At 62.0% G+C, this 56,668-nt stretch carries 51 protein-coding genes and 4 pseudogenes (1 of these 55 cut by a window edge); 21 read left to right on the top strand and 34 right to left on the bottom strand.

Annotated elements, in window-relative coordinates:
- The 3 genes in view from BLT50_RS17085 to BLT50_RS17075 are tightly spaced (at most 3 nt apart) and all read left to right on the top strand, a layout consistent with a single transcriptional unit that may run on beyond the window.
- On the top strand, nt 1-247 hold the end of the coding sequence (locus tag BLT50_RS17085) for a TRAP transporter small permease (protein ID WP_050930059.1). It extends 299 nt beyond the left edge of the window; the window shows 247 of its 546 coding nt (coding positions 300-546); the start codon falls outside the window, past its left edge; it ends in the stop codon at nt 245-247.
- On the top strand, nt 244-1,551 hold the full coding sequence (locus BLT50_RS17080) for a TRAP transporter large permease (RefSeq protein WP_175491517.1): 1,308 nt from the start codon (nt 244-246) through the stop codon (nt 1,549-1,551). The genes BLT50_RS17085 and BLT50_RS17080 overlap by 4 nt, the downstream gene beginning before the upstream one ends.
- Nucleotides 1,552-1,554: 3 nt before the next feature.
- Nucleotides 1,555-3,087 (top strand): AMP-binding protein, encoded by a 1,533-nt coding sequence (locus BLT50_RS17075; RefSeq protein WP_090030210.1) that lies wholly within the window; start codon nt 1,555-1,557, stop codon nt 3,085-3,087.
- Here BLT50_RS17075 and BLT50_RS17070 read toward each other — a convergent pair.
- The gene (locus tag BLT50_RS17070) at nt 3,069-4,004 is read right to left on the bottom strand and encodes an NAD(P)H-dependent flavin oxidoreductase (RefSeq protein ID WP_090030208.1); all 936 of its coding nucleotides are present in this window, start codon (nt 4,002-4,004) and stop codon (nt 3,069-3,071) included. The genes BLT50_RS17075 and BLT50_RS17070 overlap by 19 nt on opposite strands.
- A 208-nt stretch (nt 4,005-4,212) precedes the next feature.
- Here BLT50_RS17070 and BLT50_RS17065 point away from each other — a divergent pair, with 208 nt between their 5' ends.
- Both BLT50_RS17065 and BLT50_RS17060 read left to right on the top strand, forming a co-directional pair.
- The gene (locus BLT50_RS17065) at nt 4,213-5,772 is read left to right on the top strand and encodes a class I adenylate-forming enzyme family protein (protein WP_175491516.1); all 1,560 of its coding nucleotides are present in this window, start codon (nt 4,213-4,215) and stop codon (nt 5,770-5,772) included.
- A 35-nt stretch (nt 5,773-5,807) separates the two neighbouring features.
- Nucleotides 5,808-6,506 (top strand): hypothetical protein, encoded by a 699-nt coding sequence (locus BLT50_RS17060; RefSeq protein WP_090030204.1) that lies wholly within the window; start codon nt 5,808-5,810, stop codon nt 6,504-6,506.
- A gap of 30 nt (nt 6,507-6,536) precedes the next feature.
- Here the strand turns inward: BLT50_RS17060 and BLT50_RS17055 are convergent, their stop codons facing one another.
- Entirely contained in the window at nt 6,537-7,214 is a 678-nt protein-coding gene (locus BLT50_RS17055; RefSeq protein WP_090030202.1) for a TetR/AcrR family transcriptional regulator, read from the bottom strand.
- Between the two features lie 92 nt (nt 7,215-7,306).
- Between BLT50_RS17055 and BLT50_RS17050 the strand changes: the two genes are divergently transcribed.
- Complete coding sequence (locus BLT50_RS17050) at nt 7,307-8,110, top strand: enoyl-CoA hydratase/isomerase family protein (RefSeq protein WP_175491514.1); 804 nt, start codon at nt 7,307-7,309, stop codon at nt 8,108-8,110.
- 6 nt (nt 8,111-8,116) lie between these two features.
- Here the strand turns inward: BLT50_RS17050 and BLT50_RS17045 are convergent, their stop codons facing one another.
- From BLT50_RS17045 to BLT50_RS16970, 16 genes are all read right to left on the bottom strand, one after another.
- On the bottom strand, nt 8,117-9,376 hold the full coding sequence (locus tag BLT50_RS17045) for a thiolase family protein (protein WP_090030198.1): 1,260 nt from the start codon (nt 9,374-9,376) through the stop codon (nt 8,117-8,119).
- Nucleotides 9,369-10,358: a zinc-dependent alcohol dehydrogenase family protein gene (locus BLT50_RS17040; RefSeq protein ID WP_090030197.1), complete on the bottom strand. Its 990-nt coding sequence runs from the start codon at nt 10,356-10,358 to the stop codon at nt 9,369-9,371. Before BLT50_RS17040 ends, BLT50_RS17045 begins: the two co-directional genes overlap by 8 nt.
- A complete protein-coding gene (locus BLT50_RS17035; RefSeq protein ID WP_090030193.1) occupies nt 10,355-12,025 on the bottom strand; it encodes an AMP-binding protein in 1,671 nt (556 codons plus the stop codon). The genes BLT50_RS17040 and BLT50_RS17035 overlap by 4 nt, the downstream gene beginning before the upstream one ends.
- A gap of 6 nt (nt 12,026-12,031) precedes the next feature.
- Entirely contained in the window at nt 12,032-13,273 is a 1,242-nt protein-coding gene (locus BLT50_RS17030) for a cytochrome P450 (RefSeq protein WP_090030191.1), read from the bottom strand.
- A gap of 100 nt (nt 13,274-13,373) precedes the next feature.
- The gene (locus BLT50_RS17025; protein WP_245723442.1) at nt 13,374-14,975 is read right to left on the bottom strand and encodes a TRAP transporter large permease; all 1,602 of its coding nucleotides are present in this window, start codon (nt 14,973-14,975) and stop codon (nt 13,374-13,376) included.
- On the bottom strand, nt 14,972-15,484 hold the full coding sequence (locus tag BLT50_RS17020; RefSeq protein WP_090030189.1) for a TRAP transporter small permease subunit: 513 nt from the start codon (nt 15,482-15,484) through the stop codon (nt 14,972-14,974). The genes BLT50_RS17025 and BLT50_RS17020 overlap by 4 nt, the downstream gene beginning before the upstream one ends.
- Nucleotides 15,485-15,552: 68 nt before the next feature.
- Nucleotides 15,553-16,650 (bottom strand): TRAP transporter substrate-binding protein, encoded by a 1,098-nt coding sequence (locus BLT50_RS17015; RefSeq protein ID WP_082181944.1) that lies wholly within the window; start codon nt 16,648-16,650, stop codon nt 15,553-15,555.
- A gap of 218 nt (nt 16,651-16,868) precedes the next feature.
- Nucleotides 16,869-18,470: an AMP-binding protein gene (locus BLT50_RS17010; protein ID WP_090030188.1), complete on the bottom strand. Its 1,602-nt coding sequence runs from the start codon at nt 18,468-18,470 to the stop codon at nt 16,869-16,871.
- 26 nt (nt 18,471-18,496) lie between these two features.
- On the bottom strand, nt 18,497-18,955 hold the full coding sequence (locus BLT50_RS17005; protein ID WP_090030186.1) for a DUF3237 domain-containing protein: 459 nt from the start codon (nt 18,953-18,955) through the stop codon (nt 18,497-18,499).
- Nucleotides 18,956-18,989: 34 nt separating this feature from the next.
- Nucleotides 18,990-20,168, bottom strand: a complete 1,179-nt coding sequence (locus BLT50_RS17000; RefSeq protein WP_090030184.1) for an acetyl-CoA C-acetyltransferase — start codon at nt 20,166-20,168, stop codon at nt 18,990-18,992.
- Nucleotides 20,169-20,201: 33 nt separating this feature from the next.
- The gene (locus tag BLT50_RS16995) at nt 20,202-20,423 is read right to left on the bottom strand and encodes a biotin/lipoyl-binding carrier protein (protein WP_050930074.1); all 222 of its coding nucleotides are present in this window, start codon (nt 20,421-20,423) and stop codon (nt 20,202-20,204) included.
- 13 nt (nt 20,424-20,436) lie between these two features.
- Complete coding sequence (locus tag BLT50_RS16990; protein ID WP_175491513.1) at nt 20,437-22,002, bottom strand: acyl-CoA carboxylase subunit beta; 1,566 nt, start codon at nt 22,000-22,002, stop codon at nt 20,437-20,439.
- Between the two features lies 1 nt (nt 22,003).
- On the bottom strand, nt 22,004-23,995 hold the full coding sequence (locus tag BLT50_RS16985; RefSeq protein ID WP_090030179.1) for an acetyl/propionyl/methylcrotonyl-CoA carboxylase subunit alpha: 1,992 nt from the start codon (nt 23,993-23,995) through the stop codon (nt 22,004-22,006).
- Nucleotides 23,992-24,801, bottom strand: coding sequence for an enoyl-CoA hydratase/isomerase family protein (locus BLT50_RS16980; protein WP_090030177.1), 810 nt, complete (start codon nt 24,799-24,801; stop codon nt 23,992-23,994). The genes BLT50_RS16985 and BLT50_RS16980 overlap by 4 nt, the downstream gene beginning before the upstream one ends.
- Before the next feature lie 11 nt (nt 24,802-24,812).
- A complete protein-coding gene (locus tag BLT50_RS16975; RefSeq protein WP_175491512.1) occupies nt 24,813-26,435 on the bottom strand; it encodes an acyl-CoA carboxylase subunit beta in 1,623 nt (540 codons plus the stop codon).
- Nucleotides 26,432-28,222 (bottom strand): acyclic terpene utilization AtuA family protein, encoded by a 1,791-nt coding sequence (locus tag BLT50_RS16970; protein ID WP_090030175.1) that lies wholly within the window; start codon nt 28,220-28,222, stop codon nt 26,432-26,434. Before BLT50_RS16970 ends, BLT50_RS16975 begins: the two co-directional genes overlap by 4 nt.
- A 97-nt stretch (nt 28,223-28,319) precedes the next feature.
- Between BLT50_RS16970 and BLT50_RS16965 the strand changes: the two genes are divergently transcribed.
- The 4 genes from BLT50_RS16965 to BLT50_RS16950 are packed head-to-tail and all read left to right on the top strand — an operon-like array spanning nt 28,320 to nt 30,780.
- Nucleotides 28,320-29,060: a TetR/AcrR family transcriptional regulator gene (locus BLT50_RS16965; protein ID WP_090030174.1), complete on the top strand. Its 741-nt coding sequence runs from the start codon at nt 28,320-28,322 to the stop codon at nt 29,058-29,060.
- Nucleotides 29,057-29,818 carry an SDR family NAD(P)-dependent oxidoreductase gene (locus tag BLT50_RS16960; RefSeq protein ID WP_090030171.1) on the top strand — a complete coding sequence of 254 codons (762 nt, stop codon included), beginning with the start codon at nt 29,057-29,059 and terminating at the stop codon, nt 29,816-29,818. Before BLT50_RS16965 ends, BLT50_RS16960 begins: the two co-directional genes overlap by 4 nt.
- A complete protein-coding gene (locus BLT50_RS16955) occupies nt 29,815-30,063 on the top strand; it encodes a hypothetical protein (protein ID WP_090030169.1) in 249 nt (82 codons plus the stop codon). The genes BLT50_RS16960 and BLT50_RS16955 overlap by 4 nt, the downstream gene beginning before the upstream one ends.
- A gap of 9 nt (nt 30,064-30,072) precedes the next feature.
- On the top strand, nt 30,073-30,780 hold the full coding sequence (locus tag BLT50_RS16950; protein ID WP_090030167.1) for an IS6 family transposase: 708 nt from the start codon (nt 30,073-30,075) through the stop codon (nt 30,778-30,780).
- 57 nt (nt 30,781-30,837) lie between these two features.
- Here the strand turns inward: BLT50_RS16950 and BLT50_RS16945 are convergent.
- The 3 genes and pseudogenes from BLT50_RS16945 to BLT50_RS16935 form a co-directional block, all read right to left on the bottom strand.
- Nucleotides 30,838-31,416 (bottom strand): annotated as a pseudogene (locus BLT50_RS16945) (recombinase family protein); the annotation flags it as partial.
- On the bottom strand, nt 31,413-31,820 hold the full coding sequence (locus tag BLT50_RS16940) for a DUF2924 domain-containing protein (RefSeq protein WP_090030165.1): 408 nt from the start codon (nt 31,818-31,820) through the stop codon (nt 31,413-31,415). The gene BLT50_RS16940 and the pseudogene BLT50_RS16945, both read right to left, overlap by 4 nt.
- On the bottom strand, nt 31,817-32,047 hold the full coding sequence (locus BLT50_RS16935) for a DUF3489 domain-containing protein (RefSeq protein WP_090030163.1): 231 nt from the start codon (nt 32,045-32,047) through the stop codon (nt 31,817-31,819). Before BLT50_RS16935 ends, BLT50_RS16940 begins: the two co-directional genes overlap by 4 nt.
- 626 nt (nt 32,048-32,673) lie before the next feature.
- Here BLT50_RS16935 and BLT50_RS16930 point away from each other — a divergent pair.
- Genes BLT50_RS16930 through terL form a run of 3 tightly spaced genes read left to right on the top strand, consistent with a single transcriptional unit; the run spans nt 32,674 to nt 35,918 of the window.
- Nucleotides 32,674-34,014, top strand: coding sequence for a site-specific DNA-methyltransferase (locus BLT50_RS16930; RefSeq protein ID WP_090030161.1), 1,341 nt, complete (start codon nt 32,674-32,676; stop codon nt 34,012-34,014).
- Nucleotides 34,007-34,456 carry a DUF5681 domain-containing protein gene (locus BLT50_RS16925; protein ID WP_090030159.1) on the top strand — a complete coding sequence of 150 codons (450 nt, stop codon included), beginning with the start codon at nt 34,007-34,009 and terminating at the stop codon, nt 34,454-34,456. The genes BLT50_RS16930 and BLT50_RS16925 overlap by 8 nt, the downstream gene beginning before the upstream one ends.
- On the top strand, nt 34,443-35,918 hold the full coding sequence (gene terL / locus BLT50_RS16920) for a phage terminase large subunit (protein ID WP_090030157.1): 1,476 nt from the start codon (nt 34,443-34,445) through the stop codon (nt 35,916-35,918). The genes BLT50_RS16925 and terL overlap by 14 nt, the downstream gene beginning before the upstream one ends.
- 228 nt (nt 35,919-36,146) lie before the next feature.
- Here the strand turns inward: terL and BLT50_RS16915 are convergent, their stop codons facing one another.
- On the bottom strand, nt 36,147-37,736 hold the full coding sequence (locus BLT50_RS16915; RefSeq protein WP_090030155.1) for a gamma-glutamyltransferase family protein: 1,590 nt from the start codon (nt 37,734-37,736) through the stop codon (nt 36,147-36,149).
- Between the two features lies 1 nt (nt 37,737).
- Complete coding sequence (locus tag BLT50_RS16910) at nt 37,738-38,418, bottom strand: GntR family transcriptional regulator (RefSeq protein ID WP_139170557.1); 681 nt, start codon at nt 38,416-38,418, stop codon at nt 37,738-37,740.
- 148 nt (nt 38,419-38,566) lie between these two features.
- Here BLT50_RS16910 and BLT50_RS16905 point away from each other — a divergent pair.
- The 7 genes and pseudogenes from BLT50_RS16905 to BLT50_RS16875 form a co-directional block, all read left to right on the top strand.
- A pseudogene (locus BLT50_RS16905) lies at nt 38,567-39,271 on the top strand (IS6 family transposase); the annotation flags it as partial.
- 121 nt (nt 39,272-39,392) lie between these two features.
- Nucleotides 39,393-39,710, top strand: coding sequence for an ArsR/SmtB family transcription factor (locus BLT50_RS16900; RefSeq protein WP_090030152.1), 318 nt, complete (start codon nt 39,393-39,395; stop codon nt 39,708-39,710).
- A 54-nt stretch (nt 39,711-39,764) separates the two neighbouring features.
- Entirely contained in the window at nt 39,765-40,814 is a 1,050-nt protein-coding gene (locus BLT50_RS16895) for a permease (protein WP_175491511.1), read from the top strand.
- A gap of 4 nt (nt 40,815-40,818) precedes the next feature.
- Nucleotides 40,819-42,006 (top strand): MFS transporter, encoded by a 1,188-nt coding sequence (locus BLT50_RS16890; protein WP_245723441.1) that lies wholly within the window; start codon nt 40,819-40,821, stop codon nt 42,004-42,006.
- Nucleotides 42,007-42,074: 68 nt separating this feature from the next.
- Nucleotides 42,075-42,311, top strand: a pseudogene (locus BLT50_RS16885) (DDE-type integrase/transposase/recombinase); the annotation flags it as partial.
- A gap of 425 nt (nt 42,312-42,736) precedes the next feature.
- Nucleotides 42,737-44,809 (top strand): [FeFe] hydrogenase, group A, encoded by a 2,073-nt coding sequence (locus tag BLT50_RS16880; RefSeq protein ID WP_090030148.1) that lies wholly within the window; start codon nt 42,737-42,739, stop codon nt 44,807-44,809.
- A 309-nt stretch (nt 44,810-45,118) separates the two neighbouring features.
- Nucleotides 45,119-46,657 carry an MFS transporter gene (locus BLT50_RS16875; RefSeq protein ID WP_245723440.1) on the top strand — a complete coding sequence of 513 codons (1,539 nt, stop codon included), beginning with the start codon at nt 45,119-45,121 and terminating at the stop codon, nt 46,655-46,657.
- Nucleotides 46,658-46,705: 48 nt separating this feature from the next.
- Here BLT50_RS16875 and BLT50_RS19100 read toward each other — a convergent pair whose 3' ends face one another.
- The 3 genes from BLT50_RS19100 to BLT50_RS16865 are packed head-to-tail and all read right to left on the bottom strand — an operon-like array spanning nt 46,706 to nt 48,336.
- Nucleotides 46,706-46,999: a hypothetical protein gene (locus tag BLT50_RS19100; protein WP_139170556.1), complete on the bottom strand. Its 294-nt coding sequence runs from the start codon at nt 46,997-46,999 to the stop codon at nt 46,706-46,708.
- A 51-nt stretch (nt 47,000-47,050) separates the two neighbouring features.
- Nucleotides 47,051-47,401 carry a MerR family transcriptional regulator gene (locus BLT50_RS16870; RefSeq protein ID WP_245723439.1) on the bottom strand — a complete coding sequence of 117 codons (351 nt, stop codon included), beginning with the start codon at nt 47,399-47,401 and terminating at the stop codon, nt 47,051-47,053.
- 2 nt (nt 47,402-47,403) lie between these two features.
- A complete protein-coding gene (locus BLT50_RS16865; RefSeq protein ID WP_090030143.1) occupies nt 47,404-48,336 on the bottom strand; it encodes a DnaJ C-terminal domain-containing protein in 933 nt (310 codons plus the stop codon).
- Nucleotides 48,337-48,561: 225 nt separating this feature from the next.
- Here BLT50_RS16865 and BLT50_RS16860 point away from each other — a divergent pair.
- Nucleotides 48,562-49,269: pseudogene (locus BLT50_RS16860) on the top strand (IS6 family transposase).
- A gap of 55 nt (nt 49,270-49,324) precedes the next feature.
- Here the strand turns inward: BLT50_RS16860 and BLT50_RS16855 are convergent.
- From BLT50_RS16855 to BLT50_RS19385, 8 genes are all read right to left on the bottom strand, one after another.
- The gene (locus tag BLT50_RS16855) at nt 49,325-49,936 is read right to left on the bottom strand and encodes a class I SAM-dependent methyltransferase (protein WP_090030141.1); all 612 of its coding nucleotides are present in this window, start codon (nt 49,934-49,936) and stop codon (nt 49,325-49,327) included.
- A 10-nt stretch (nt 49,937-49,946) separates the two neighbouring features.
- Nucleotides 49,947-52,280, bottom strand: coding sequence for a heavy metal translocating P-type ATPase (locus BLT50_RS16850; RefSeq protein WP_090030139.1), 2,334 nt, complete (start codon nt 52,278-52,280; stop codon nt 49,947-49,949).
- A gap of 67 nt (nt 52,281-52,347) precedes the next feature.
- Nucleotides 52,348-53,031, bottom strand: a complete 684-nt coding sequence (locus tag BLT50_RS16845; RefSeq protein WP_090030137.1) for a TVP38/TMEM64 family protein — start codon at nt 53,029-53,031, stop codon at nt 52,348-52,350.
- 1 nt (nt 53,032) lies between these two features.
- The gene (locus BLT50_RS16840; protein WP_090030135.1) at nt 53,033-53,419 is read right to left on the bottom strand and encodes a DUF302 domain-containing protein; all 387 of its coding nucleotides are present in this window, start codon (nt 53,417-53,419) and stop codon (nt 53,033-53,035) included.
- Nucleotides 53,420-53,869: 450 nt separating this feature from the next.
- Nucleotides 53,870-54,754, bottom strand: coding sequence for a transglutaminase family protein (locus BLT50_RS16830; RefSeq protein WP_090030131.1), 885 nt, complete (start codon nt 54,752-54,754; stop codon nt 53,870-53,872).
- Nucleotides 54,755-54,975: 221 nt separating this feature from the next.
- Nucleotides 54,976-55,284, bottom strand: a complete 309-nt coding sequence (locus tag BLT50_RS16825; protein WP_090030129.1) for a hypothetical protein — start codon at nt 55,282-55,284, stop codon at nt 54,976-54,978.
- A 70-nt stretch (nt 55,285-55,354) separates the two neighbouring features.
- On the bottom strand, nt 55,355-55,849 hold the full coding sequence (locus BLT50_RS16820) for a hypothetical protein (RefSeq protein ID WP_245723438.1): 495 nt from the start codon (nt 55,847-55,849) through the stop codon (nt 55,355-55,357).
- A gap of 76 nt (nt 55,850-55,925) precedes the next feature.
- A complete protein-coding gene (locus tag BLT50_RS19385) occupies nt 55,926-56,063 on the bottom strand; it encodes a hypothetical protein (RefSeq protein ID WP_175491510.1) in 138 nt (45 codons plus the stop codon).
- Nucleotides 56,064-56,668 lie beyond the last annotated feature (605 nt).

Below are 56,668 nucleotides of genomic sequence, written 5' to 3'. Positions count from 1 at the left end.
GCGCAGCCTGCGCTTGCTGGGCTGGTGGCTCAGCCAGGCAGCGGGGCTATTGGTCTTTGGACTGATCGCCTATGGCACGGCGCAGCTGGCCATCGACAGCGTTGAGATCTGGGAAGTGTCTGCGGCGACGCTGGGCTATCCGATCTGGCCTGCAAAAGTGGCCTGCGCCCTGGGGGCTGCGCTGACCATTATGGTCTTTGTGCTGCAATGTCTGAAGGGACCGAAAGAGGACGCATCCACCAAATGAGCGGTCTGGAACAAGGCGGTGTCGCCTTTGCCTGTCTGTTGCTGCTTTTGGCCGTCGGCGTGCCGGTGGGCTTTGCCTTGGCCAGTGTGGCCGCGATTGGCCTTTACCTGAGCGTTGGCGCGTCCTTCGTTCTGACAACCTTCAAGACCACGCCCTATACTTTGGCCAGCGATTACACCTTTGTCGTGGTGCCGATGTTCGTGCTGATGGGTGCGATTGCCGGGCGCGCGGGGATCATTGGGGATCTTTACTTCGCGGCGCAAGCCGTGCTGAGCCGGGTGCGCGGCAGCCTGTTCATGGCCACGATCATGGCGCAGGCGGGCTTTGCGGCGGCCTCGGGCTCGACCGTGGTGGCGTCTGGTGTTTTCACCCGTATGGCCCTGCCCGAGATGTTGAAGTTTCGCTATGACCCCGGTGTCTCCGCCGGTTGCATTGCGGCGGCGGGCACGCTGGCGGGGCTGATCCCGCCCTCCATCGCGATGGTGCTTTACGCGCTTTTGACCGGGGAGCCGGTGGGCGCGTTGCTGATTGCGGGCATCCTTCCGGGGGTGTTGACGGCAGGGGCCTATATGTTCGGAATCCGCCTGTTCCTGATCGTGCGGCCCGAATGGGCGCCTGATGTGCAAGAACAGATCACCTGGCCCATGCGGTTTCGCGCGCTGTCCAAGGTGTGGAGCGTTCTGCTCCTGATGATCCTTGTGATGGGGGGTATTTATTCGGGGCTCTTCCCACCTTCGGCGGCGGGCGCAGTAGGTGCTGCGGGTGCACTGTTCATCGCGCTGTCGATGCGCCGGATCGGAGCAAACCAGATCTGGGAGGCACTGCTCGAATCCGCGCGGATCACGGCGATGATTTTCCTGATTGTCATTGGCGGTCTGGTCTTCTCGCGCTTTTTGCTGATCAGCGGGTTCATTGGCGATATCCGCGCCTTTGTCACCGCGACCGAGCTTGGCGTGGCCGGGTTTCTGGCGATGACGGTGGTGTTGTTCCTGCTGCTGGGGATGTTCCTCGATTCCGTCTCGCTTCTGGTGATCGCGGTGCCGTTTCTCTATCCCATCAGCCAGACGCTGGGCATTGATCCGATCTGGTTTGCGGTGATCATCGTCAAGCTGATCGAGATTGCGGCGATCTCTCCGCCCGTGGGATTGAACCTTTATGCGGTGCTGGCCTCGGCTGATGGGCGGGTGAAGACGGGGCAGCTCTTCAAAGGGGTGCTGCCGTTTCTGGCCATCGAAATGGTGGTGCTGGCGCTTTTGCTGGCCTTCCCCGCGATTGCGACCTTCCTGCCTGCCACGATGGGGTAAGCCATGCGTCTGATTGACTTTTTCGACCGATCCGCCGCCCTGACGCCCAATGCGGCGTTCGTCAAACAAGGCGATGTCAGCCGCAGTTACGCGCAAAGTCAGGCGGCCACCCATTGCATCGCGGCCGCGTTGATCCGCGACGGGTTTGGCCCCGGCACGCGCGTGGGTGTCTACATGCCAAATGACTGGCGCGGGCTGGAGGCGATGTTCGGCTTCTGGCGCGCGGGCTGCGTGATGGTTCCCGTGAACGCGCGCAATGCGGTCGCGCAGAATGCGCAGATCCTGGCAGATGCGGGGGCGGAGGTGGTGTTCTATCACTCAAGTTTCGCGCGGGAATTGGACAAGGTGCGCGCCGCTTGCCCCAAGGTGACGCTGACCATCTGCATCGATGACGGGATGGCGGACTGGATGGCCCCCGAAGGCACACAGGCGCCGCATATCGCGCAGGCGCCTGACGATCTGTGGACGCTTTACGCCACCTCTGGCACCACCGGGAAATCCAAGGGGGTGCGGCACACGCATCTGAGCAACATGGTCGCCTGCATGGATATGCTGCACGCCTTGCAGGTGCATGGGGCTGTCAATCATCTGGTCGTGGCCCCGATGACCCATTTCGCGGGGTCGTTTATCTTTGCGCTGACGGTGACGGGCGGCACGCATATTCTGCTGGACAGTGTTGAGCCGGAGGCGATCCTGGCCGCGATTGAGGCGGAGCGCGCGCAGATCCTGTTTCTACCGCCCACGATCATCTACCGCATGTTGTCCTCGCCCGATTTGGGGCGGCATGACTATTCCAGCCTGCATCGCTTTGCCTATGGCGCGGCCCCGATGGCGCCGCAAAAGCTGCGCGAGGCGATGGATGTCTTCGGCCCGGTGATGACCAATTTCTTCGGCCAGGCCGAGGGGATTGGCCCGATCTGTTTCCTTTCGCCCGAGGATCATCGCCCCGATGCAGGCGGCGTGTGGGAGGATCGGCTGATGTCCATCGGCAAGCCGTCGATCCTGCGGCAGGTGGCGATTGTGGATGACGACGGCCAACCGCAGCCGCCCGGCACGCGGGGCGAGGTGGCGGTGCGCAGTTGGGGCGTCACGCAAGGCTATGAGAACAATCCGCAAGCCACGGCAGAGGCGTTCAAGAACGGCTGGTACCTGACCGGCGATATCGGCGTGGCGGATGCCGAGGGGTATGTCACGCTGGTCGATCGCAAGAAGGACATGATCGTGTCGGGCGGGTTCAACATCTATCCGGCGGAGGTGGAGCGGGAGTTGCTGTCGCACCCGGATGTGCAGGAGGCCGCCGTCATCGGTGTGCCGGACCCTGATTGGGGGGAGGCGGTGAAGGCCGTGGTCGAGCTGCGCGCAGGGGGAGCGGTGTCAGAGGCGGAGCTGATTGCGCTGTGCAAAGACCGGCTGGGCAGCATGCGCGCGCCCAAATCGGTGGAGTTTCGCGATGAATTGCCCCGCAACGCGACCGGCAAGGTTCTCAAGCGTGAGATCCGCGCGCCGTTTTGGGAAGGCTACGAACGCGCGATCTGACGGGCCGTCTGGTATTGCCGGGCCAGATCGTCAATCAGATCGGCGGCGGGCCGGATACCCTTCACTTGGCCCACACCGTGGCCCATGCTCCAGACCGTTTTCCACGAGGCCATGTCCAGCGCGCCGTGATGAAGCGCCTGGCCTTTCTCGTCGAGAATCCCTTCGGCGATCAGGCTGTCGCGCGCGAAATTGGCCGGGATGCCGGTGACCAGATCAGAGAGCATGATGCCGTCTGCGTCCGTCGTGGTGACCATGTCCTTGTGCCTCGGCTGGGCGAGGCTTTCTTCCGTGGCGATAAAGGGCGTTCCGGCATAGCCCAGATCGGCGTCCAGAACCTCGACCGCGTGCAGCGCGCGGCCTGTGCCGATGGCGCCCGCAACGGCGATGGGGCCGTCGAAGAACTCGCGCACCGCGGCGACAAAGGCAAACGGGTTGAGCCAACCCGTGTTCCCACCCGCGCCCGCAGTCAGCAGCACCAGCCCGTCCGCACCCGCGGCCACGGCCTTGCGCGCGTGGCGCAAGCTGGCAACATCGGAAAAGACCAGCCCGCCATAGTCATGCACCGGCCCCGTGACCGCATCGGGCGCACCGACCGAGGCCACCACCAAAGGGGCCTGCGCGCGCACGGTGGCGGCCAGGTCGTGTTCCAGGCGTGCGTTCGAATGATGCACGATCAGGTTGACGCCCCAGGGGGCGGCGCCGTCGGTCTCTTCTGCAATCTGCGCAAACCACCGGTCCAGATCCTGCGGAGCGCGCGCGTTCACGGAAGGAAAAGCCGATAGCGCTCCGGCGCGGGCGGAGGCGATGATCAGCTCAGGCCCCGAGATCAGAAACATCGGCGCCACAAAGAGCGGCAGGCGCAGCCGCGCTTTCAGATCTGCGCGCAGAGCGGGTCCGGTTCGATCCTCTGGCCACATGGTTTGTCCTCCGATCTGCCTTCAATATTCTAACAATCAACTGTTTGGCAACTGCGCAAAAATGCGCTAAGTTTTTAGGTGGGAGAGAGAGGCTTGTCACCGCCGGTCGCGCGCATCCGGGCGCGGGGTGTCGGACGTGCCCAAAACGACGCTGACGCACCGACGCACCGATGCGCAGTGCACTGACAGGATGGGGAAGACGCAATCCATGACTGATCGACTGGACGACCCGCAGGTCTATTTGCCCGATCTTTTCGCCACGCATGCGCGCCATTATCCCGGCAAGGATGCCGTGATTTGTGGCGATCAGACGCGCAGCTGGGGCGATTTTGTCGGCAATATCAACCGCGTGGCCAATCACCTGATCGCGGCAGGCGTGCAGAAAGGCGACCGCGTTGCGGTGATGATGGGCAATTCGGTGGACATGCTGGAATGTCTGTTCGGCGTGGTGCGGGCAGGGGGCTGTGTTGTGCCGCTGTCGGGGCTTTTGACCGCGGAGCAGCTGGAAAGCCTGCTGAGCGATTGCGATGCGGTTGCCGCTTTTGTATCGGCCGAGTTTGAAGAGCGTGTGGTGCCGCTGGCCGCCAAGCTGACGGGGATCCGGACCTGGATCGCCCATGGGTTCCAGACTGACGGCTGGGGCAATGTCGCCGATATCTATGCGACATCGCCCGATACGATGCCTGATATCCGCCACGCGCTGACGGATGCGTTCAACATCATCTATTCCTCGGGCACCACGGGGCTGCCCAAAGGGATCGTGCAGACCCACCGCGCGCGCCTGCATTGGGCGTTTTCCAACGCGGTGGAGATGAGTTTTTCGTCAGACAGCCGCGCGCTGACGACCACGCCGCTTTATTCCAATGGCACGTGGTTGATGATGCTGCCGATCCTCTTTGCCGGGGGAACGCTGCATGTGATGCCCGCGTTTGATGCGGCCGCGTTCCTGAAGACGGTCGAGCGGGAAAAGATCACCCATACTTTCATGGTCCCCGCGCAATACCTGATGGTGCTGCAGCGGCCCGAGTTGGATAGCACGGATTTAAGTTCCCTGCGCACGGTTCTGTCGGCCGGATCGCCCCTGCGCCGCGATACCAAACGCCAGATTATCGAGCGGATTTCACCGGGTTTGTTCGAGCTTTATGGCTTTTCCGAAGGCTTCGCCTCCATGCTGAAGCCGCATCAGCATGCGGAGAAATTCGACACCGTCGGCACCCCGGTTCTGGGGTTCGAGGTGCGCATTCTGGATGACGAGGGCAATGAATTGCCGCCGGGCGAACCGGGGGAGATCGCAGGGTACGGCGCGGGCATCATGTCAGAATACAACAAGCGCGACGCGCAAACGGCCGAGCTGATCTGGCGGGATGAGCGCGGGCGCACCTTCATCCGGTCCGGCGATGTCGGCGTGATGGATGAGGACGGGTTCCTGAAGATCGTGGACCGGAAAAAGGACATGATCATCTCGGGCGGGTTCAACGTGTTTCCCACGGATGTCGAAGCGATTGTTGGACAGCATCCCGATGTGATGGATGTCACGGTCATCGGCGTGCCGCATCCAAAATGGGGCGAAAGCTGTCTGGCGCTGGTGATCCCGGCCTCTGGTGCGTCACCTGATCCGGAGGCGATCAAGGCCTGGTCCAATGAACGTCTGGCGAAAACGCAGCGCCTTGTTGCCGTCGAACTGCGCGAGGACTTCCCGCGCAACGCGCTGGGCAAGGTGATCAAGAAAGACCTTCGCGCCCCGTATTGGAAAGATGCTGCGACCTGAGGGGGGTGGGGCGCCGCAGCGTATGGGAGGAAATTATGAAGACATTTGTTAAACCGCTGGCCGCGGCCTCGTTTGTTGTGTCCGGGCTTTTGGCCTCAGCCGCTGGGGCAGAGACGGCCCCGCCGCCGCCTTATCTGATGACCGGGGCCAACACCGTCACCATCGCCGTGACCTGGGATGCGGCCAGCCTGGACGGTTTGCTGCCCGATGGCGTGGAACCTGCTGACGATCTGTCGGGCGGTTTGAACGTTTATGATGCCGAAGGCGGCTTTGGTCTGACGCCTTACAGCGCGGCCTATGCCTATATCAACGTGAAGGGGTTCGATTCCGCCATCGGCGCGCCGGCGCGGTACATCATCGGCGGCTGGTATGGCCCGGATCCCAAGGTCGCGGCGGCGATGAACACCCATTTCAACGCGGGCGTTGGCACCGGGGATGCCAACCAAAGCGGGTCGGGCGACACATGGACCGGAACAGGCGGCGATGGCACCGGGTCGATCACGATTGTCATCAAACCGGGCAGTGAATGCGGCCCCGCGGCAGGCACGCTGAATTACGTGGGCACAACAGGTGAGGCCGGGCTGAAGATCCCCTTCACCGGGTCCTTCTGCGGGGGTGAGGCCGTGTCCGTCGATATTCAGGGCGCAGAAGGCAGCGCCTTGGCACAGGTGAAAGTGGATCAGATCCTGGGCGGTGGCCGCCTGCTGGACGGCATCTTTACCTTCGCCGATTAAGACAGTTGCGCGTGACGTCCCGCCGGGGCGTCACGCCGCATCGGGGCGGATGGCCCTGACAAAGGATGTCGCGATCTTTTCCGGCGATGTTCCGCGTTTCTTGGAGTACCACACAGGCACCCAGTTCAGCGCACCCAGCAGTTGCAGGCGCAAAAGCCTGCGATCCGCATCATCCGGCAGGTCGATATCCTCAAACAGGCGTTTGAAGATCTCCTCGTATTCGCGGCGATGCGCTTTGAGCTTCTGGTTCAGCTCTTCACGGTCCTCGGCGAAATTGGGCGAGATGATCGTGACCAGATTGCCGCTGCCCAGAAGCGCCTTGAGGTGAGCGACGGCGGCACGTTCCAGCCGGTCCCACGGCGTTGTGCCCTTGGCGATGGCGGCCTCGGTATCGGCGATCATGTCCGTCACCACCCGTTCGTGAATGGCCAGCAGCATGTCTTCTTTTGACGGGAAATGGTAATAGAGCGAGCCTGGCAGCATATCGACAGCGGCTGCGATATCGCGCATGGAGGTGCCGTCAAACCCGTGGCGCGCGATCAGTGCAGATGCTTTGCGAAGGACGTCTTCGCGTTTGTTTCTGCGACGCGGTCGCTGTTGAGTTTGCGTTTCGTCTTGCGCGCGCGCACGTGCCTGTTGCGGTGCCAAAGACCCGGCCTCCCTTTTTGCTGGCCCGCGGGCGAGACGGGCGGCTGTGATCAGGCGCATATATGTACGCCGTGGCCGTTATTCTACCGATTGTTTGTTTGAATTTCGAGGATGAAAATTCTAGGCTTGGTCTGCATTTGGGGAGGTGTGACATGTCCGGTGGTCAGGCGGTTTTGACGGTCAATGGCGCGATTGCAGAGATCGTGTTTCATAATCCCGATCAGGGGTTCATGGATCGCGCGATGGAAGCCGATCTGCTGAAGGCGATAGAGCAGATTGCAGGCGATCCGTCGATCCGGGTTTGTGTTCTGTCGGGGGCTGAACCGGGGGTGTTCATCCGGCATTACGATCTGAAGGTGCTGGCCCCGCAGGCTGCGCAGATGGCCGCGCGCGAGATGGTGTTTACCACCGACCGCCCGGTGCCCGAAGCACCCATCCATATCGCCATGCGGCTGATGGAGGGCAGTGATACGATTTTCATCGCGGCAATGACCGGCACCGCGATGGGGGGCGGGTTCGAGCTGGCGCTTGCCTGTGATCTGCGCATCGTGCAGGCGGGCGATCACGAATATGGTTTGCCGGAGATTAATCTGGGCATCCTGCCGGGGGCGGGGGGCACGCAGCGCTTGCCACAGATTGTCGGCCAGTCGCGCGCCCTGCACATGACGCTGACCGGCGATACGTTGAGCCCGGATGAGATGGTGGCGGCGGGCCTTGCCTCGGCCTCAGTGGCAGATGCGCGGGCGGAGGCCTTGGCGCTGGCGCAGCGCATGGCGGGCAAGCCTGCACGGGCGGCCAGCCATATCAAGCGGCTTGTGCGTCAGGCGATGTCGGCGGGGCCCGAGGCTTTCGCGGATGAACGCACGCTTTTCTGCGATCTGATGGTGCAGCCGGACGCGAACCGGTTGCTGACCGAAGGGGCAGAGGGCGCGCGGCGGATCACCGACGAGCCCTGAGCCGGCTCACGCGGAGGGCGCTTCCAGAAGGATCACGGAGCAGGCGGCCTCGTCAAAGCCGATCACACCGCCGCCATTTTCCGCCAGCGCGATGCGCGCGCGACCCGTTTGCCGGTCACCCGCTTCGCCGCGCAGTTGCAGCGCCAGTTCATGGATCATCGACAGGCCCGTGGCACCCACCGGGTGCCCCTTGGACACCAATCCGCCCGACAGGTTGACCGGCAGGCGGCCGCCCAGCTTGGTCGCACCATGTTCGACCAGCTTGCCGCCTTTGCCATCCTCGGCAAAGCCCAACATCTCCAGCTGGAAGATCTCGCAGAACGACGTGGCATCGTGCAGTTCGATCAGGTCGACATCCGCGGGCGTCAGCCCGGACTTGGCATAGGCCTTCTGCGCGGCCACGCGGCTGAGGCCCGGTTCTGACGGATCGCGATACTTGCCGCCTGTCAGGACCGAGGCGCGGACCTTGACCGCGCGGTCGCGGATGTCCTTGGGTTGGCGCGCGAGGACCTCTTCCGACACGAGGATCGCAGCAGCCGCCCCGTCGCCGATGGGCGCGGCCATGGAGCGCGTGATGGGCCAGGAGACCTCGCGATCGGCCAGCGCCTCTTCCACCGGAACCTCGAAGCGATACTGTGCCTTGGGGTTCATCGACCCGTGCCAGTGGTTTTTCGATGCGGCGATGGCGATCTGTTCTTGCGTGGTGCCGTAGGTCTTCATGTGCCAGGCGGCCTGCATCGCGTAGGTGTCCATGAAGACTGTGCCGCCGGCGGCGTTGGGGTCGAAGGGTTTGCCTGCCTCTTCCCCGCGCTTGGCGTAATAGTCGTGCCATTCCTGCGGGTCCATCTGGTCGATGCCGCCTTCGAAGATTTCCAGCGTGCGGGCGGCGTCGCCTTGCACGAAGGTTTTTTCGACGCCGATGGCCAAAGACACGTCCATATCGCCCGAAGCCACGTCTTTCCACGCGCCATGGAAGGCCATTGACGCCGTCGCGCAGCCGCCTTCCACGTTGATCATAGGCACCCGTTCGGGGAAAAGCCCCTCGCGCACCAGTGGGGTGAAGCAGACCTGCCCGCGGATGTTGCGTTGACCAAAGGTGCCCATGCCGCAATTGCCGAACCAGGCCTGTTCGATGGCATCACCGTTGTCCCAACCAGCATCGGTGATCACGTCCAGATAAGCCTCGCGGGTCAGGTCCTTGAAGCTGTCCCCGGGGCGTTTGCCGAAGGCGGTACAGGAGGTGGCAAGCACATAAACATCACGCATTGTGGTCTCCTTTCAGAAGGATTTTTCCGTTGCGGCCACCGCGCGCGGCATGGGCGACGGCCTCTTTGATCTGATCGAGCGGATAGCGCGCGTCCACATCCGTTTGCAGCACACCTTCGGCCAGTTTGGCCTCAAGGAACGCATGCAGTTCGCGCATCTTGTCGGGGGTCGCGGTGCGGTACCAATCGAAAAGCCAGAAGCCCTGCAGCCGCACATCGCGGAAGACGACATCGCGCGCGTCCATCTCGTTCGGTTGGCCCGAAAGGAGGCCATAGGCCACCACCGTGCCGCGATCGGCCAGTGCTCCGCCAAGGGCGCGGGTGGCGGTGCCGCCCACGGCATCCAGGGCAAGTTTTGGCGCGGCATCTGCGGCTGCGGCGATGGCGGCGGCGAGGTCTTGGCCTTCGTCCACGATGACGGCGTCCGCGCCATCGGCCGTCAGCGCCTCGGCCACATCCGCGCGGCGGACGATGTTGACTGTGTGCAGCCCACGTTCACGGGCAAAGCGGATGACCATACGGCCCACGTTGGAATTGGCGGCGTTCTGCACGACCCAGTCGCCCGGTTGCAGATCGACGATATCGGTCAGCACCAGGTGGGCCGTGCCCGGATTGGCGCGCATCAGGGCGGCCTGTTCGGGATCCGCGCCCGCCGGGGCCTTTGGTGCCATGCGTTCGTGCAGGATCAGGGTATCGGCCCAAAACCCACCGCCCACGGGCAGCACGGCATCGCCGATGGAAAGCCGTGTGACCCCTTCGCCCACCGCATCCACGATACCATAGGCCCCTACTCCGGGAGTGGCGGGCAGGGTGATCGGTTCGGCACCATAGCGCCCTTCGATCGAGAGCAGATCGGCGGGGTTGATCGTCATCACCTGATTGCGCACACGCACCTCGAAGGGGCCGGGGGTGGGGTCGTCCTCTTCGATGATCTCGATCACCTTGGCCGGGTCGCCATGTTGTCGGAAGATCGCGCGTTTCATGCCTTGCTCCGTTTCTTGAGATCGCGCAGGTCCACCACGCCCGGGGCGCTGCGCGGGTCGTCCACATCGGGAAAGATCAGGCCCTTGCGCACCTTCTGCGTGCCGGTGCGCGGCAGATCATCGACGAAAGCCGCCCAGCCGGGCAGCTTGTAATAGGCCACCAGTTCACGCGCGCTGTCAAAGATGGCCCGTGCGGTGTCGGCGTCGCGGGGGGTGCCGGGTTTGGGCAGGATGCAGGCCATCACCTCCTCGTCGCGCATCTCGTCTGTCACGCCGATGACGGCGACGGCCTCGACCGCCGGGTGGCCGATCAGGGCGTTTCCCACTTCGGCGGCCGAGATGTTTTCGCCCGAGCGCCTGATGATGTTTTTGCGCCGTTCCACGAAATGCAGCATGCCGTCAGGTTCTTGGACCACCACATCGCCGGTGTGAAACCAGCCTGAGCGCCACGCCTCGGCGGTGGCGTCGGGGTTTTTCAGGTATTCGCGGAAGAAGCCCTGGCGCGGGTCGGGGCCGTGGGCGCGCACGACCAATTCGCCTTCGGTGCCGGGGGGGACGGGCGCGCCAGCCTCGTCAACGACGCGGGCATCCAGATCAGGGGTCGCTGTGCCAAAGGCGCGAGTGTGGATGCGGCGTGGTTCGATGCAATCTCCGAGGAAGCGGCCGGTTTCGGTCATGCCCCAGACCTCGACCATGGGCACGCCGAAGCGGTCTTCGAACTCCTGATGAATGCGCGGTTCAAGCCCTGCGCCGAGGCCGAAGCGCAAGGTGTGTTGCTCCTCGGCCGGCTCAGAGTCGCGTTTCAAAAGGATGGGCGGGATGATCCCGAGGTAGTGCATCGCGGTCGCGCGGGTGGTGACGATGTCCTGCCACCAGCTGGCCGGGTGGAACCGGTCGGGCAGGATCAGGCAGTTGCCGGTCAGGATCAGCGCGGTCAGTGTGTTGATGCCAGCGTTCACGTGGAAAACCGGCAGGGGTACAAAGATGCGGTCGGCGCGCAACTGCAGCGCCAGCCGTCCGCCCAGGCGGGCATAGGCGAGGCCCACGGCGAAATGGTATTCGTGATCGATCACGCAGCCCTTGGGCCGCCCCGTGGTGCCAGAGGTGTAGATCAGCGCGGCCTCGGCCTGACGTCCGGTGCCGCGGGGGTGAGGCGCGCTCGATGCTTGAGGGAGCGGATCGGTCTCTAAAACCGCCGCGACGCCCAGCTTGCCCGCAACGCGTTGAAGCTGGTCGATATTGTGGGGCAGACCAAAGGCCAGGTCGGCCTCGGAATGCTCCAGCAGGTATGTGAGTTCGTGGTCCAGATAGTCGGGATTGACCGGCACCTGCGTGGCCTGCAGCGCATAAAGCGCGAGCTGGGTGAAGATATGTTCGGGCCGGTTATCAAGCATCAGGGCCACGCGATGGCCCGCGCCGTAGCCTGCCGCGCGTAGCCGGTCGATGCGGCTCTGAACCTTTGCCAGCGCGTCGCCGTACGTCACCTCAAACCCGTCCGGGTGATAGGCGCGCCCCTCGCGCGGCGGCACGCACAGGAAAGGCAGATCGGGATGCATCTGAGCGGCTTTGGCAAAGGCCTCATAGGCGGTGTCGCACCGGGCGGCGAGCGCCTCGGCCGCCTCGCGGGCGGGCGTGCCGTCGATCTGTGGGGGAAGCGCGCGGGCCATCGCGGTTCAGCCGCGCAACAGGACAGGCAGGCGTCGTGTGCCGCGCGGGACCATCGCGTCGAGCCATTCGGGTGGCGCAGACGGATCAAGGGCGAGGTCCGGGAAGCGGGCAAAGAGCCGTTCGACGGCGATGCGCCCTTCCTCCCGCGCGAGTTTCGCGCCAAGACAGAGGTGTATGCCTTGTCCGAAGGTCAGGTGGCGGTTCTGCTGGCGGGTGATGTCGAAGCGGTCGGCATCGTCAAACATGCGCGGATCGCGGTTGGCGGAATTGACCATCACAAAGACGCGCTCGCCCTCGCGGATCTGCCGCCCGTGCAGGTCGTGATCCTGCGCGGCCACGCGGACAAGCGCATTCGTGGGGCCGTCAAAGCGCAGCACTTCTTCGATCGTGCTGTCGATCAGGGCAGGGTCGGCTTTGAGCTTGGCCAGCTGATCAGGGTGGCGCAGCAGCAGAAGCGTGGCGTTGCCGATCAGGTTGGTCGTCGTCTCGTGCCCGGCGAAAAGGACAAGGATGCAGGTGGCGATCAGCTCGTCCTCGCTGAGTTTGTCGCCTTCGTCGCGGGCGTTGATCAGGTCCATCAGGAAACCGGGCTTGGGGTTTTCCGTGCGTTCCTTGATCAGCTGGGCGAAATAGGATGACATTTTCTGGCAACCACGCGCGGCGCGTTCGTATTTGTCGCCCGAATTGCGCGCGCCGCCGATGAAGACGGCCATGTCGTCGGACCATTCCTTGAAGTCGTCCAGCATGTCGCGCGGCACATCCAGCAGGTCCATGATCACAAAGGCGGGCAGTTGCAGCGCGTATTCGCGGATGAGGTCCACGTCGTTCTTGCCTTTGGTCTCCAGCCGATCCAGCAGCATATCCGTGATCTCGATAATCTGCGGGCGCATGTCTTCGATGGCCTTGGCCGTGAAGGCGTGGCGCATGATCCGGCGCACCCGCGTGTGATCGGGCGGATCGCGGAAAGCAAGCCAGAGGTTGAGATAGTGGATGATGTCCTTGAGCAGTTCGGCATCGGCTGGCGGCAGGGCGTTATAAAACTGCGTCAGCCGCTTGACCGACAGATCGTCAGACAAGAGCAGGTCGCGCACATCGGTATAACGCGTGATGATCCAGGATTTCAGAGAGGGGCTCCAATGCACCGGGTCGTGTTCGCGCAAGCGGGCATAGACCGGGAACGGATCGGCCATGACGGCAGGGTCCGAAGGATCATAGATGATATCTTCTGCGGTATGCGCGGCGGTCATGTGATGTCCTCCCAGAGTAATCGCATCTACCAAACGTTCGTTTGATTAATACAGTAGTTCTAGTCGTCCTTAGCCCAATATTCAAGCACCTGGCCCAAGCTCATTGCAGGATCAGCGACGGTAGCCAGGTTGCCGTGGGCGGGTACAGCGCCAGGATCAGCAGGGTGAAGATCTGCAACCCGATGTAAGGTGTGGCACCGCGCCAGATCTCCATCGTGGCCACGCTGGGCGGGGCGACGCCGCGCAGATAGAAAAGCGCAAAGCCAAAAGGCGGTGTCAGGAACGAGGTTTGCAGGTTCAGCGCGATCATCACGCCCAGCCAGACGGGATCGGCCCCCATGACGATCAGGACCGGGCAGAGCACGGGCACGAGGATGAAGATGATTTCCAGGAAATCCAGAAAGAAGCCCAGGATGAACATCAGCACCATGGTAAAGATCATCGCGCCGGTCAGGCCTGCGGGGATGCCGGACATGAATTCGTGAATGGTGTCCTCTCCGCCCAATCCCCGGAAGACGAGGGTGAAAAGCGTGGCGCCGATGAGCACGGTAAAGATCATCGCTGTGATGCGGGCCGTGCGGAACGTGACATCCATCAGCGACCCGCTGCGGAAGGTCACCCAGAGGCTGGCGATCACACCCAGACAGATGATCCCGCTGAAGGCGAAACTGGCCCAGATCGCCAGTTGTTCGCCTGCAGACGTGATCTCGCGGCCCAGGCGCATGTCGAAGATCATCAACAGGATCACGATGATCGCAGCACTTGCCACCGAGGCCATGATCAGGGGCCGTGCGCGCGCGCTTTCGCGCCAGGCCGCGAGGAAGAGCGCGCCGACCGCGCCCACGCCTGAGGCTTCGGTTGGTGTGGCGACACCGGCGAGGATGGAGCCCAGCACTGCGACGATCAGAAGAAGGGGTGCGGCGAGCGCGCGGATGATCAGTTGGGCGGTGGTCTCGGCCTCCATCTCGACACCTTGCGCGTCAAGGCGGATGGCTTCGGGGGGCAGGGCGGGGGCCATGTGCGGATTGCGCCAGGTGAGCGTCAGTTGCCACACAAGGTAAAGGCCCACAAGAATGAGACCGGGGATCAGGCACCCGGCAAAAAGGTCCGCAACACCGACGCTGCGGCCTGACGGGTTGCCCATCGTCAAGTTGGCCTGCTGGTTCGCGAATGTCAGGAAATCGCCCAAGAACACCAGCACGATCGAGGGCGGGATGATCTGGCCCAGCGTACCCGCCGCACAGATCGCGCCCGAGGCACTGGCCGGGTCATAGCCGTTGCGCAGCATCACGGGCAGCGCCAGCACGCCCATGGTCACGACCGTCGCCCCCACGATGCCGGTGGATGCGGCCATCAATGCGCCCACCAGCGTGGTGGCGATCAAAAGACCGCCGGGTTTTTCGCCGAAAAGGCGTGCCATGGCGGTAAGCATCTGTTCGGCCACTTTGGAGCGTTCCAGCAAAAGCCCCATGAAAATGAAGAGCGGGGCCGCAACGATCACGCTGTTGTTCAGAACAGCCCAGACTCGTTGCGGCAGGAAATTCAGCGTGGCGACGCGGAAAAGACCCAGCTCGCCCGCCAGAAAGGCAAAACTCAGTGCCACCCCGGCCAGAGTGAAGGCGACCGGAAAGCCCAGAAGCATCAGGGCAATCGTCACGATAAACATCCAGATATCCGGATGGGTCATCAGCCAGTCGATCACGGTGTGTCCTCTCCGCCGGTGATCACGTCATTGATGGCGCGCAGAAGGAACGCTATGGCCGCCAGCCCCAGCAGGACGCAGAACGTCAAAAGGCAGGTCTTGAGAAGCCAGACATAGGGAATGCCTGAGATTTCCATCGACCCTTCGCGGGTTTTCCAGGACCGTTGCACGTAAGGCAGCGACCGATCCCACATGAGCCACAGGAAGGGGCCGATGAAAAAAACCGTGCCGAGGATGTCGATGATCGCCTTTTTGCGAAGGCTCATCATCGAATAGAAGATGTCCACGCGCACATGTTCGTTTTCCTTCATGGCCCACCCGGCCAAACCCACGGCAAGGATGGCAAAGCAATAGCCGATCGCCTCGAACAGCCAAACATGGCCCAGGCCGAAGACATAGCGCAGGACCGCGTTGGCAAAGACCAGCAGCACAAGCGGGATCATCAGGCAGGCCAGCACTTTGCCCACCAGAACGGTGATCCGGTCAATCATGTCGGCGATAAGGAGCATTGAGAGGGTTCACATGCCTTGAAGATAGGCGCGCACCCGCAGGTAGCGGATGCGCGATAGGTGCGAGATCAGCCTTTCATCGCCTCGGCCTGTTGGGCGCGGGCGCGATAGAAGGGCACCTCTGCCGCCATCGAATACTCGACAGCCTTGTTCAGGTAATCCGAATAGCTGGCATAGATTTCGCCCGACATCTCATCGACCTCACCCAGCTCGGCGACGGTTTCGGCGGATTTTTCGACCAGCGCGTCGATCACATCCTGCGGATAGCTGCGTACATCGACGTTATGCTCGTTCTTCAGTGTTTGGAAGAACTGGGCGTTGTTGTAAGCCCACGCGCCCACGTTGATCGAGTTGATGGATTCGATCACGCGCTGCACGATGGCCTGGTTTTTCGGACCCAGTTCATCCCACACGTCCGCGTTGATGGCGATTTCACCGGCGGAGTTGGGCTCCTGGAAGCCCGGCGCATAGTAGAACTTGGCGTGCTGGTAGAAGCCCGACACAGTGTCCAGCCACGGGCCCTGCAGCTCGGTCGCATCAAGCGCACCCGATTGCAGAGCCGGGAACACCTCTTGCGCGGGGATTAGCACCGCGTTGGCGCCCACGCGGCGCATGACCTCGCCACCAAGGCCCGGGATCCGCATGGTGATGCCGCGCAGGTCTTCGAGGTTGTTGATCTCCTTGTTGAACCAACCGGCCATCTGGATGCCGGTCTGGCCGCAGGTGAAGGGGATCACGCCGACCATTTCGCGGAAGGCTTTTTGCTGCAACTCCTGACCGCCACCGTGATACATCCAGCCCATATGTTCGACCGCAGTGAGGCCAAACGGGATCTGCGAGAAGAAGGCCGCCGGTTGCCATTGGCCGGTCAGGTAAACGGGGGTGGAGTGCAGACAGTCTGCCGCACCTGAGCCCACGGCGTCATAGACCTCGAAGCTGGCTACCAGCTCACCGGCTGCGGCGACATCGACGGTGAGTTCCCCGTCGGTCATCTGATCGAGGAAATCCCGGAAATTATAGGCCATCGAAGCCAGGCCGGGGAAGTTGTGTGGCCAGGACATGACCATCTGCAGGGTGCGTTTGCCTTGCGCATATGCCGGCGCAGCCAGTGCGGCAGGCGCAGCAATGGCCCCGGTTTTCAAGAACTTACGGCGATTGAGTGTCATGCTTTTCCTCCCTAAGCATTTGCCGGAGCAAGCTCCGCTAAAGAGCTGCACGGTTTGGTTTTTGCAAGACCGGATTTATGTGCAGCGTCGGTCTGGCCTTGCAGGTGAGTGTCAGTGAGATACGGCATTTAGTCAACCAAACGATTGCTTGGTGAAATGCGCCTGGGTGTTCTTTCTTGTGTCATCCTCCCCTGTGATCACGACCTGGTGCGGTCGCGCTAGCTGCCGATCTTCTCGCGTTTGACGGTGATGCCGGCGGCTTCCCTGTTCCAGGTATCCTTCGTCACCCCTGCATCGCGCAGGATGTGTTTTTGCACCTTTTGGGTGGGTGTTTTTGGCAGATCGTCGATCACGCGGATGTAGTGCGGCAGCATGAAATGGGCCATGCGGTCGCGCAGATGGTCGAACAGTGCTTCGGGGTCGATCGTGCGGCCCTTGGCGGGGACGACAACGACCAGAACCTCGTCTTCGTTGAAGGCGCTGGGCACCGGGACGGCGGCGCTTTCGGCGACATCGGGGTGGGCGTTGACCTCGGCCTCCACCTCGAAGGAGGAGATGTTTTCGCCGCGCCGCCGGATCGCGTCCTTGATGCGGTCGACGAAATAGAAATACCCGGCCTCGTCATATTTGAACGCATCGCCCGTGTGGAACCAGCCATTGCGCCAGGCTTTGGCCGTGGCTTCGGGGTTTTTGTAATAGCCGTGGTTCAGCCCCCAGACGGTATCGGTGCGCACGATCAGTTCGCCAGCTACGCCGGGGGGCAGCTCGCAGTCGTTTTCATCCACCACGCGCGCCTCGACCCCGGGGCGCAGCACGCCGCAGGTCCCGTTTTCAGGCGGGTAGGGGTCTGACACCATGGGCGAGGAAATCTCGGTCATGTTGAAGGTGGTGCGCACCGTGATGCCGTGCCGTTTGCCCAGCTTGCGCGCATCGTCGTTCCACGGCACGCAGATGGATTTTTTCAGCGTATGATCTTGATCGTCATCGCGTTCGGGCAGCCCGTTGAGAAAGGTGATGATCGCACCCAGAAGCAGGGTGTTGGTAATCTTTTCGCGCCGCACCGTGTCCCAGAAGACATCTGTTTTGAAATGCGTATCCAGATGGCAGGAGCTGCCGGTGCCAAGCGCGATGTTGAAAAAGACCGTTCCGCCCACATGAAAAAGCGGCAGGTTGACCAGCGTATGATCGCTTTCCTCGGTGTAGTCATGCGCCACCGGACCCATCGCATGACCCTGCACGTAGGAGGACAGCACGGCTTTGGAAGGGCCGGTCGTGCCGGAGGTGAAGATGATGTATTGCGTGTCCCACGGCGCGATCTCTTCGGGGATGCCGGTCAGGCCGGTATCGGCTTGCAGGGCGCTGGCGGGGTGGCAGGTGAACCCGTCCAGCGTCGCCTCTCCACCGGTGACGATCACATCCGAGAGAACCCCGCAATCGATCTGGGCCAGACGGTCCAGCAGATCGGCATGGCACACCATCAGTTTCGCGTCCGACAGCTTGACCACATGTTCCAAGAGCGCGCCTTTATAGGCCACGTTCACCGGCACATAGACCGCGCCGAGGTAATTCAGCCCGAACCATGTCAGCAGCGCCTCCCATGAGTTGGGCTGCCACGAGAGCACGTGATCGCCCTTTTTCACGCCCATCGCCTGAAAGGCTGCGGCGGCGCGGCGCGTCTGCTCTAGCATCTCGGCCCAGCTCCACCGTGGGCCACCTTCGAAACTGACGAAGAGATCATCGGGTTTGCGGGCCGCCCAATGTTCCAATTGATAGGCCAGAACACACTCTTCCTTGGCGGGTATGCGCGGGTCGTAAACCATGGTGTGATCTCCTTTCTGGTGGGGGCCTAGAGGATCTGATGCACGCGGTAGGTGACGCCGCCGGGCCGGTCCTGGCCGATGCCGACGGAAACGATGCCATTGAGCCAGGCATAGGTGTCCGCCCCGGTTTCGAAATAGGGCGTGGTGCGGAAGTAATATTCGTCTGCGCGCACGGGTTCGCCGGCAGCAATCCGGCGCATCACATCGGCCGAGCCGTGCCGCGCGCCGCGATATGTGGTGTAGATCAGCGCGCCATCATCGGTTTCCAGCGTGATGCGCACATCCAGTTGGAACACGCGGTCGGACCGCACCAACACCCAGTCGCCGCCGCCCGGTAACACTCGACCCTTCAGGCGCGGGCCTTCGAACGTGCCGCCGCGCACATAGGCTATATAGCGTTTGCCGGCCGGTGTGGCGCCCACGGGTTGGAGCGGCTCGATCTCGGCCGACATCTCGAACAGGAATTCCGATTTCAGGTGGTCCAACGCGCTCTCCTCCCAAATTGCGCGGCCGGTGGTGTCAGAGCCTTTCGACGATTGTCACGTTCGCCTGCCCGCCGCCTTCGCACATGGTTTGCAGGCCATAGCGTTTGCCGCGGTCTTTCAGGGCGTGCACCAGCGTCACCATCAGCTTGGCCCCCGATCCGCCCAGCGGGTGGCCCAAGGCAATGGCGCCGCCATGCACGTTCAGCCGCTCAGGATCGGCATCGACGCCTTTCATCCAGGCCATCGGGATCGAGGCAAAGGCCTCGTTCACCTCGTAAAGGTCGATGTCGTTAATCTTCATACCGGCCCGGTCCAGCGCCCGCTTGGTGGCGGCAATGGGTGTGTCGAGCATCACCACCGGGTCGCCGCCGTGGACCGAGATGTGGTGGATGCGCGCCAGCGGCTCGACGCCCAGGTCTTTCAGCCCCTTTTCACTGACCACCATCAACCCCGCGGCCCCGTCGCAGATCTGGCTGGCCGACGCGGCGGTCAGACGTCCGCCTTCCTGCAGCAGCCGGACCTGAGAGATCGCCTCGTAACTGGCGTCATAGCGGATGCCTTCATCCGCCTCGGCCATCGGGCCGGGCACCGATCCGTCGTGGAGGCGCTGTTCCACCGCCACGATCTCATCCGTGAACTTGCCGGCCTTGGTGGCGGCGGCGGCCTTCTGGTGGCTTTCCAGCGAGAAGCGATCCATTTCTTCGCGTGACAGATCCCAGTTCTTGCAGACCATCTCGGCCCCGGTGAACTGGCTGAAGAAGACATCCGGGTACCGTTTTTCCATCAACGGGCTTTTGTAAAACCCAAGCCCCGCCTTTTCCGGCAGATCCATCGGCGTGCCGATGGGCACGCGGCTCATGCTTTCCACACCAGACGCGATCACGCAGTCCATCGTGCCCGACATCACCGCTTGGGCCGCGAATTGCAGCGCCTGTTGCGAGGATCCGCATTGCCGGTCGACCGAAGTTGCGGGCACCGTTTCGGGCAGGGACGAGGCCAATACAGCCCCGCGCGCCACGTTGGTGGATTGCTCACCAATCTGCGACACGCAGCCCATGATCACATCATCGATGCGGGCAGGGTCAGCGCCGGTGCGGCGGACAAGATCATCCAGCACTTGCGCGGCCAGATCGACCGGATGCCAGCCCGAGAGCTGACCGCCCTTGCGGCCTCCGGCGGTGCGGGTTGCGGCGACGATATAGGCTTCGGGCATGGTCAGTCCCCCTTTTCCTGCGGGTTTGGCATTTCAGCTTTCCAGTATCACGACGACCTGACCAGCGCTGATCAGATCGCCCTCGGCGACCTTGATTTCCTTCACCACGCCGTCGCGCGGGGCGGAAATCGGGATCTCCATTTTCATCGATTCAACCATCACCAGCGGGTCGTCTTCCTCGACCGTCTCACCGGGAGAGACGGGGATGGACCAGACGGTTCCGGCCAGTTCGGATTCAACATTGATCAGGCTCATCTTCTCTCCGGTCTTAAATGGGCGATATCGGGCGGCGGCGCGCCGGTGCAGGGTCGGCGCGACGGGCGGGGCTGTTGGCGAAGGTCTCGATCAGGATGCGGCGTGTGTCGCGCGGGTCGATGATGTCGTCTAGGCCGAAGCCGCTGGCGGCATCGAGCGCGCTGGTCTGGCCCCGGATCATCTCGATCAGCTCGGCCCGGCGGGCTTGCGGGTCGGGCGCGGCCTCGTAATCCTTGCGATAGGCCACGTCGACAGCCCCTTCGATGGACATGGCGCAGATTTCCGCCGTGGGCCATCCCAGGGCGATTGTGGCGTCAAAAGCGCGTCCGCCGCCCATGGCGTAATACCCCCCGCCATAGCCCTTGCGCAGCACGACCGAGGCCAAGGGTACGGTGGCAATCCCCATCTCAAAAAACAGCCGCCCGCTGCGGCGGCCCAGCCCGGTATCCTCGGCCGCGGGGCCGATCGAGATGCCCGGAATGTCGATCAGCGACACCAGCGGCAGGCCGAACGCATCGCACATCGCGATGAAATGCGCGGCCTTCTCGCAGGCGGCCGCATCCAGAATGCCGCCCTTGCGCATCGGCTGGTTGGCGAAGATGCCCACGGGCCGCCCGCCGAGGCGCGCAAAGGCGGTGATCATGTTGCGGGCGTATCCGGGTTTCAGCTCGAAAACGCTGCCTGCGTCGGCGATCGTCTGGATCACCTTTTTCATGTTGTAGACCTTGCGGCTGTCTGCAGGCACCAGATCCAGCAGCGCATCGTCGCGCCGGTCGGCGGGGTCGTCGCAGGGGATGACCGGGGGCGTTTCGCCCGCGTTTTGCGGCAGGTAGGAGAGGAAGCGCGCGATGGCGTTCAGGCACTCTTCCTCTGTCTCCACCGCCAGATCGGCGATGCCCTGCGCGTCGGCCTGGCGATCCGCGCCGCCCAGTTCTTCCTTCGTGATCTCGGTCGTGGTGCCCGCCTTGACGAGCGCGGGGCCCGCGATCCCCATGGTTGATTTGCCGCGCAGCATCACCACGAAGTCGCAAAGCGAGGCATAGGCGGTCGGTCCGGCAAAGCCCTGACCCATGATCGCGGTCACCATCGGCACCCATCCCGAGAGCGAGGCCAATTCGCGAAAGACCGGCGAGGCAGCGGCGAAATGCGCGGCGTTCATGCCGTCCTGAATGCGGTGCCCGCCGCCTTCGAGCAGCATCACCATCGGCTGGCCACGCTCGCGGCTGAATTTGACGAGCCGCCCGCATTTGGCATCCGCCACCGTGCCGATGGACCCACCCAGCACGGTGAAATCCTGCGCCAGCGCGTTGACCGGCCGCCCGCCGATCCGGCCCGTTCCGGTGACTGCGCCATCTGCCGGAGCAACCAGATCGCGGCTCATCTCATGTCCGCGATCCGGCTCCACCAACCCGCCGATTTCCTGAAAACTGCCCGGATCAAACAGCTTGTCGATCCGCTCGCGCGCGGTGGCCATTCCAACGGCCCGACGCTTGGCAACGGCCTCGGGCCGGCCTGCATCGCTGATCGCGTCGCGCGCGGCCTGCAGGGCGGCCAGTTTATCGGCTGAGGTCTCGCTCATCTTATCCATCCCCGTCGATCTGCAGCAGCCTGTCTCCGGCGCTGACCTGCAAACCGTCTGCCGCGTCGACCGCAGCCACAACACCATCCATGTCGGCGCGGATCTCATGTTGCATCTTCATCGCTTCGATCACCGCCAGCACATCGCCCTTGGCCACCTTGGCGCCGACGGCGACGGAAACCTCCAGCACCAGACCGGGCATCGGGGCTGCGATGGTCCCGCTGCCGGCGGCGTCTTCCGCGGAAGCCGCCAGCGCGATCTGGTTTTGAAAGTCATGGACTCTCCCGTCGCGCGACAAGGTGATCGCGCCCCCGTCCTGCCAAATGTATCCCATGGATCGGGATTTTCCATCCAGCCGCAATGTGCAGCGGGTGTCGGTGAGGGTCAGCACCTCGATCACATGCCGCGTTTCGCCTGCCTCGATCCGTAAAAGCCCGTCTTCATCTGGTGTCACTGTCACATCAAAGCGCGTGTCGCCCGCGCCCATCACGAACCGGGTGGGCATCGGCCCGCCGCTGGCCCAGTTGAGAAGCTCGGCGGGGACGCCCAGACTGGCCGCGTGATGCGTGTCGCGTTCCAGCCGATAAAGCAGCGCGGCGGCGCAAGCGGCGTCTTGCAGCGTCGCCTCCGGCGCGGCGCGGCGGGCTTTCGGGAAATGTTCGTCGATAAAGGCGGTAGTGGCCTGACCGTCGACAAAGGTGGCGTCCTCCAGCACGTCGATCAGGAAGCGCTGGTTGGTGGTCAGACCGATCAGCAGGCTGTCTTTCAACCCGCCCACCAGCCGGCGCCGCGCGGCCTCGCGATCCGGACCCCAGGCGATCATCTTGCCAATCATCGGGTCGTAGAAGGGTGAGATCTCCTGCCCGGTCTCAACACCCATATCGAAGCGCAGCCCCTCGGATTGCGCCGGTTCACATAGGCGGATCTGCCCGGTGCGAGGCAGGAAGTTCTTTGCCGGATCCTCGGCATAAAGCCGGACTTCGATGGCGTGGCCGTCAAGGCGGATGTCGTCCTGCGTCAGCCCCAGCGGGCGGCCTTCGGCCACGCGCAACTGCAACTCGACCAGGTCGAGGCCGGTGATTAGTTCGGTGACGGGATGTTCCACCTGCAGGCGGGTGTTCATCTCAAGGAAATAGAACTGGCCGTCATCGCCCAGCAGGAACTCCACCGTGCCTGCGCCACGATACCCGATGGCGCGCGCGGCCTCCACCGCAGCAGCACCCATGTCGGCGCGCAGCGCGGGCGTCATGACGGGGCAGGGGGCCTCTTCGACCACCTTCTGGTGCCGGCGTTGCACCGAGCAATCGCGTTCGCCCATATGCACGGTGGTGCCATGGTCATCGGCAAAGACCTGCACCTCCACATGGCGGGGCCGCAGGATTGCTTTTTCCAGGATCAGCTCGCCCGAGCCGAAGGCGTTTTCCGCCTCCGACGCGGCGGCGCTGAGCGCCTTGGGCAGCGTTTTCAAATCCTCGACCAGCCGCATGCCGCGCCCGCCACCGCCTGCTGCCGCTTTGACCATGAGCGGCGCGCCGATCTTTTCGGCTGCGGCCTGAAGGGCGGCTTCGGACTGGTCCTCCCCCTCGTATCCCGGCACGCACGGCACACCTGCGTCCAGCATGCGCCGTTTGGCCTCGGCCTTGTTGCCCATCAGCGCGATGGCCTCGGCGGGCGGGCCGATGAAGACCAGACCGGCGTCATCGCAGGCGCGAGCAAACTCGGCGCTTTCCGACAGGAAGCCATAGCCGGGGTGGATCGCCTCGGCCCCAAGCTCTTTCGCGGCTTTGAGAATGGCCTCGATCGACAAATAGCTTTGCGTGGCGGGGGCCGGGCCGATGCAGGCCGCGTCATCGGCTGCACGTATATGCGGCGCGCCCGCGTCGGCCTCGGAATAGACAGCCAGCGTGCGATAGCCCATCGCGCGGGCGGTGCGGATGACGCGCAGGGCGATCTCGCCCCGGTTGGCTACAAGGACAGAGGAGAAACGGCTCATGCCTGATCCTCCGGCGCGCGGGCCCAGGAGGGCGGGCGTTTTTCAAAGAACGAGGCGATGCCTTCGCGGCCTTCGTCGGACAGGATGCACCCGGCAAAGGCGCGGGCGGCGGTGGCGATGCTGTCATCTTCCGCCTGACCCAGCAGGATGTCCTTGGTCACGGCCACGGCGCCGGGGGCACAGCGGCGCAGAGCCTCGCGCAGCTTGGCTTCTTCGGCGTCCAGCGCCTGGGCATCGGCAACCACGGTGCTGACGAGGCCCAGTTTACCGGCGTCCAAACCGGTAAAGCGCGGGGCGGTCAGCATCAGTTGGCGCGCCTTGGCCAGGCCGACCCGTGCGCGCACGTAAGGTGCGATTTGGGCCGGTGGAATGCCCAGCGTGGTTTCGGTCAGGGCAAAGGCGGCGTCCTCGGTCGCGACCGAGATATCGCAGGCACACATCAGGCCCAGCCCACCGGCCATGGCGCCGCCCTCGACCAGCGCGACAGTGACCTGGGGCATCCGGTCCAGCAGGTGAAAAAGCGTGCCTGCCGCGCGGCTCGCGGACTCGATATCGGCGCGATCGGGCGGGCCGCTTTGGAAATCGGCCTTGAATTCCGCCAGATCACCCCCGGCGCAGAACCATCCGCCAGTGCCGCGCAGGGTTATGCCGCGCACGCTGCGATCTTCGCGCAGAGCCAGCAGCGCCTCGGTCAACTCAGACGTCATCTGCCGGGTCATGGCGTTGCGCCGCTCGGGGCGGTTCAGGTGGATGGTCATCCAGTGACCATCCCGGATCAATTCAATGGTTTGAGGGGTGTTTTTCATGCCTGTCCCCCTTACATCCGCGCCACGCCAAAGGCGTTGGGGCGCACGGTCTGTCGCCGCGCCTCGGCGCAGGTTTCCAGCGCAAAGCCCAGAACCTTACGGGTGTCGCGCGGGTCGATGATGCCCTGATCCAGCATCCGCCCCGAGGTATAAAGCGCATCCGATTGGCCGTCGAAATGGGCGATCAGGCGCTCTTTCTGCTGGGCGAGCTGGTCTTCATCCACCTCAACGCCGCGCCGGGCGGCACTGCCACGCGCCACCTGATCCATGGTCAGGGCGGCCTGCTGACCGCCCATCACGCCGGTGGTGGCGTTGGGCCAGGAAAACAGGAAATCCGGCGCGAACCCAATCCCCGACATCCCGTAATTGCCCGCGCCAAAGCTGGCCCCGATATAGAGCGTGATCCGCGGCACCCGCAGGTTGGAAACCGCCTGGATCATCTTGGCGCCATGCTTGATCATGCCTGCGCGCTCGTAATCGCGGCCCACCATGTAACCGGTGGTGTTCGACAAAAAGACCACAGGCATATCGGCCTGATCGCAAAGCTGGAAGAACTGCGCCGCTTTGGTGGCGCCGTTGGGGTCAATCGGGCCGTTATTGCCCACGATCCCGCAGGCCCGGCCAAAAAGCGCTGCCTGCACGCAAACGGTGGAGGCACCATAGCGCGGTTTGAACTCTTCAAAGACGGACCCGTCCACGATCCGCGCGATCACCTCACGCACGTCATAGCTTTTGCGGTAATCCACCGGCACCAGCCCCGCGATCTCATCCGGGTCGAGCGCGGGGGGATCATAGGCGCGCATCTGGCCGGGCGCGGCGTTTTTGTTCCAATCCAGCCGCTTGACCAGATTGCGCGCGATCAGAAGGGCGTGGGCATCGTCCTCGGCGCTGTATTCCACAAGGCCCGAGACGGTGGCGTGCATTTCGGTGCCGGCGAGGTCCTCTTCGTTGGTTTCCTCACCGGTTGCGGCGCGGACAAGGGCGGCGGCAGCCAGGGAGGCCCGCCCGCGCCCTTTGACGGAGATCACATAGTCGCTGAGCCCCGGCATGTAGGCTCCTCCGGCTGTTGCGGGGCCGTGCAGGACGGCGATTGTCGGAATGCCCGCCGCGCTGAGCTGTGCCAGTTTGCAGAACATACGGCCCGCAAAGGCCCAGCTTTCAACGGCATATTGCAACAGATCCGCGCCCGCGCTTTCCACCAGATGCACGAAGGGCAGTTTGTACCGCATCGCGATATCCAGGCAGGCCTGAAATTTGTCCGAGGTCTTGGCCACGGCAGAGCCCGCCGCAATACCGCTGTCATCCACGAAGATCACGCAGCGCGTGCCATTGATGAACCCGATGCCCGACAGTGCGCTTGCGCCGGGGATGGATGCGTCCCGATCAGCGGTGTCCACAAGGTAATTGGCCAGCGCGTAAAGCTCCAGATAGGGCATGCCGGGATCCAGCAGGCGGTGCAGCCGTTCACGCGGGGTCAGTTGCCCACGTTCGTCAAAGCGCGGGCGGCGCCTTTCGGACAGGGCGGCTGCGCGGTCTTTCAGGTCGTGCACCTTGTCCATCAGCGCCAGCATGTCGGCGCGGTTGCGCTGGAAGGCGTCGGACTTGGGGTCAATGGCGGTGGTAAAGGGGGTCACGACAGGGCCTCCAAAAGCGATCTGGGCACCGTCACCGGCGTTTGCAAAAGGATCTGGGCAAAGCCTTTGCCCAAGGCGTCGTTGCGCAGGCTTGCCACGCCGCCGCCACCCAAGGCGCGGGTCAGAACCACGTTCATGGCGTTGCAGCCGGGCAGGAGATAGCGCGTGACTTCGCCTTCCAGAACATGGGCAAAGCGGTCTTGGAGTGTTGTTTCGTCCAGGCTGTGCCAGATGTGGGGCAGGGCGTCGGGTGTCCGCGCGATGATGCCGATATTGGCGCTGTCACCCTTGTCGCCGCTGCGCCCCCAAGCCAGCCTCTCCAGCGGCACGGTGACCGGATCGACAGGTGCGGGCGGGCAGTTTGGCGGCGTCGGGCGGGGGAGCGTATCGGGGCCAAAGGCCTGACCCTCTGCCACGGTGCAGGGCAGGCGATTGTCACCGAGGTCAATCTCAACCGGTACATCCGCCTTGGGCAACAGGAAGGAAAAGAGCCGCACCAGAGGAGAGGGGCGCGCCCGCGTGCCAAAAAAACCCGAAAGCCCCGGAGGCGCGGACAGACCCATCCCCGAGGCCGCGCGCAACAGCACGTCCAATCCGCGTTTGTCGGGATGGCGGGCGGCGTATTTGACGACGACCTCGGTTGCCTCCTCCGCTATGGCCGCATTGCCGGTCTGACTGCCCGCGCCAAGGATCTCGACACTGGTTTCGGTGAAATCCGCCAGGTTCATCCGCCGCAGCGCCATGCGCGCCCGCGAAAACACCGCGTCGCAAAAGGCCTGAGCCTTGGCGGCGGCGTCGCTGCCATAAAACGTCGTGGTGCTGCCCACGCGCCAGCCATCCAGATAGGTGGCCGAGACCTTGTAGTCGGTGGTTGGTGGGGTGCCCCGTGCACCGGTCAGGCGCACCAGGTTTTTGGCCACTTGCGTTAGTGTGACGGCAGAGACATCGCAGATCACGTCCGGCACGACATAGGCCTGTGGGTCGCCGATCTCATAGAGCATCTGCTCGGCCACCGTGCCGACCGACACGAGCCCACCGGTATCGTCGGGCTTGGTGATTTCGATCGTGCCATCTGCAGAGATGTCGCAAATCGGATAGCCGATGCGATCCAGGCTGCCCGCCACCAGATGCCAGTCGGTAAAGTTGCCCCCCGTCGCTTGCGTGCCGCATTCGAGGATATGGCCAGCGAGGGTGCCCGCGGCCAGGTGGTCATGATCATCCGTGCCCCAGCCGAAGGCATGGATGCAGGCCCCCAGTGTCACGGCGCTGTCCACACAGCGCCCGGTGATGACGATATCCGCGCCTGCCTCCAGCGCTTGGGCGATGGGGAACGCCCCGAGATAGGCGTTGATGGAAAAGATCGCATCCGCATCGGGGAAGGGCGCGCCAGTGAACATCTCTTGCGGGGACAGGTTGGGCGCGCGCGCTGTCAGGTCATCGCCCAGCACCACGGCCACGGTCAGGTCCAGCCCCATTTCGGCCACCATCGCGCGGACCGCCGCAGCACAGGCCTGCGGGTTCACGCCGCCCGCGTTCGAGATCACCCGCACCTTCTGGCGCGCGATCTCGGGCAGGATCTGCCGCATCACCACATCGACAAAATCGCGGGCATAGCCCTGATCGGGATCCTTGGCCCGGGCGCGCGCCATGATCGAGAGCGTAACCTCGGCCAGATAGTCGAAGACCAGATAATCCAGCCCGCCGGCATCCAGCAGTTGCGCCGCCGCCGTGGGGTCATCGCCCCAATAGCCGCTCGCGCCGCCGATCCTGATCACTCCCTCGCGCATCCCCTGAACCGTCTCCCCTCGGTAATCGGTATTGCGTCAGGACTGAAATGAAAGCATATTCAGTATAGATGAATCAAGTTCATTTTTTGGAGCCCCCATGCCCGAGGCCGCATCCAAGACCCGACGCGAGAAAGTCGAAGAGAAGGAACGCGCGATCCTTGCCGCCACACGGGCGGTGTTTCGCGACAAGGGGCCAGAGGATGCCAAGATCACTGCGATCGCGCAGGCAGCCAACCTCGCCGAAGGCACGGTGTATCTTTATTTCAAGAACAAGCAGGCGTTGCTTATGGCGGCGGTCAGTGAGTTTTACGCAGAATTGACACAGGACGCGGAAGCTGCTGTGCGGGCTGCGCATGAGACCAAGGTGCGACTGACCGCGCTGGCGCAGCTGCATTTCAGCCGGGTGCTGGATGAATGGCCTCTGATCGCCGAGGCGATGGGGCCGTATCTGCCGTCGCGCGAATATCGCGAAACCGAAGCCTATGCGCTGAACCGGCGCTATGTCGCGGTGTTTGACGGGGTCATTCGCGATGGCATATCGCGTGGTGAAATCCGCGCCGATGTCTCGGTGGCGGTGATGCGCGACGCCTTCTATGGCGGGTTGGAGCATTTTGCGCGGAGCGCGCGACTGCGCGACTCGCAACCCGATACAAAGGCCGAGGTGGCCCAGTTCCTGACGGTGTTTACGGCGGGCATCATGGACCGTCCGTCAGCGGGTGTTCTGGACGGCGCGCGCGTGATCCGGCGACTGCAGGGTGTGATCACTGATATCGAAGACCAGTTGCGCGCAGGCCAGCAGGGTGATGTAGATATGCAAGACGGGGAGGGTACGCAATGAAGATCGACGGACAGGCCGCCATTGTCACAGGCGGCGCATCGGGCTTGGGTGGGGCCACGGCGGAAAAGCTGGCCGCATCCGGGGCCAAGGTCGCCATTTTCGACATGAATGTTGATAAAGGCGAGGCGCATGCCAAGGCAATCGGCGGCGCGTTTTTCAAGGTGGATGTCACCGATGCCACCGAGGTGCAGGAGGCGATTGCCGCCGCCGAAGGCTTGCATGGCAAAGCGCGCATTCTGGTCAATTGCGCCGGCATCGGGCCGCCGGGCAAGGTCGTCGACCGCGACGGGTTGCCCGCCTCGCTTGAGGTCTTCAACACGGTGCTGAACGTGAATTTGAGCGGTTCGTTCAACGTGCTGTCGCAATTCGCCGCCGCCCTGCACAAAGCCGACCCGGTGGGAGAGGAACGCGGCGTGATCATCAATACTGCGTCGGTCGCGGCCTTTGACGGCCAGATCGGGCAGGCGGCCTATTCTGCGTCCAAGGGCGGGGTGGTTGGCATGACCCTGCCCATTGCGCGGGAACTGGCGCGCTATGGCATCCGGGTGATGACGATTGCGCCGGGCCTGTTCCTGACCCCGCTCTTGGAGACGCTGTCGGAGGAGATCCGCGCCTCACTGGGCGCGCAAGTGCCGTTCCCCAGCCGGTTGGGCGATCCGGCGGAATTCGCGCAACTTGTTGGATCGATTGTTGAAAGCCCCATGCTGAACGGCGAAACGATCCGCCTCGACGGCGCAATACGGATGGCCCCGAAATGAGTTTTACGATGGAACGCAGCGGTATCTCGGACCGCGCATTGGACCTTGCTGACCGAGTAGAGACCTTCGTGCGGGAAACCGTAGTGCCGTTCGAGCGTGATCCGCGCCTTGGCGCGCATGGCCCCTCCGAAGAGCTGTCGATGGAACTGAAGGCACTGGCGCGGGAGGCGGGCCTGATGACGCCGCATATTCTGGAGGGCTTTGTCAGAGGAACTTGGCTTGAGGCGGGCAGGGGTCTTTCGTAGCCTCTCGAGATGACCAAGCGTTCCCCCTTCAAGTACTTCAAGACCAGCTCTGAGATCATCCGCCTGGCAGTGATGCTTTATGTGCGGTTTCCGTTGTCACTCCGCAATGTCGAGGACCTGCTGCACGAGCGAGGCATCGACGTCAGCCACGAGACCATCCGGTTCTGGTGGAACCGGTTTGGCCCGATGTTTGCATCTGAGATCCGCCGGCGGCGTATTCAGCAGCTGCGTGCGTTTTCGCGATGGCAGTGGCACGTGGACGAGGTCTTTGTGAAGATCAATGGAGAGCGGCATTATCTTTGGCGGGCCGTCGATCACGAAGGCGAGGTGCTTGAGAGCGTCGTCACCAAGCGAAGAAACAAGCGCGCCGCATTGAAAATGCTCAGGAAACTGATGCGGCGATATGGCCAGCCAGATGTGCTGGTCACCGATCGGTTCGTTTCCTGCAAAGCCGCGCTTCGCGACATGGGGTGCGAAGACCGGCAAGCCTGTGGGCGTTGGTTGAACAACAGAGTCGAGAACTCGCATCTGCCATTCCGACGACGAGAACGAGCCATGCAGCGCTTCCGGAGAATGCGAAGTCTGCAGAAATTCGTTTCCGTCCACTCTTCTGTCGTCAACCATTTCAACCAGGATCGCAGCCTCTCCAAACGAGATCACTTCAAGCAGAACCGAACCGTTGCTCTGGCCGAGTGGCGTAGTCTCTGCGCGGCATAAGGGACAGTGTCACTGTCCTAGCGGAGACGAGTTCGCATTAGTCTGACAGCACCGTTGCCGGACGACCGCGGCTTCGGCGGCGTTCACAACCAGCTCCCGCCGGGTCCGGTCGGGATGCGGATCATATCCGAGCGGAGGGACGCCCCCCATCCAGAGGCCCTTCTTCTTCGAGGCGGCAATCTTGTCCCGAATACGTTCGGCGGTGACCTCGCGTTCGAACTGGGCAAAGGAGAGCAGCACGTTGAGGGTGAGGCGTCCCATCGAAGAAGAGGTGTTGAAGGCCTGCGTCACCGAGACGAAAGAGCACCCCACCTGTTCCAGCCGCTCCACCAGCTTGGCAAAGTCCGCCAGCGACCGTGTGAGCCGGTCGATCTTGTAGACCACGATCATGTCGATGCGCCCGGCGTCGACCTCGTCCATATGCCGGCGCAGGGCAGGGCGCTCGAGCGTGCCCCCGGACAGCCCGCCATCATCATAGCGCCCAGGCACAAGCTTCCAGCCTTCATGACGCTGGCTGGCGATATAGGCGGCACAGGCCTCGTATTGCGCGTCGAGCGAGTTGAAATCCTGGTCGAGCCCTTCGTCGGAAGACTTGCGCGTGTAGATTGCACAGCGGATCTTCGGACGCTGGCTCATTGTGAGGTTTTCCTGCCCAGCCCGAAGAAGCGTGGGCCGGACCAGTGCGCCCCGGTGATCTCACGCGCGATCACCGACAGTGAACGCCAGTGCTGTCCGTTCCATTCGAAGCCGGTATCGGTCACCTCGACCAGATGGGTGACACCATTCCATTCACGCAGAAGGCGGCTGCCTGGCTCGAGACCAGGGCGCCTTGGGCGTTGTGCAGGGGTCTCGTCCTGCTTCAATGCTTTGCGCATGCGGGGAGACAGCCCTCCTGACATGCGCGTCTGGATCTCCGTGGCGAGAAACCGCCGCAGGAACGGCTTGCTCAGGCCTTTGGGCACCGGCATTCCGACGATATCCGTCCAGGCCGCGATCAACGCGGCCCGGTCCATGTCCTCGAGATCGCTGACCCGGATCATGCTGCATCCTCAGGTCCAGTGGTGATGCGGTAAACCGGGTCGCCCCCTTCTTTCCTGGCGGCTTCGCGATCTATGGTGAAACCCGCCTTGCGCAACCCGCTCAGGGCAGCCCGAGCCGAATGCGGTTGCCAGCCCGTGGCGGCGCAGATCGCGTCGAGGCTGGCCCCGGACGGGCGCTTGAGCATTGCCTGCACCGTTCCGATCTTTGTCTGTTTGTGTTTGGACATTGTGTGTCTCCTCGGAGTGTTTGGACCGGCAGGATGCCGACCCCTGTACCGAGGAACGCCCGATCTCCTGCGGGCGTGGCGACAGTGATGCGTGGTTCGGGCCGGTAGTCCAGTCCCGTCTGGCGGCAAGGCGAAGGGTTTTACACGGGCCCCACGGCGAACCTACTTTGATATCCCCCATTTCCCTTGAGAAAGGGCCGCGCCTCGTGCGTCAGGCGTGCCCCGCTTGTTTTTGTGGGCAAGAGGAGATCGGTGCAATCCGGTGCGGCAGGGAGCGAGCCGCCGGTACCACGCCCATGATTCTTGTTCATAAACAATTACTTGACTGGAGTTTTTCTTTTGGGTAAACAGGTGGTGCCCTGCTAGGGACAGGTTCCCGAGGGGGGATATTGCATCCCCCAGGCAGCACTCCGTGCCGCATAAGCTGCGGCCCGCCGAGAGCATTCGAAGGGGCAATTCACCGGATCGTTCAGTCCGGGGAGTTGCTGTGAATGCCCTCTCCGAATCTCCCAATGCGATCCATTTTGAACCTTCCGCCACGAGCGGATCAAAAAATGGAGAGACGCATGTCTCAACGCAAAACCAAACCCCAACACGATGCGCCTGTATCGTCCCCGTCCGTCTGGATGGCCGACAAGGTCATGCAGGTGCCGGTCACCGACCTCAAACCCTACGCGCAGAACAACCGCGTCCACACGGCCAGGAACATTGGCAAACTCAAGGCTTCGGTTGCTCAGTTCGGCTTTGTCACCCCGATCCTTGTCGATGCGCAGATGGGTATCATCGCCGGGCATGGCCGTCTCGAGGCGGCGAAGGCCCTGGGGATGCAGAACGTGCCGATTGTCGTGGCAGATCACCTATCGCCGGCTGAAGTGCGCGCCCTGCGCATTGCCGACAACAAGCTTGCGGAACTGTCGGACTGGAACGAGGCGGCCTTGCAGATCGAATTTGCCGAGTTGATGGACCTCGGCCTTTCCGGGAATCTCGGCTTTGATCTCGACATCACCGGCTTCGAGTTGCCCGAGATCGACATCATCATCGAGGGCGCTGCCGGTCCGGAAGATGCACCGTCGGAAACAGTCACCGATCCCGATCTGGCCATTCCGGCCGTCACCCGGCCCGGGGATCTCTGGATCCTCGGGGACCACCGGATCCTCTGCGGCGATGCGCTCGAACCTGACAACCATGCCCGGATCCTTGATGGCGAGACGCCGCAGATGGTGTTCACCGACCCGCCCTACAATGTGCCCGTGCAGGGGCATGTGCGCGCGGGCAACGGGGGTGCGCATCGCGAGTTTGCGATGGCGTCCGGCGAGATGACGCCGTCCGAGTTCCGGTCTTTCCTTGCCAACGTGCTGGCCCAATTGTTCGATACCCTGCCCATGGGCGGGATTGCCGATATCTGCATGGATTGGCGGCACGTGGAGGATCTCATCACGGTCGGGAAGTCCTGCGGCTTCGACCTGATCAATCTCTGCGTCTGGAACAAGACCAATGGCGGCATGGGCAGCCTCTATCGCTCCAAGCATGAACTGGTCTGCATCTTCAAGAAACCGGGTGCGGGCCACGTCAACAACGTGGAACTGGGCAAGCATGGGCGCAACCGCACCAATGTCTGGGACTATGCCGGCGTGAACAGCTTCGGCAAGGGACGCGCGGCCGATCTCGTGGACCATCCCACGGTCAAGCCGACGGCACTGGTGGCCGATGCGATCATGGACGTGACCCGGCGCGGTGACGTGGTGCTCGATGTTTTCGGTGGCTCCGGTGCCACGCTGCTCGCGGCGGAACAGACCGGTCGTCGGGCGCGGCTGGTTGAACTTGACCCGCTTTATGTCGATGTCGCGATCCGTCGCTGGCAGGAGAAAACCGGGCAGGAGGCCGTGCATGCTGCATCCGGCGAGAGCTTCACTACGCGTGCCGCCACGTCGAACCAGCCGCTGGAAGAGGAGGCTGGCCATGTCTGACAAGAAGAAAAAAGACTACGAGGTGGGCTACGGCAAGCCGCCGAAGCACAGCCAGTTCAAGAAGGGCCAGTCCGGCAATCCCAAGGGGCGCCCGAGAAACGCACGCGGTGTTCTTGCAAGCGTGAAGCGCGAGCTGGACTCGAAAATCACGGTGCGCGAGGGCGGGCGCCAGGTCACGATCTCCAAGGCCGCGGCTATGGCCAAACGCATTGTCGCCAGCGCATTGCAAGGCGACCCGAAAGCCTTGTTCACGCTTTTGAAACTTGACCCGGATCTCTACGGGCGGCTTGTGTCAGAGGTCGAGGCCGAAGAGCAGGTGCCCGGTCCTGAGGCCGTCGACTTCGACATCCTGCGCGACTACTTCACGGCGACGGAAGGCGGGGATACGGAGGACGAGGCGGGCGGCGACACAGTTGGGGAGGAAAACCATGAAGATGCTTGATCCCCGTATGGTCCGTCAGGCAGCACTTGCGCTCTGCCGGGAAAACTTCTTCGCCTTCGTCTGGAAAACCTTCGATACGCTGAACGGCAGGCCGGAGGACAGGTTCGTGCCGGCCTGGCACGTGCGCGCGATGTGTCACGAGCTGGACAATGTCCACACGGGCGAGAACAAGCGCCTTGTCATCAACATCCCGCCCCGCTGCCTCAAATCCGTGACTGTGGCGGTCGCCTATGTCGCCTTTCTTCTTGGGCATCGGCCCGGCGCCAAGATCATCGTAGCCAGCTACGGTCTCGATCTCGCTCGAAAGCATTCGGAAGACTGCCGGCGCGTGATGACGTCGCGCTGGTACCAGGAGATGTTTCCGCAGACGCGGCTTGCAACAAGGGGCAACACCGCCGACGAAATCCGGACCACTCAAGGCGGCAGCCGAAAGGCTGTCTCCATTGGCAGTGCCGTGACCGGGCACGGCGCGGATTACATCATCATCGATGACCTGCTGAAAGCCGGCGACGCCAATTCTGAGGCGGAACTGGTGCGGGCGCAGGAGTTCATCGATGGCACCTTGCTGTCGCGTTTTGACAATCAAGCCGAGGGCCGGGTGGTGATGGTCGCGCAACGTCTCCACGAAGCCGACCCGCCGGGATACCTGCTCGGCAAGGGGACCTACCGCCATCTCAACCTGCCGGCCATAGCGGAAGAGGCAGAGGTCGTTCCGGTCGGGCGGGGCAGGGTGCACCGGCGCGCCCCGGGCGATCTGCTCTTCCCGCAGCGGCTTGACCGTGCGACACTCGATGGCCTTCGCCGGGAAATGGGGGCGGCGGTCTTCAATTGCCAGTACCAGCAGAACCCGATTGCCCCGGACGGGTCACCGCTGCGCTGGGAGTGGTTTGGAACTTATGCGGACATCGAGGAACGCCGCTGGTATCAACTGGTGGTCCAAAGCTGGGACACGGGGACCTCCGCGGATCCGCGTTCTGACTTCTCGGTCTGCACGACATGGGGCTTCCGGGAGAATGCCTGGTACCTGCTCGATATGTGGCGGGGGCAACTGGATTATCCTGACCTGAAGGCGAAGGTGCTGGCCTTGGCAGCCTGTTGGGACCCGGAGCGTGTTCTCATCGAGGATGCGGCGACAGGCCGGCCTCTTTTGCATGAGCTCTTCCGGGATGACCGGCGGTTCAAAGCCATAACACCTGAAAAGGACAAGGAGATACGGTTCAACGCGGCTTGCGCACCGGTGGAAGAGGGCAAGGTCTTGCTGCCCGCTGAGGCGCCGTGGCTGTCCACCTTCAAACGCGAGCTGCAGTCCTTCCCGCGCGGGAGCCACGACGACCAGGTCGACAGCTTCAGCCAGTTCCTGAACTGGTCAAAGGGACCCGGCTTTTATCGTGCCCTTGGAAGGGATCACGCGATCAACCGAGAGCGCCGCGAGAGGCAGTTGGCGCGGGTTGGGCGGCGGTGACAGGGCAACTATTCGTTGCTCGCCACCCCCTCAGGCTCATAACCAGAAGGTCGTAGGGGCTTTGTCAGAGGAACTTGGCTTGAGGAGGGCAGGGGTGTTTCGTAGCCTCTCGAGATGACCAAACGCTCGCCTTTCAAGTACTTCAAAACCAGCCCTGAGATCATCCGCCTGGTTTTGTCATAGGAACTTGTCTTGAGGAGCCAAGTCCGCGCACTGCGCGTTTTGCGTTCAATATCCCAGAACCAGACCGTCTTTGCGCGGGTCTGAGCCGCCGGCCAGCATGCCCGTAGACTGATCAATCCTGATCGCCTGCGCTCCACCGATCCCAACGGGCGCGCGCACGACGTCGTGTCCCATCTCGGACAACTTTGTCGCTGTGGATTCAGCCACCCGCGCCTCAACTTCGAGCTTGCCGGTCGCGACGTCATGAAAGCTTCGCACGCCGTCAATGGCGGTTTGCGGGTCCATGTCGTAATCGGCGATGTTGGACACGAAATGCGCATGCCCGGCCGCTTGGTACGGCCCGCCCATGACTCCAAAGGGCATCACATAGTCGCCCTGCTTTTCCAGCAGGCCCGGAATGAGCGTATGGAGCGGTCTGCGCCCACCTAACAGCATGTTGGGATGGCCGTCCTGCAAGGAAAACCCGCAGCCGCGGTTGTGAAGGCCAATGCCGAATTTTTCCGATGCCAGACCTGATCCGAAAGGCCAGAAGATCGAATAGATCAAAGAAACTGCCAAATGATTGCCGTCGACAACAGTGATATAGACGGTATCGCGGTGCAGTGCCTCGGCAGGCGTAGGGTTCGAGTTTCCGGCTTTCGTCGGGTCGATCTGTTCGGCTAGGCGATCGGCAAGTACCTCTGATAGAAGCTTCTCAGTGTTGGTACCGACCGTCTCTGGATCGCCCAGCCAGAGGTTCCGAACACGGTACGCCAGCCGGGTTGCCTCGGCTTCAAGATGGATTCGCTCAGCGCTATCCGGCGCAAATCGACTGATATCGAAGCGCTCCAGAATCGCGGTGATAAGAAGCGCGGTCACGCCTTGGGCATTTGGTGGCAGCTCCACCAAATCATGCCCGCGATAATTGTGCCGCACCGGATCAACCGGGGTCGCGGCCGTTGCGGCAAAGTCTTCGGCGCTGTGCAGTCCACCATGCGCCTTCAATGTGGCCACGATGTCTTCCATGATTTCGCCGCGGTAGAACGCATCCGCTCCGTTTTGCGCGATCAAGCGCAGGGCCTGGGCCTGCGCGGGAGAGGCAAACCGCGTACCCGCTCGAAAGGGCGCGCCCCCATCCAGATAGTGCTTCCGGGCTGGGCCACGCAGACGTTCGCCGAACGCGGCCCAGTCCAAGGCGGTGCGGTGATATACCGGTACGCCGGTTTCGGCACAATGGATGGCCGGGGCCAATACTTCGGCCAGACTCAACTTGCCACTCTGAGTGACGAGTTTTTCAAAGGCATCGACTGCGCCGGGAACAGTGACACCGTGCGTAGAGTCCAACGGGATCGTCTCAAAACCCTGGTCTCGCAAATAAGCGGCATCCAGGGCGGCGGGCGCTCGACCCGACCCGTTGAGCGCCGAACAGGCATGGGCTTCTGGGTCATGGATCAAAGCAAAGACATCGCCGCCGAGCCCGGTCATGGCCGGTTCGCAAAAACCCAGCACAACCGCCCCGGCCACGGCTGCATCTACTGCATTCCCGCCTTTGCGCAGGGTATCGATCGCAGCCATCGCCGCAAAAGGGTGTGATGTGGCGCACATGCCGTTTTCTGCGTACGCCGTTGCACGGCCAGGCCCCTGATAGTCATGCATATCAGTCTTCCTCATTTTCAAATAATGACGTTCCGCTGTGTCGCTGCGCCTGGGACAGGAGCTCTTGCAGGGTAAGGTAATTGTGACCGACATGTTCGACCATCAGGCTACGCGCTGCTGCGGCGTCACCTGCGAGAATAGCATCAGCGATTGCACAATGCTGCTTATGCGGCACGCTAAGATCGATCACCTCGCTGTCGAAGATAAAGCCGATGGCGCTGTAAGGACTGACTTTCAAACGAGTTTCCCGGGCAACGGATGTGATCATCCAATTGCGCACTCCGCTGTGAATTAGTTCGTGGAACTCATTGTCCATGTCCTGCGCCTGAGTCGCGTCACCATCACGGCAAGCCTGCTCCGAGATCTGCATGAGCGCCTTCAGTCGCAGTCGTTGCGCTTCACTCAGACGCTGTGCGGCGTATGACGCACATAGGCCCTCGATCTCGCCCATTGCCTCGAAGGCTTCGCTCAGCTCCGCTTCGCTCATGCGCCGCACAAGGGCAGAGCGGCGCGGTCGCAATTGCACCAAACCGGCGCTCGCCAATTTCACGATTGCTTCTCGTACAGGGGTTCGAGACACCGAGAATTGGTCGGCGAGGGATTGTTCGTCCAATCGGTCACCGGGCCGGTAAGTCCCACGAACAATCATTTCTGTTAGTTGTTTGCTGATCTCTTTCGCCACGCAATGCTCCTCTTTCCTACTCAGCGAAGCAAACAAACGTATTCACGTCAACATTTTTGTATACAATAAATTATTGTCGTATTGTTTTGAGGGTCTTGTCAGAGGAAGCTTGGTTGAGCCGGGCAGGGGGCTTGCGTAGCCTCTCGAGATGACCAAACGCTCGCCTTTCAAGTACTTCAAAACCAGCCCTGAGATCATCCGCCTGGCGGTGATGCTCTATGTCCGTTTCCCGTTGTCACTCCGCAACGTCGAAGACCTGCTGCACGAACGCGGCATCGACGTCAGTCATGAAACCATCCGGTTCTGGTGGAACCGGTTTGGCCCGATGTTTGCATCTGAAATCCGGCGGCGGCGTGTTCAGCAACTACGCGCTTTTTCGCCATGGCAATGGCATGTCGACGAGGTTTTCGTGAAGATCAATGGTGAGCAGCACTACCTTTGGCGGGCCGTGGATCACGAAGGCGAGGTGCTTGAGAGCGTTGTCACGAAGCGGCGAAACAAACGCGCCGCATTGAAAATGCTCAGGAAATTGATCCGGCGATATGGTCAGCCAGAAGTGCTGGTCACGGATCGGTTTGCTTCATAAAAAGCTGCGCTTCGCGAGATAGGATGTGTGGATCGGCAAGCTTGTGGTCGTTGGCTGAACAACCGCGTTGAGAATTCACACCTTCCATTCCGACGAAGAGAAAGGGCGATGCAGCGCTTCCGGCTGATGCGAAGTTTGCAGAAATTCGTCGCCGTACATTCCTCCATTTTCAATCACTTCAACCAGGATCGCAGACTCTCCAAACGGGACCACTCCAAACAGAACCGAACCGCTGCTTTGGTCGAGTGGCGCGCTCTCTGCGCGGCATACAGGAAAGTGCCGCTGTCCTTGCAGATACGAGTTCGAATTAGTTTGGCAGCACCCTCGGGCGAAGTTCGCCTGACACGAAAAGAATCGACAAAACCAGAATCATGGTTATATTTGATCCATGACCACGACCAGCCCCAACGCCCGTGCCCTTGCCGCTCTCGGCCACGATGCCCGCCTGTCGATCTTTCGCCTGTTGGTAAAGGCCGGTGACGACGGGTTGCGGGTTAGCGACATCGGCGAGCATCTGGGGCTCGCGCCGTCAACGCTGGCGCATCATCTTTCGACGCTCGTCGATGCTGGGCTCGTGCTACAGGACAAGCAGGGGCGCGAGGTGTTCAACCGCGTCGACTTTCCCGCGATGCGCGCACTGGTCGGCTTCCTGACCTCCGAATGCTGCGCCGGTGTTTCCGTTCTCCGCGCGGAGGATGCCGCATGAGACGCGCGTGCCTTTTTATTGGCCAGAAACAACTGCAATTCCGGAGATTTGGTGATGACTGACACGACCCTTGCGGCGCCCGGCCTCCGGTCCACGTTGCGCAACCTGTGGCAAGACCAGCGGGTCTGGCTCGCCTCCGCCGCTATCCTTGCAGCGCTGGCGGTGTTCGACACGCCGCAGGCCGTAGACAGCGCGCTCTTCGCCGGCAATGCGCTCTTGGGCACTGCGCCATTCCTGATCCTGTCGATCGCCATTGCCGCCTGGGCGAACGCGACCGGCGCCGACAACCTGATAGCCAAGGCGTTCACCGGCGCGCCGCTCCTGATGATCGGGCTTGGTGCGCTTGCGGGGGGCATCTCCCCGTTCTGCTCTTGCGGGGTGATCCCGCTGATCGCGGCGCTGCTGGCGATGGGGGTGCCGCTCTCGGCGGTGATGGCCTTCTGGCTGGCGTCGCCGATCATGGATCCGTCCATGTTCGTTCTGACGGCGGGTGTGCTCGACCTCGAATTCGCGGTGGCCAAGACCTTCGCTGCGATCGGGCTCGGGCTGTTCGGCGGCACCGTGGTGCATCTCATGATGAAAGGCGGGGCGTTCGCCGATCCGCTGCGGGAAGGGATCGGAAACGGCGGCTGCGGTGGCTCAAAGATCCGTGCGCCGAAGGCGGTCGTCTGGCGGTTCTGGGCGGAGGCCGACCGCCGGGCGAAATTCGGCAAGACGGCGCTGAGCACGACTCTGTTCCTCGCCAAGTGGCTGACGCTGGCCTTCATCCTCGAAAGCCTGATGCTCGCCTGGATCCCGGCGGAGACCGTGACCGCGACGCTGGGCGGTGAGGGCCTGTTGCCCATCGTTACCGCGACGCTGGTCGGGGTGCCCGCCTATCTGAACGGCTACGCTGCCCTTCCGCTGGTCGGCGGTCTGATCGAACAGGGCATGGCGCCCGGGGCCGGAATGGCCTTCCTCGTGGCCGGTGGCGTGACCTCGATCCCCGCCGCGATGGCGGTCTGGGCGCTGGCCCGTCCGCCCGTCTTCCTGCTCTATCTTGCACTTTCGTTGACCGGCGCCTTCGCGTCGGGGCTTCTGTTCCAGTTCTGGCAGATGCTGTGATGCCATGACAGATCCGGCGATGACCGGACAGGCGCGACGGTGGCCGGTCATCTCCGCCCTCGGCGTGGTGATGATCTTCACATGGGGCAGCACATACTACCTCATGACGGTCCTCGCCGCGCCCATTGCGAGGGATACGGGGTGGAGCCTAGGCTCGATCACCGGCGCGCTGTCAGTGGGATTGCTGGTCGCCGGCCTCGTTTCGCCGCTCGTCGGGAGGGCGATTGCGGGTCATGGCGGGCGGCCTGTTCTCGCCGCTGGGTGCGCGCTGATCGCGGCCGGCCTGCTGGTCATCGCGGGCGCGACACATCTTTGGGTTTTCTGGACAGGGTGGCTGCTGCTGGGTCTTGGAATGGCGGCGGGCCTTTACGATCCGGCCTTCGCTTCTCTGGGGCGCCTTTACGGCCGGGAGGCGCGCGGCGCGATCACCGCGCTCACGCTCTGGGGCGGCTTCGCGAGCACGGTCTGCTGGCCGCTTTCCACGCTCATGCTCGATGCCTGGGGCTGGCGGGGTGTCGCCGCGGCCTATGCCGTCATCCACCTCTTCGGGACCATGCCGCTGGTTCTGTGGGCCGTTCCTGCCCCTCCGGGTCGTGTCGAAAGGCGGTCGTTCGATGAGCCGGACGTGCCGCGGCTCGCGGGGCGGGAGGCGATCGTCTTTGGACTGATGGCGGCAATGCTCGTCCTGAACGGGCTCATCGTCGTCAATGTCTCGACATGGCTCTTCACCTTTCTGCAGGCGCAGGGCCTGACCCTGTCTGCCGCTGTCGCTCTGGGCACGCTCATCGGTCCGGCTCAGGTCGGGGCTCGTGTTCTGGAAATGGCGGGCCGTGGACGACACCACCCGATCTGGACACTCGCCATCTCGACCTTCGCCATCGCGGCCGGAATTCTGCTCCTGGCGGCAGACTATGGTGTCGCGGGAGTGGCGCTGGTGCTCTACGGAGGTGGCAACGGCCTGTTCTCGATCGCGAGGGGCGCGCTCCCGCTCGCTGTGTTCGGCGCCGAACGCTATCCCGCTCTCATGGGAAGTCTCGCTCGCCCGTCGCTCATCGCGCAGGCCGCCGCGCCCGTCCTTGGAGTATGGGTCATCGCCGGATCCGGGCCTCAGGCAACGCTGTGGATCCTCTCGGCACTGGCGCTCGCGAAGGCCGGTTTTCTGGCTCTCCTGTGGCGCAGCATTCGTGCCTGAGGGCGCGCGCCCTGCACATCGGGCCTGGCATTGTCAGATTAACTTGTCTTGAGGCGGGCAGGGGGCTGGCTTCATACAAGGCCGCGCTTCGAGACATGGGCTGCGAAGACCGTCAAGCCTGTGGGCGTTGGTTGAACAACAGGGTTGAGAACTCGCATCTGCCATTTCGACGACGAGAAAGGGCGATGCAGCGGTTTCGGCGAATGCGAAGTTTGCGGAAATTCGTCGCCGTCCACTCTTCCGTCTTCAACCACTTCAACCAGGATTGCAGCCTCTCAAGCCGAGATCACTTCAAGCAGAACTGAACCGTTGCTCTGGCCGAGTGGCGTGGTCCCTGCGCTGCATAAGGGGCAGCCCTACTGTCCTGGCAGAGAAGAGCCTGAATTAATCTGACAATATCCTTTCTGGTTCAATTTCCTAGAAGCTGCCGCCGCCGCATGGTTTTCGTTCGGTTCCGCGGAAACAGGCCACAGCCCTCTTACTTTGTTCGGTTACCAGCCGGACGTCAGAATTACCTTGATGCGTATCAAGGCTAAGAAAGCTTTGTGCGGGTCTCATCATTCCGGAGAGACAGCCTTTCTGAGGACGGCTGTTGCATTGCCTTTCTTGGAGCGGAGCCCTTCTTAGCGGAGGATATCATATTGGAACTTGTGAATCGAAACGCCCAAGAAAATTCGCTTACCCCGTCCAAATCTCGCAACTTCGGCATAGGAACACGGAGGTTATCCTCATGATCCAGATTTCAATCAACGGACGGCGTGTCCAAGTTGATGAAGGTACGAGTATCTTGGACGCGGCCAAAGCGGTGGGCGTTCATGTGCCCACGCTTTGTTATCATCCGGGTCTTCCAGCTCATGCCGTTTGCCGTATGTGCCTTGTCGAGGTTGAGGGACACGACACCCCCCAGCCAGCCTGCAGAACACCGGCAAAAGACGGTGATGTGGTGAACACAGACACCGAAGCTCTGCGTTCTTTTCGGCAAGCTGACGCTGAATGGTTGCTCGCGCGCCATCCGAATGACTGCATGCGTTGTGAGGTGAATGGGGCTTGCCAGCTGCAGCGCCTTGTTCACGAAAACCAATGGGAGGAGCGCTGGCCAAAGGTTCCCGCAGGTGAGGCCGCCTCATCTGATCGGTACCCCAGCGACCATACCTCTCCCAGTATCTGGCGCGACCTATCAAAATGCATCGAGTGCGGACTGTGTGCGGATGTCTGCGGAGAGACCGTGCAACAGCAATACGTAATTGGTTTTGGTGATCGTGGGTTCGACCGTCGTCCTGTCACAGTGTTCGATCAGCCGCTTGCAGAAACTAAATGCATTTCCTGCGGCCAATGCTCGCTTGTCTGTCCGGTGGGAGCGTTGATCGAAACGCCGCACTGGCACGAAGTGCTGCACAAGTTGGACTCGCACCGAAATGTGTCTGTTGTCCAAGTCGCGCCGGCGACCCGTATAGCCATCAGCGAAGAGTTCGGCTTGAAGCCGGGGACCGTAAGCACGGGGCGGTTGATCAATGCGCTGAGACAGCTTGGTTTTGACTTTGTGTTCGATACAAATTTTGCCGCCGATCTAACGATCATGGAAGAGAGTGCCGAACTACTGGCTCGGATTGAAGCCGGGGAAAGACTGCCGTTGTTCACTTCCTGCTGCCCGGGTTGGGTGAATTGGCTGGAGTTGAACAGGCCCGACCTACTGTCGCATCTGAGCACGACCAAGTCGCCCCAGCAAATGCACGGCGTAATCGCAAAGCGGGGCGCTTTTGCGCGATCCCTCGGACCTGAGTTTGCCTCTGGCAAGACGGAACCCTACGTGGTCAGCATCATGCCGTGCACTGCCAAGAAAGATGAAGCCCTGAGGCCAGGCATGTCAGGCGACGTGGACATTGCGCTCACCACGCGGGAATTGGCCAGAATGATCCGATCCCGTGGGATTGCCTTTGGTGCTCTTGCCGAAGATGGCCAATTCGACAGCCCATTGGGCGAGAGTACCGGCGCGGCGCAGATATTCGGTGCTTCCGGTGGTGTGATGGAAGCCATGTTGCGGACAGTCTTGCACCTCAAGGGCCAGGACGATGCGGCGCCGTTGGAATGGAACGAGTTGCGCGGCGTCCGTGCTGGCGTAAAAACCGCGACAATTCCCAATATAGGCACCGTCGCCGTGTGCAACGGCATTGCGGCTGCCCAGCGGATGTTCGAGGACGAAAGCTGGAGAGACGAGTATATCGCCATTGAGGTCATGGCATGTGTCGGCGGCTGCCTTGGCGGAGGCGGTGAACCAAAGTCTGATGACCCGGACATCCTGAAAAAACGGGCGAGGGCGATCTACGAGATTGATGTACAATCGCCGCGCCGCCGGTCCTACCAGAACAAGGATGTGCAAGCCTTGTATGCTTCCGAGTTGGGCGCGCCGAATTCGCCCGCGGCGCATAACTTACTCCACACAACGCATGCCGCGCGGAATTCGCCAAGGTCTCTTCTGATGCGATTTCTTGATTGCGTGGATCGTCGCGATGGTACGGCAGCCGCTCGCCTGTTTCACCCCGACGGTCTCTGGTCGACGGCCTCCGAGTTCGGAGACATAAGGGGCGCCACTGGAATTCAGGCATTTATAGACGGCCGGCTTCCGCCCAGACAGTATGGGGAGAAATTTGTTCGCCACAGGATCGAACCCTGTGCGGATGAAGATGACCCTATCGTTGTTACGCCTGATGGTATCCGCTGTCGCTTCGAAATGGAAACGTGCATCCATCACGGCAGGGAATATTCAGGCCTGCGGTTCAAGCGGCTTTCGCGCACTGTGCTTTGACCGTGGTGCGGGCCGCCATGGATAGATGGCTATAACTCGTCGCCCCAAATGGCTACGCTTGGTTGTTGAAGGATTTTTTTACTTTCGAATGGCGTCACCGATGCTTGATCACTCGATCCTTTTTTCAATTATCCTTGCGGACCTATGTCGTCTGAAAACTGCGGGTATGGGATCAGAACTCTTGAGAAGCTCGTTCCCGCACACAAACAAGCCTCGCATGGGTAAAACCTAATGCCATCACAAGAAGATGACAGAAGTTCAGAACACAAAGGTGCTTTTTACCGCGTCTTTGTAGACCTGGCGCAGCAGATGCGCTGGTCTTACCTGCCGCCTCTGATGGTTTATTTCGCGGCTGGCGTATCCAGTCTGACCTCGGTCGTGGGGGCGTTCTTTCTCAAGGAGTACCTTTCGCTTTCGGCGGAATTCGTAGCCGGACTGGCATTCTGGGCCGGGCTGCCATGGGTGTTGAAGATGCCGATGGGGCATTTGGTTGACATATTCTGGCGGTGGAAAGCGCTGCTTATCCTTTTCGGCGCGGGTTTGATAACGCTGTCGCTGCTGACCATGTACGGCCTTGTTTCGCGGCCGGATGAAATGCGTGCGTTGCTGCCGCTCAGCGACTGGTATGTCATCGCCGTTCTGCTTGCGCCGGCGGGCTATGCAATCCAGGACGTCGTCGCCGATGCCATGACGGTCGAAGCCGTGCCCGCCCATAACGAAGCGGGCCAACCTTTCGACGAGGGGCAGGCGCGCGCCATGCATACGACGATGCAGACGCTGGGCCGCGTTGCTATCATATCGGGCCTTGTCGCAGTAGCCGCCGTGAATATCTGGATGTTTTCTGGGGCAGAAGATCTGCCGCAAGACGCGCGACTTGATCTGTATGGCCGTGTCTATCTGATCGCATTGGCCATCCCCGTGATTTCGGTCAGTGGCGTGGTGCTGCACATGATCGTGCAGCATCGCCGCGCCGAACAGGGGTTGGCCCAAAGGCGCCCGGACGCGGTAACGCACGTCAACTGGCAAATCCTGGGGGGTGGCCTGGCCTTCGTCGTCCTGAGTATCGGGTTGGGCACGTCGGATCTCGTCTATGCGCAAGAGATCGTTTTCGTGGCTTCGATGACCGTGATCCTATTCCTGATGCGTCAGCTTCTTCAGGAACTTCGCCCCGATGCCGCGCGCGCCCTGATCGGAACGGCAGCGATCATTTTCGTGTTCCGGGCTGTGCCGCTGCCCGGCCCGGGGCAGACATGGTTCGAAATCGACGTGCTCGAGTTCGACGAGCGGTTCCTATCGATCCTTTCGCTGATCACCTCGCTGCTGGCCTTGCTGGGGTTGATCGTATTGCGCCCCATGATGGCGAACCGGTCGATCGCCTATATCATCGTCCTGCTGACGATCGCATCCGGTATCCTGGCATTGCCGAATATCGGTCTTTATTATGGGATCCAGGAATGGACCGCGGCGCATACCGGTGGGGTCGTCGACGCGCGGTTCATCGCCATTCTGGATACCGCGATCGAGTCGCCGCTGGCGCAGATCGCGATGGTGCCGATGCTGGCCTGGATCGCGCGCAACGCGCCACCCGATCTCAAGGCAACGTTCTTTGCCGTCATGGCATCTTTCACGAACATGGCGCTTTCGGCCAGCAGCTTGGGTACGAAGTACCTCAACAAGATTTTCCTTGTTACACGTGAGGCCGTTGACCCGGCTACGGGAGTACGGACTTCGTTGGCCGATTACTCCGAACTAGGATACTTGCTGATCGTCGTAGGCATTATTTCGGTCGCAGTGCCCTTGCTGACAGTGCTTGCGGTGCAGTCCTCGCGATACCGAACACGCGACTAGCTTTGCTGTAACATGGCGCACAGGAGGATAAGAAAAAAGACCCTCCGCCTATCCGGCCGCTATCAGTCGCACAACCATGACTGACCGCCTACTCAACCGCAGCTGAGCCTTTTTGAACTCTGCCCTGGTCAGTTCAAGCCGGGCGAGCGCACGGTTTCGCTTTTGATAAAGCTGCCGCATGCGCGAGCCGGGATTGCCGATCAGTGCTGTTTTTTCCGTAACACCCGCCGGCAACCATGTCAGAGCGGCAGACTGTGCAGTTTGCCACGCCCGATCTGCTGCAAGAAACCTGCGGTACGCTTGAAACAGCATCCGACGGTGCGCGTTTAGTTGATTGTGCATTGCTCTCCTCCTCGGACAACCCGCATTCGAGGCCCGATTATAGCACAAAGACTACTGATCGTCCTCGAGCGTCCCCTCGATATGCTTCAAAGAGCGAAACGTTGCCATGATGTCTTGGCGCACCTCCGCGGGTTGCGCCTCGAGCGCATTCATTAGGTGCCGCAAATGCCGCCGGGTTTCGTTCAGGCGATCGATTAGTCCCAAGACAACGGGCATCGCATCTGAAGAAAGGCCCATTTCCTTTTTCAGGTCGCATAACAAGCGAATACGGGCCAGATCGATTTCGTCGAACACGGGCCCGTCAGCTTTTTTCGCAGGGCGCACCCAACCTTCGTCAACCCATAGCCGCAGCTCTCTCAGGGTCAGTCGGTGGACCTCGGCGACGACGCGACGCTCATCCATTCTCATGATTTCCTCCGCAGGTCTGCACGTGGATCGAAATCCGAATGATCGCGCCATTTCCGGGCAAGGTCTTCGAGGTTGTTATCGAGCACGTCAGGCAAGACGATCTTCAGGTGCACGATTTGATCGCCGGCCTTGCCGGTCTTGCACGAAACCCCCTTGCCCTTGAGCCTTAGTTTCCGCCCGGACGAGGCGCCTTTGGGGATCGACATTGAGACGGTGCCCGAAATGGTCGGGACGTCGATTTTCGCCCCCAAAACGGCTTCATCCAGTGTGATTGGTACCTCGATCTCGATATCGTCCCCGGTGCGTGTGAATACAGGATGCGGTCGTATGCCAATCGTGACTAGGGCATCGCCAGGCTGTCCCTGTCCAAACCCGGGCGCGCCCTTGCCTCGCAGCCGCAAGGTCTGGCCGTCCTTGACGCCGGCCGGGATAGAAATGGCGATGGTTTTGCCATCGGGCATGGTTACGGTGTGCTTGGCGCCGCGCACGGCATCGATGAGATCCACGTCCAAGTGATAGCGAAGGTCCTGACCGCGCGCATGAAATTCTTGCCGCGCGCCCCCGGTGTTGCGTTGCCGCCCTCCGAACAGGTCGGCAAAAAAGTCAGACGCATCGGCATAGTCTTCCGGTCCCATGCCCGGGTCATAGCGGCGTCCGTTTTGCTGGCCGGCATATTGATGGTAGTATTCGCGCTCGGGCCGTTCTTGTCCGCTGGCGTCTATTTCACCTGCATCAAAGCGCCGGCGCTTTTCCGCGTTACCCAAAAGATCGTAAGCTGCAGAAACTGCTTGGAACTGTGCCTTTTTGCCTGCGTCATCGGGGTGTAAATCCGGGTGCAAGGCTTTTGCCAGCTTCCGATATGCCTTCTTGATTTCGTCCTGTGTCGCGGTCTTGTCGACCCCCAAAACGATGTAAGGATCGTCGGTCAAATCTCTAACCTTTCTGTGCCGTGCAGGGTATTCCGATGGACGCTGCCCCAGGCAACTTGAAGTGCCACATGAGCCAGATGGACCACACTGAAGCTGTATAAAGCCTCGTTTCAAAGCGGATTGGGCACCTTGATTTGGGTCAATTCACCCGCCGGTGAAACGCGTAACGGTCATGTCAGAGGAACTTGCCTTGAGCCGAGCAGGGGGCTTTCGTAGCTTCTTAAGATGACCAAACGCTCGCCTTTCAAGTACTCTAAGACCAGTCCCGAGATCATCCGCCTGGCGGTGATGCTCTATATGCGTTTCCCGGTGTCACTCCGCAACGTCGAGGATCTGCTGCGCGAACGCGGCATCGATGTGAGCCATGAGACCATTCGTTTCTGGTGGAACAGGTTCGGGCCGGTGTTTGCGTCTGAGATCCGCCGGTGACGTGTTCAGCAGTTACGCGCCTTTTCCCGATGGTAGTGGCATGTGGACGAGGCTTTCGTGAAGATCAACGGCGAGCGGCACTACCTCTGGCGGGCCGTCGATCACGAAGGCGAAGTGCTTGAGAGCGTCGTTACGAAGCGAAGAAAAAAGCGGGCTGCATTGAAAATGCTCAGGAAATTGATCCGGCGATATGGTCAGCCAGAAGTGCTGGTCACGGATCGGTTTGCTTCATAAAAAGCTGTGCTTCGCGAGATAGGATGTGTGGATCGGCAAGCCTGCGGTCGTTGGCAGAACAACAGGGCTGAGAGCTCACACCTTCCATTCCGACGACGAGAACGAGCCATGCAGCGCTTTCGGCGAATGCGAAGTCTGCAGAAGTTCGTCGCCGTCTATTCCTCCGTCTTCAATCACTTCAACCAGGATCGCAGTCTCTCCAAACGGGACCATTTCAAGCAAAACCGAACCGCTGCTCTGGCCGAGTGGCGCGGTCTCTGCGCGGCATAAAGGACAGCGTTGCTGTCCTGGCAGAGACGAGTTCGCATTATTCTGACAGCACCTCTCAGTTCTTCTTGAACAGGCCGAAATGGAACCGCTGCACACTGCCGCAAGGCGTGTGGTGATCGTGGATGAGCGACCGGATCAACTGGTAGTCCGGACCCAGCCGTTCGGCGAGAAGAGCCGCGTCATAGCGGGCAACCGAAAGTCCGCTGCATTTTTCTGGGCCATCCGGCGCAAAGGTGCCAATGATTGCATGACCGCCGGGGATAAGAGCCCGATCCATGACCCGCAGATATGCTTCCTGATCGGCGGCAGCGGTCAGGAAGTGGAACGCAGCTCGGTCATGCCAGACATCGAAGTGCCCGGATGGTTGCCATTCCAGGACGTTCGCCACAACCCATTCGACGGGCGCATCGTAGGGCAGTCGAGCGCGGGCCTTTGCCAGCGCCGTCTCCGACAGGTCTAGCACGGTGATCCGGTGAAAGCTTAGTTCCAGCAGGCAATCCACCAGCCGCGACGCCCCGGCGCCAACATCGACGATGGCGGCATCTTGGGTCGCCCCTGACGCCGCGATCAGGTCGAGCGAGACCTGCGGACGATCCTCAAACCAGCTAGTCTCGGCCTCGCCCTTGCTCTGGTAGACGTCTTCCCAGCGGTTCGGTTGGCTACCCATTCTCGGTTCCTCACAGATCGACCCGCCGCAGCCGCAGCGCGTTGGAAATCACCGAGACCGAGGACAAGCTCATCGCGGCCGCCGCGATCATCGGCGAGAGCAGAAGCCCGGTGATGGGGTAGAGCAGCCCCGCCGCGATCGGCACGCCAAGGGAATTGTAGGCGAAGGCAAAAAACAGGTTCTGCTTGATGTTGCGCAAGGTGGCGCGGGCCAGCTTGCGGGCCCGGACGATGCCCATGAGGTCACCGCCCAGCAGGGTGATGCCGGCGCTTTCCATCGCCACGTCCGCCCCGGTGCCCATGGCGATGCCGACATCGGCGGCGGCCAGCGCAGGCGCATCGTTCACGCCATCACCTGCCATGGCGATCTTGTGGCCCTCACGGCGCAGCTGGTCGATCAGGTCCTTCTTGGTCTCGGGCAGGATGCCCGCGCGCACCTCGTCGATGCCCAGCTTACCCGCAACCGCCTGCGCCGTGCGTTCGTTGTCGCCCGTCGCCATCATGACGCGGAGCCCTTGGGCGTGGAGTTCCGTGATCGCCTGCGCAGTCGAGTCCTTGATCGGGTCGGCCACCGCCACGATGCCCGCCAGCGCCCCATCAACCGCGATGAACATGGCCGTCTTGCCCTCAGTGCGCAGGGCGTCGGCTTTTGCCTCGGCCCGCGCGGAGTCGAGCCCCATCGCCTGCATTAACGCCGCATTGCCGAGGGCTACCGCACGGCCGTCAACCTTGCCGCGCACGCCCTTTCCGGTGACGGCTTCGAAGTCCGTGGCCTCCTGACGCGGGGCCCTCTGCGCCTCGGCTCCCTCGACGATCGCCTCTGCCAGCGGATGTTCCGAACCGCGCTCCAGCGCTGCGGCCAGCGACAGCAGGTCGGTCTCGGTGATGTCGCCAAGCGCCACAACGTCCGTCAGCTTCGGCTTGCCCATGGTCAGCGTGCCGGTCTTGTCAACGATGAGCGTATCGACACCCGCCATACGCTCCAGCGCCTCGGCGTCCTTGATCAGCACGCCCGCCTGCGCGCCGCGCCCCGCTGCCGTTGTGATGGAGATCGGCGTTGCAAGGCCAAGCGCGCAGGGGCAAGCGATGATCAACACTGACACGGCAGATGCGATGGCGAAGACCAGCGCGGGTTCTGGGCCGAAGATCAGCCAGACAACGAAGGCGACAATCGCGATGGCGACAACGGTTGGCACAAAAACTGCCGACACCCGGTCCGCCAAACCCTGAATGGGAGCGCGGGACCGTCGCGCGTTCGAGACCATCGCGACGATTTGCGCAAGGACGGTGTCGGAACCGACCTTGCCCGCCTCGATCACAAGGCTGCCGTTCTTGTTGATCGTGGCACCGGTCACCGCATCGCCCGGGCCCTTTTCGACAGGCATCGACTCGCCGGTCAGCATGCTCTCGTCCAGCGACGAGTGGCCCTCGATGACCGTCCCGTCGACCGGAACCGCATCGCCCGGCCGCACACGCAGCCGATCTCCCGCCATGATGTTGTCCAGCGGCGCGTCGTATTCCGACCCGTCCGGCAGGATCCGCCGCGCGGTCTTGGGCGCGAGGTCCAGCAGCGCGCGGATTGCGTCGCCGGTGCGTTCTCGCGCCCGCAGTTCCAGCACCTGGCCGACAAACACCAGCGCCACGATCACCACCGCCGCCTCGAAATAGGTGCCGACGCCGTGACCCATCCGGTACTGTTCCGGAAACACACCCGGCAGGAAGGTGGCGACGATCGAATAGAGATAGGCAGCAGCCACGCCGAGACTGATCAGCGTCCACATGTTGGGCGACCGGTTCATCACCGACTCCCAGCCGCGCTTGAAGAATGGCCGCGCCGCCCAGAGCACGATGGGCGTGGCCAGCAGGAACTCGAGATAGCTTGCGATCTGGTGTCCGATCCAGTCGCGCACCGGCAGGGCGACCAGTTCACCCATCGTCAGGATAATGAGCGGCACCGCCGCCGAGGCGGAAATCCACATCCGCCGCGTGAAGTCGGTCAGCTCCTCGCTGGGCTCGTCCGGCGGCACCATCGGTTCCAGCGCCATGCCGCAGATTGGGCAGGATCCCGGTGCGTCGCGGACGATCTCGGGATGCATCGGGCAGGAGTACTGGACGTTAGCCGGTGCGGCCTTCTTCTGCCCAGCGGCGCGACCCGAGGCATAGAACCACGGATCCGCCTTGAATTTCGTCTGGCACTTCTCCGAGCAGAAATGAAACGTCTCGCTTTGGAACGCTGCGTGCCGCCCGTCGGGCTTGACTGCGACCGTCATCCCGCAGACCGGATCCTTGACCGTCTCTGCTCCCGCCGGAATGTCGGGCGCCGCGTGATTATGATCCTGCTCCATGAGGTGCCAGCCTTTCGTTGTCTCTTTGCAGTTTGCGGCCTCCAGCCGTTGGAAGCTCAAGCGCTTTTCAATGGTGATCGCGAGCGCCTTCTTCAGGCCTTCTCCGCATCGCCACCCAAAGCAGCGGCAATCCGGTGACCAGGCCAACGCCAAGCACCGCCCGTGTCGCCCGCCCGAGGTCCCCGCTGACCGCCTCGCCTCCGAAATGTGTGAGCAGGAAGCTTGCCGGAATGATGCCGGCCAGCGTGGCGAGGGCGAAGCGCCAGGCGTGCAGGCGGCTAAGCCCCGCAGCGTAGCTGATCATGTCGAAAGACACGAACGGCATCAGGCGGCTGGCGAAAACCGTCGCCGTCAACGCGGCCTGCGACCCAAGTAGCCCGGCATCGACGCGGTCACCAAAAATCCGTCGCAGAACATCATGCCCCAGAACTCTCGCAAGACCGAATGCGATCAGTGCCCCGAGCTCCGCGCCGATCACGACCTGCACGGTCCCCCAGAGATGTCCGTAGGCCGCACCGGCCGCCAGCGCAATGGGCGCGCTCGGGATCGGGCTCGCCACGACCGCGAGGGTAATGAGCGTGATGATCACGACCGGCCCCCAGAGGCCAGCGCGTGCCACCAGCATCTCCAGGCGTTCGCCGTCCATCATGCCGCGTGCCTGGTCGAAAGCAGAAGGCGCGAACAGCCAAGCACCGAGAACGGCGATCCCGAGGATCGCCATCACCATGAGGATGATTGCGCGCAACCTCACCTCAGATCGAGGCAACGGCCTTCGCGAGAAGGTCTCGGACCTGACGCGCAACAGCCGTAAGTTCGTTGTTCTCGATCGCCTGCATCGACGCGACCGGATCGACGGCGCTGACCTCGACGCCATCCTCGATCTCGCGCAGGATAACATTGCAGGGCAGCATTGCGCCCACCCGAGGTTCGATCCCGATGGCCTGATGCGCCATCTTCGGATTGCAGGCGCCGAGGATCCGATAGGCCCGCATCTCGACATCCAGCTTCTTCTTCATCGTCGCCTTGACGTCGATCTCGGTCAGGACACCGAAACCATGGTCCGCAAGGGCTTTGCGAGTGCGGGCATCGATGTCCTCGAACTTGGCGTCGTTGAACATGTGATTAATCGTGTAGCTCACTGAAAGGTATCCTTAGTGTTGGGTTTGGAACACGCTGATCTGGCGAAGCTACACCGAAATCGGCCTTGCGCGGCCAAATCAGAGATTTCGTTCCGGAATCCACGATTGCGTATCTTCGCAGCATGCTACAGTATTTGGTCGCTGCCGTCTTGATGCAGATCAGGGCCTGCGCGCCGTTCTTCCCTTACGTGGTCATGTCAGAGGAACGTGGCTTGAGCCGGGCAGGGCGGTTGCGTAGCAGAACCGAACCGTTGCTCTGGCCGAGTGGCGTGGTCTCTGCGCTGCATAAGGGGCAGCCCTACTGTCCTGGCAGAGAAGAGCCTGAATTAATCTGACAATATCCTCCAGCCTTCACGCAGTTGGTCCAGCGGAACAACGTGTCCCCTCCTAAATGCCATCGGTCCTGAAGGCTGTTGCCAGATCCGACGGACAATCCGCTCTTTCTAGGCGTCATTCAGAAGTGCGCAGCCCGGCACCTTCAAGATCCACCGTAACTTCCATCGACAAGAGATTGCTGGGTCTCCCGTGGAAACTGCCGCTAACCGGTGCAACCTGATGGATCCGTCTTGCGACGGCGACAGGAATGAGATTGGTGGATCCGACCGACCTGTTAGTGGGGTCGAAGGGGATCCATCCTGCGCCGGGAACGAACACCTCGACCCATGCATGCGTGGAACCGGCGTCCACCGATCCCATCTGGTCTCCGGAGGGATTGAACAGATATCCGGACACAAGCCTGGCACCGAAGCCAAGTGTTCGGACGGCCTCGGCCAACAGCACGGCGAAGTCCCTGCAGGACCCCCAACCCCTGTAGAGGGTTTCCAGCGGCCCCTGCGTGCCTTCGGTCTCGCGGCTCTGATAGGAAATCCCGGCCGTGACACCATTGCTGATGTCTTTCAGCAGCGAAAGCGTATCCGTTGGCCGTGACATGATGAACCGTTCGACCCAATTCGACAGCCGCCCCGTGGCATCCGCATATTGCGGCATCGCCAGGGCGCCGAGATCGGTCCCATCCTCCGCGGAATACACGAACGGGTATGATATCGCTTCGGCAGCGATCGGAAAGATCGGCCAAACCGGGGCGCGCAGTTCGACACGCGCGCACGATCGGATCGACAGCTTTGTCGTGTTGGCGTCGAACAGGGCCTTCGCGACGGCATTACCAGCGACATCATGTGACCAGTCGATGCGGGCCTCAGGACTGGTCTTCAGCTCGAAAGACGTCAGGCTGAGATCCCGAGTCTCCCGCGGACGAAGCATCAGCCGATGCGGCCCGAGAGCAACCTCGCTTCGATAGTGATAGCTGGTCGCGTGCGTGATCGTGACAGATGGCATCGGTGAGACCTATGATAAACGTCCGTTGGAGCGACGCCGACCCTGTCCGCTGCCCTCGTAAATTGCCGCGCGCCAGTCGGCCGATCCCTTGCAACGGGAACATATCCGTTCGCCGAACCCATCGCTCCAGAAGATTGACCTGCATCTCAGGCAGGCGCGCTCGGCGGGAATGTCGGTCGTTGCCTTGATTGTCCCAAATTCGATTTCTTCAGACTTAACCTTCATTTCCGCTCCTCACGTTTTCTCAGTCGTTCCATGTCGCTAAGAGCGCGCTTTATGAGTTTCTGAATGCGTTGGTCTTCAGCCTCGGGCGTCGCCGCGTACCGGTCGAGCAGGAAGCGCCACTTTTTCATGACTTCGGCCCACGTCCGCGCCGGCTCCGCCAGCATTTGATCTTCAAGGCTTTCGAGGTGCGGTTGCGATGGCAGTTTAAGAGGCAACTGGCTGTTGGCATGGAGCCGTCGCATCTCGGTCTCGCGTTGTTTTCCGGAGGACCTGTGGGTGTCCAGATTAATCGGACCATTGGTCATGACCGGGTCCAGTCAATCCCATCGAGCAACGCGCTCGATTGGGCTGGGAAAGCGTTTCCCAGCGCCGATGTCATTCTCCGATACCTGGTCGCGCACTTCCGTAGCGCGGGCCACTTTCACCGTCATCCATCCCTCGAATAGTCCGGTCTTTCTCTGACTGAACGTATTGTTCCGCCTGCCTCCGGTCGGAGCCGGGCGAGTAGAGATCGCGCAGATCCGCCTCGGCCACACCGTCCGCCTGCATGACAAGACGGATCATCGGGTCGGCCAGCATCTCCTCGAGGAAGAAATCAGTCAGCGCCTTTCCGGTCAACTTGTCCTTGGCGCGTGCGTGGTCGAGGTCGGCAAGGGAAACAGTCAGGGTTCTTGCCAGTCCTGGATGCGATATCCGGGGATGAAGCCTCAACAGAGCGGAGGCTTTCCAAGCTTCAGGATTCTCGTGGTCCGGAGGTGCAACCAGTTCCGTCTCAATCTCATACTCTCCCGCCGGAAGCGACTCGTCAAAGCCTGGAACGTTGAACGGTTGGGAAAAGACCGCGATGGTCTTGCTCGTCAGATCTTCCATCGATGTGATCCTCTGCCTGGATTCTGCGGGTGCTCCGCGCCCCATTTAGGTATGGGGCGCGTGGCCTGCGTAAGTCTCAAGATGTCTTGGGTTTCGTTGGCACTTCTTTGCCGTCGGCCATGACCTTGCTCTCTTTGGCAGGGGGCTTTGCGGCCTCCTGAGCCTTCGGGTTCATAGCGACCGCAGCCCTGGCAGTCAGGTCCTTGAAAGACATGTCATCAATCCTTTGATTGGCCGGCGCCAACTCCTCGTCCATATCGGACCGGGATGCTTGGCGTCGGTGTATTGTATATGGGGACTGGCGGCCCGATTTACGAGGCCGCGCCGCGAAAGAACCGAAGGTTAGGTCAATTTATCGGTCCAGACCTCGAATTGCGTCAGGTTACTCGGACCGAATGTCTGAGTCCGAGGCGCATCGGTCGCATCCAGTAGTCTAACTCTCTGATCGAAAAAGGAAGCGAGGGCTTTGTCAGATTGACTCGGCTCGAGCCGGGCAAGAGGCTTCTGCATACTCAGCTAATGCTGCTCCATCGGTTTTCTTAGCGCGTCAATCTAAAGTGCGGCGCTATTCTATAGGTTATACCTGAACGGTGATCAAATCGCTCGTGGTCGCGCCTTGCTCCCCCCAGTGTTCGCTGGAGGGAGCCAAAGCAGGTCATATTCGGCGAGAAAGCAATCCAGCGAATTGAGAGGTGCCAGTCTGTGCGCATGTCGACCGGATTTTCGCTGATATGCAGAAACCTGTTTAATTTCGCACATCTCATATCAAGTAATCGCCAGTTCAATTTCTCCAGCGCATGCGCAAATTGACGTCATCAG

The organism is Lutimaribacter saemankumensis (assembly GCF_900100005.1).
GTDB lineage: Bacteria > Pseudomonadota > Alphaproteobacteria > Rhodobacterales > Rhodobacteraceae > Lutimaribacter > Lutimaribacter saemankumensis.
This window is presented reverse-complemented; position numbering and strand designations above follow the sequence as displayed.

What these genes read in the sequence shown, in the direction of transcription:
- BLT50_RS16870 (WP_245723439.1), bottom strand. Translation starts at nt 47,401, where the DNA reads ATGGATGAGCGTCGCGTCGTCGCCGAGGTCCACCGACTGACCCTGAGA.
- BLT50_RS17000 (WP_090030184.1), bottom strand. Translation starts at nt 20,168, where the DNA reads ATGCCCGAAGCCTATATCGTCGCCGCAACCCGCACCGCCGGAGGCCGC.
- BLT50_RS17015 (WP_082181944.1), bottom strand. Translation starts at nt 16,650, where the DNA reads ATGACACTCAATCGCCGTAAGTTCTTGAAAACCGGGGCCATTGCTGCG.
- BLT50_RS17075 (WP_090030210.1), top strand. Translation starts at nt 1,555, where the DNA reads ATGCGTCTGATTGACTTTTTCGACCGATCCGCCGCCCTGACGCCCAAT.
- BLT50_RS16880 (WP_090030148.1), top strand. Translation starts at nt 42,737, where the DNA reads ATGATCCAGATTTCAATCAACGGACGGCGTGTCCAAGTTGATGAAGGT.
- BLT50_RS17020 (WP_090030189.1), bottom strand. Translation starts at nt 15,484, where the DNA reads ATGCTCCTTATCGCCGACATGATTGACCGGATCACCGTTCTGGTGGGC.
- BLT50_RS16980 (WP_090030177.1), bottom strand. Translation starts at nt 24,801, where the DNA reads ATGAAAAACACCCCTCAAACCATTGAATTGATCCGGGATGGTCACTGG.
- BLT50_RS16970 (WP_090030175.1), bottom strand. Translation starts at nt 28,222, where the DNA reads ATGCGCGAGGGAGTGATCAGGATCGGCGGCGCGAGCGGCTATTGGGGC.
- BLT50_RS16940 (WP_090030165.1), bottom strand. Translation starts at nt 31,820, where the DNA reads ATGATCCGGGTCAGCGATCTCGAGGACATGGACCGGGCCGCGTTGATC.
- BLT50_RS16900 (WP_090030152.1), top strand. Translation starts at nt 39,393, where the DNA reads ATGACCACGACCAGCCCCAACGCCCGTGCCCTTGCCGCTCTCGGCCAC.
- BLT50_RS16850 (WP_090030139.1), bottom strand. Translation starts at nt 52,280, where the DNA reads ATGGAGCAGGATCATAATCACGCGGCGCCCGACATTCCGGCGGGAGCA.
- BLT50_RS16935 (WP_090030163.1), bottom strand. Translation starts at nt 32,047, where the DNA reads ATGTCCAAACACAAACAGACAAAGATCGGAACGGTGCAGGCAATGCTC.
- BLT50_RS17045 (WP_090030198.1), bottom strand. Translation starts at nt 9,376, where the DNA reads ATGCGTGATGTTTATGTGCTTGCCACCTCCTGTACCGCCTTCGGCAAA.
- BLT50_RS16855 (WP_090030141.1), bottom strand. Translation starts at nt 49,936, where the DNA reads ATGGGTAGCCAACCGAACCGCTGGGAAGACGTCTACCAGAGCAAGGGC.
- BLT50_RS16955 (WP_090030169.1), top strand. Translation starts at nt 29,815, where the DNA reads ATGAGTTTTACGATGGAACGCAGCGGTATCTCGGACCGCGCATTGGAC.
- BLT50_RS16925 (WP_090030159.1), top strand. Translation starts at nt 34,007, where the DNA reads ATGTCTGACAAGAAGAAAAAAGACTACGAGGTGGGCTACGGCAAGCCG.
- BLT50_RS19385 (WP_175491510.1), bottom strand. Translation starts at nt 56,063, where the DNA reads ATGTCTTTCAAGGACCTGACTGCCAGGGCTGCGGTCGCTATGAACCCG.
- BLT50_RS16825 (WP_090030129.1), bottom strand. Translation starts at nt 55,284, where the DNA reads ATGACCAATGGTCCGATTAATCTGGACACCCACAGGTCCTCCGGAAAA.
- BLT50_RS17060 (WP_090030204.1), top strand. Translation starts at nt 5,808, where the DNA reads ATGAAGACATTTGTTAAACCGCTGGCCGCGGCCTCGTTTGTTGTGTCC.
- BLT50_RS17030 (WP_090030191.1), bottom strand. Translation starts at nt 13,273, where the DNA reads ATGACCGCCGCGCATACCGCAGAAGATATCATCTATGATCCTTCGGAC.
- BLT50_RS17070 (WP_090030208.1), bottom strand. Translation starts at nt 4,004, where the DNA reads ATGTGGCCAGAGGATCGAACCGGACCCGCTCTGCGCGCAGATCTGAAA.
- BLT50_RS16890 (WP_245723441.1), top strand. Translation starts at nt 40,819, where the DNA reads ATGACAGATCCGGCGATGACCGGACAGGCGCGACGGTGGCCGGTCATC.
- BLT50_RS17065 (WP_175491516.1), top strand. Translation starts at nt 4,213, where the DNA reads ATGACTGATCGACTGGACGACCCGCAGGTCTATTTGCCCGATCTTTTC.
- BLT50_RS16960 (WP_090030171.1), top strand. Translation starts at nt 29,057, where the DNA reads ATGAAGATCGACGGACAGGCCGCCATTGTCACAGGCGGCGCATCGGGC.
- BLT50_RS16820 (WP_245723438.1), bottom strand. Translation starts at nt 55,849, where the DNA reads ATGGAAGATCTGACGAGCAAGACCATCGCGGTCTTTTCCCAACCGTTC.
- BLT50_RS19100 (WP_139170556.1), bottom strand. Translation starts at nt 46,999, where the DNA reads ATGCACAATCAACTAAACGCGCACCGTCGGATGCTGTTTCAAGCGTAC.
- BLT50_RS17035 (WP_090030193.1), bottom strand. Translation starts at nt 12,025, where the DNA reads ATGGCCCGCGCGCTTCCCCCACAGATCGACGGCACGCCCGCCCGCGAG.
- terL (WP_090030157.1), top strand. Translation starts at nt 34,443, where the DNA reads ATGAAGATGCTTGATCCCCGTATGGTCCGTCAGGCAGCACTTGCGCTC.
- BLT50_RS17055 (WP_090030202.1), bottom strand. Translation starts at nt 7,214, where the DNA reads ATGCGCCTGATCACAGCCGCCCGTCTCGCCCGCGGGCCAGCAAAAAGG.
- BLT50_RS16930 (WP_090030161.1), top strand. Translation starts at nt 32,674, where the DNA reads ATGGCCGACAAGGTCATGCAGGTGCCGGTCACCGACCTCAAACCCTAC.
- BLT50_RS16915 (WP_090030155.1), bottom strand. Translation starts at nt 37,736, where the DNA reads ATGCATGACTATCAGGGGCCTGGCCGTGCAACGGCGTACGCAGAAAAC.
- BLT50_RS17010 (WP_090030188.1), bottom strand. Translation starts at nt 18,470, where the DNA reads ATGGTTTACGACCCGCGCATACCCGCCAAGGAAGAGTGTGTTCTGGCC.
- BLT50_RS16875 (WP_245723440.1), top strand. Translation starts at nt 45,119, where the DNA reads ATGCGCTGGTCTTACCTGCCGCCTCTGATGGTTTATTTCGCGGCTGGC.
- BLT50_RS16895 (WP_175491511.1), top strand. Translation starts at nt 39,765, where the DNA reads ATGACTGACACGACCCTTGCGGCGCCCGGCCTCCGGTCCACGTTGCGC.
- BLT50_RS16985 (WP_090030179.1), bottom strand. Translation starts at nt 23,995, where the DNA reads ATGAGCCGTTTCTCCTCTGTCCTTGTAGCCAACCGGGGCGAGATCGCC.
- BLT50_RS16965 (WP_090030174.1), top strand. Translation starts at nt 28,320, where the DNA reads ATGCCCGAGGCCGCATCCAAGACCCGACGCGAGAAAGTCGAAGAGAAG.
- BLT50_RS16950 (WP_090030167.1), top strand. Translation starts at nt 30,073, where the DNA reads ATGACCAAGCGTTCCCCCTTCAAGTACTTCAAGACCAGCTCTGAGATC.
- BLT50_RS17080 (WP_175491517.1), top strand. Translation starts at nt 244, where the DNA reads ATGAGCGGTCTGGAACAAGGCGGTGTCGCCTTTGCCTGTCTGTTGCTG.
- BLT50_RS16830 (WP_090030131.1), bottom strand. Translation starts at nt 54,754, where the DNA reads ATGCCATCTGTCACGATCACGCACGCGACCAGCTATCACTATCGAAGC.
- BLT50_RS17050 (WP_175491514.1), top strand. Translation starts at nt 7,307, where the DNA reads ATGTCCGGTGGTCAGGCGGTTTTGACGGTCAATGGCGCGATTGCAGAG.
- BLT50_RS16995 (WP_050930074.1), bottom strand. Translation starts at nt 20,423, where the DNA reads ATGAGCCTGATCAATGTTGAATCCGAACTGGCCGGAACCGTCTGGTCC.
- BLT50_RS16990 (WP_175491513.1), bottom strand. Translation starts at nt 22,002, where the DNA reads ATGAGCGAGACCTCAGCCGATAAACTGGCCGCCCTGCAGGCCGCGCGC.
- BLT50_RS17040 (WP_090030197.1), bottom strand. Translation starts at nt 10,358, where the DNA reads ATGAAACGCGCGATCTTCCGACAACATGGCGACCCGGCCAAGGTGATC.